This is a genomic window from Acinetobacter sp. 742879 (genome assembly GCF_000588535.1).
Taxonomy (GTDB): Bacteria; Pseudomonadota; Gammaproteobacteria; order Pseudomonadales; family Moraxellaceae; genus Acinetobacter; species Acinetobacter pittii.
In genome coordinates this window covers 1-45,051 of the sequence record NZ_JFYC01000024.1, presented here as the reverse complement: position 1 = coordinate 45,051, position 45,051 = coordinate 1, and the positions used below count along the sequence as shown (strand labels likewise).

The following is a 45,051-nucleotide window of genomic DNA, read 5'->3' as shown; positions in this document are numbered from 1 at the left end:
GTAGCAAGCTACCTCTCTCCGCTCGACTTGCATGTGTTAAGCCTGCCGCCAGCGTTCAATCTGAGCCATGATCAAACTCTTCAGTTAAAATCATTTTGCACCTTATTAAAGACAAGGTGCCAATTCTGGCTCATCAATTACTGACTTAAATTTCGCTCAAATAAACTTCGAGTAATTTAAACCAATCAATCAATGAAAATTATTTCGATTAATCAATCAGTAAAAATCCACACAAGTTGTTCTTCAATTCTCTTAATGATCTTCTTCCTGGTTCGTCACCAGCAAGCTAGGTCGGCTATATTACTCTTAATCTCTTAAAAGTCAACAGGTAATTTCGATATTTTTAAAACTTATCTCTCAAACTAACTTACCATCAAATTCATCACTTAAAGCAACCAACTTAATCACAAGTAACTGTTTTTCAACAAGTTTCTATCTGCATCACCGCCGATGGATGTGCATTATAGACCATCTCATCCCCTTTGCAAGCGAAAATTAAAAATTAATGACTTGAGCGTTTACTTTTAAACCACCACACGAATTAAGCTATTGTTTTATATTGATAATTATTTTAATTTTTTATTTTTGACTTAAATAAGCCAGTATCATGCTCGATAATTCGCGTTTAAGTTGTTGTTCTGAGATAAGAAAATTGTTCTGACTTACATATCGCATCATCGTAAAAAGCGTACTATTAATAATTACAAAGGATTTATGCTTTACCTGTTCGAAGTCCCACTGATGAGGATTTCTACTGAATGTATATAGCCCTACTTCAAAAAAATGCTTTTCTAAAATCTGAGCAGCTTGCGAATGACTATAGTCATGCCAGTGTTTCAGCACTTCTATAAAAAATCCATGATCGGCTTTTAATGCATTAAATCCCAACTCTATTGCTAAGGGAATGAGCAGCTCTAAAGGAATATTTCCTTGTCGCACAACTAATTCTTTAAGTTGTTGCCCCAGCAATTCGCTTTTACGGCGCAATAGTTCTTCTATGATTTGATCTTTATTCTCAAAGTATTGGTAAATCGACCCAACACTTACTCCAGATTTCTCTGCAATTTTAGGCGTCGTCGTATGTAGTAATCCATACTGGGCGATACACTGCTGTGTCGCCTCTAAAATATGGTCAACAATAATTTTTGAACGCTGTTGCTGTGGGGCTTTTCTCATCGTTTTTTATTCGTTAAATGCGAATTGAATGCGAATAATTATTCATATTAGCCTATTTATTATTCAGTTCAATAAGTAAGTAACGATATGCAAATGATTAGCCCGACTCGACTTGCTTCTTTTAATGACATGCAAGACAGCAATTTTTTTACTCAGTTTTTAAATATCTGTTGTGAAAAACCTGTACAACCAAACTATACGGAATATATGTCTTTACAACATGCTCTTTATGAAGGGGATATTGAAATGGATAAGGTGATTGATTGGGTTATGCAAAATCCCAAAGATCACCGCATGATTTTTGAGAAGATATTATTTCAAGGCCGCGATAATCTATCTGAGCCTATACCTACTGAGTTAGAAAATTTCTTTAATTACATTGAGCAAAAGCCTGAATGGCTAGATCAGCGTCAAGTTGATGAGGCTGTTAAATTTACTCATCGTTTAGGAATAAATAATGGTTTTATTCTTAGAGATTTATCCTTAATGGCGGGGTATTTATATCCAGGATTTAATCAGCCGCTAATTTTAACGGGTGCATTAAAGAAACAGGCAGGTACTCGTTTAGCTGAAACCACTAAATGGTGGGTTGATATTACTGAACCTCAAGGACTTGAGCGTCTAAGCGCAGGTTTTACATCAACGATTTATGTTCGCTTTATTCATGCACTCGTTCGCCGACAATTAAAAAAGTCTGATCGTTGGGATAGTGAAGTTTGGGGAATTCCACTTAATCAATTTGATTTAGCCATGACTAATTTGGCTTTTAGCAGTGTAGTTTTACTCGGTATTAGGGCTTTAGGTGTATGGCCGACCAAACAAGAAGCCAAGAGTTTTCTACATTTTTGGCGTTATGTTGGCTGGTTGATGGGTATTGATGAAAAATGGCTTATTCAATCTGAATCTGAGGGTTGGAGGTTACTTTACTGGATGCAGTTTGCTCACCCTCGCTCCGACCACAGCAGTGTTGAGTTAGGATCAAGCTTATCTAAAGAGCCTTTTGAGAGAAAATATCTGCATTTACGCTCTTTGCAGCAGAAGCTTGCTTATCGACAACATTTAGAACTTACCCAATTTTTTATTGGGAAGAAGAGAATGAAACTACTCGGATTGCCTCAGCAGTCTGCCTCATGGTTTGCTTATTATCTAATTGTGCGTAATTCACTACTTTATAATGGTGCAAAGCTTTCACCAAAAGTTGAAAAGTTTTTATCTAAATCAGGCCGTAATATACAAAAACTTGGCTTAACGCTTTATCAGAATCAAGGTAAGGCAAAAACCTTAGCGAGTATGCATCAATAACTTTTAAAACTTAAAAACAAAAATGGAAGCCCGTTAATTAGACTTCCATTTTCAAATATTAAGGAACTTATTGAGCTGATGAACTGTGCATTTCAGCGTGATTCATTTGCTCGTGTGACTCCGTCATCTGCTTCTTTTTTTGACTTGGCATGTAGTCAGGCTCATTATTGATGGCCAAGTAAAAAATAATCATAAACAATACACTCAAGATAGAAGCCACAATAAGTAACTTCCATCCCCACCAAGACTGTTCAGGTGATAATTTATTAGTCATTTCATTTCTCTCTTTAAATTAATATTTTCAGTTCATTCACTACGGCTTATTAAAACTTCATGCTCATACGAACCCAGTAATTTCTTCCGATATTGTTAAACTGCTCTTCGCTCGCAAATCCAAAGCCTGCACTACCCGCTTTGTTTAAGTGTTCGGTATAGGTCTTATCTAATACGTTATCGATACCAACAGAGACATCGATATCTTTACGAAGGTTGTAACTTCCGTTTAGAGAAAGAGTCGAAAAACCTTTACTTGGTTTTAAGTCATATCCCACGATATTACCCTGATGTAGACTCACGCGGTTTTGCTCAGCAACCGCTCGCCATAATAATCCTAAATTATATTTATCAGCCACATAGCGAATATTTAGGCGACCTTCTAAAGGTGAAATTTGAGGTAGTGGTTTGTCATCTGTGGTGTTTTTACCCCATGCATACATCGCACTCAAATCTGCCTGAATATGATCGGTAAATTGGTATCCAATACCCGCTTCCGCACCTGCAATGGTTGCATCGACATTCTTGGCACCCGCAGTAATATCATGGCTCATATCATGCCCACCCATTCCAGTACTTGGGTGATGGTGATAACTCATTAAAATGTAGTCATCTACTAAACCGACATAAGCAGAAGCCCATGTATTTAAAGCGCCATATTGTTGCTGAAAGCCCAGATCTAACTGTAATGTTTTCTCAGGATTCACACCATTAAAAGTGTTGGTTGAGCCCGCATTACCATGCTTAGGCGAGAAAAGTTCCAAATAATCAGGCATACGCTCTACATAACCTAAACCAATATAGCTTTTTAGGTCATGCTCAGGATGTTGATTTTCCCAACGAACAAATGCACTCGGTAAAGTCTTTTCAAGTTTAGTATTAAAGCCTTTTGCTTGAGAATCAGCACGCTCATCTTCAACCGTGACTCGATCTAAACGTGCACCTGCAACCATTTTGTTGAAATCGTTCCATTGATAGCCGAGTTCGCCAAAAGCACCATAAGATTGAAAACGCATATCTTGACGATATGGAATATTCATAGAAGGCATTGTTGGCGATGACATGCTACCGCCATGTTTATTAAATTGAGAATCAATGCCTGTGATCAAACTCCATTTGTTCCATTCAGAAGTCATTGCCAAACGTGAGTTTAATGTACGGCGTGTCACTTGCATTGCCATTGGATTCGGCATCAGCATGGTCATACCATCATGGTTCATTTCAACTAATGGCGGGGGACGTAAGCTAAAATTATCCATAATATGGTCGTTATAGCTGTAGTTCACCTGCCCTTCAATTTTCTTAATGACATTAGTGATATTTTTCTTTTCAAACCGCAGACCTAAGCTTTCTCGCGCAAATTGAGATCCATCCATTGAACGTCCAGCATAAAGCGATTCACCATCAGATTTTCCACCAGTGAGTTCGACCCACGTGTTTTCATCTGGAGTAAAGCCCAGCGCTACATCAGCATTCCACTTTTTCCATGCTGACGGCACGGTATTTCCATCACCATCTTGATAACTATTCGACTCTGAACGATTGGCATTTAAACGGATATATTTTTTCTCATCGCCCACTGCAGCTTCAATATTATGGTCAATACGCCCATATGAACCTAGCAAGACACTTGCTTGCCCACGATAAGGTTTTTCAGAGGTAAGTTTCTCAGGCTGACGTTCAAAAAGGACTGTTGCAGCAGAACCTGTATTGGCATATTGAACAGTTTGCGGACCCTTAATCACAGAAATACGATCATAACTTTCTGGTGAAATATAAGAGGTCGGTGCATCCATACGGTTTGGGCATGCACCTAAGTTCTCAGTTCCATCTGTCAAAATTTTGATGCGTGACCCAAACATACCTCGGAATGTCACATCACCATTCGTTCCCCCACTTTGTATTGAGTTAAAACCCATAATACTTTGTAGATAGTCTGCACCATCTGTAGCAGGCACTGGCTGAATCGGTTGCTTTGGGTCTGCATGTACAATCAAGCCATTTGCATCGTTGCCTTGTTGTGCTGTAACAACAATAGGTGCTAATGAGTGAAGCGCTTTAGTATCGGCATCATTTTTTTCTGAATTAGCAAAAACTAGCCCCGAATGAGAGACAGCAAACATCGCAACCCATAAAGGTTGTAGTAAAAATTTAGAATGTGGCATTTTTATACGCTCTAAAACATAAATAAAGTGATATCGAAGTCAGTTAAGACCCCAACAAAAAATTGCTTTTATTTATGCAAATAGAGGTGGTGCACGCCCTTGCGGGAGTAGAAAAAGTCGCTGTAGTGCAAAGTAGACATGTCTAAATGCTTGTTGATAAGCGACTAAGCGGACTTGTATGCGGACTAAAACTTCTTTTACGCCAAATTCAGGTGGCAAAACCAGATTGGCATAGACGGTACAATATTGACACTGGTGATTTGCATCATGATGATCATGTTGCCCAGAGGCTTGTGCCTGTTCAATATGATGTTCATGATGTGAATGCATGGCATGTGACATGGTTTCCATCTGTGCTTTAGGTTTAAGCAAAGCGAGGGTAATAGTTTCACAGACCGGAGCAATTTGATACTGCTTCGGTAATAGCGGCTGTAGAAATACCGCGACCTGTAAAAATACTGCTGCACATGCAAGCAGTAAACCACTACGAAAAACCAAAAATCACATCCACACTACATTAATGTTTCAAGAATAGAAATTTTTAACGTTTTACTGCAACTTTTTCACGCTCACGTTGACGAACAACTTTTTCGACTTTTTCTCGAGCACGCTGACGTTTAAGTGGCGACAAATAATCCACAAATAATTTGCCATTTAAGTGATCCATTTCATGTTGGATACAAACAGCGAGAAGTCCATCAGCTTCTAACTCAAATGCTTGACCTTCAAGGTTAATTGCCTCAATTTTCACACGTGACGGGCGCTCAACTTTGTCGTATATTTGTGGCACCGATAGGCAGCCTTCTTCGTACTGCTGCTTATCTTCTGTCAGTGGAGTTATTTTGGGGTTAATGAAAACCATAGGGTCATCTTTAGATTCAGACAAATCTATGACGATAAGCTGAATATGACGATCGACCTGAGAAGCTGCTAAACCAATACCTGGTGCCGCATACATGGTTTCAAGCATATCTGCTGCAAGTTGACGAATTTCATCAGTAACTTCTTCAACAGGCTTAGCAATGGTACGAAGACGGGGATCAGGAAAACTTAAAATAGGTAATAAGGCCATACTGACGTCCTCACTTATGCCATTGATTGAAAAACCAAATGAAGGAAATACTTCATCGAAAAATTGTGTGTTAGCCGCCTATTATAACGCATCTGCACGCATAATTTTTAGGAATTATCATAATGAAAAAGGTTTTTGACGGCATGGTCCAATTTCATGCTTTGGGGATAAAAAAGCATTTACTTGCTTTGGCACTTTTTACAGGGGTTGCATTCAGTACGGTAGCAGAGACTTATGCTGCTAGTCCGAACCATAATCCACCCTCTCTTAGAAGTAATGCACCACATGTCTACATAGTAAAACGAGGAGATACGCTATGGGATATTTCCGGTCACTTTCTGAGTAAACCTTGGCGCTGGCCTGAAATTTGGGCAAATAATCAGCATGTCAAAAATCCACACTGGATTTACCCAGGTGATCGATTACTGCTGTGTAGTTTAGATGGCCGTCCATTGGTTGGAAAAGATGAGGGAGATGGCTGTGTCGGCATTATTCGCCGTTACACAGGCCAAATGACAAATTTACAACCTCAAGTTCGTGTGGAGTCACTTAACAATAACGTACCTGTTATTCCTCTTGAGCATATCAAACAATGGTTAGAACACAGCACAATTTTGCCAGCGGACGCAATTGAACACACTCCTTATGTAGTCGGTACTGCTGATCAACGTGTACTGGCGGCAAAAGGTCAGACTATTTATGCGCGCGGACAAGGTTTAGTTAATGGTCAACGTTATGCAGTTTATCGTGAAGGCGAACCTTATTATTTCACAGACAGTAAAGGTAAAAAGCATAGTCTAGGTATTGAGCTGCAACAAGTTGCCTCAGGGATTGCGATCTCTTCTGAAAAAGACATTACCACGCTTGAGTTAACTGATAGCTACAATTCTGAAGTACGTCGTGGTGATCGGGTAATGCCAGAAGAAGAAGCAACATTGCCTACTTTGTTTTATCCGGTAGATGCCACTCAGGTGACGGACGGCGGCAAAATTATTCGTGTAATGGGATCAATTGGTACTGCTGCCAAAAATAGTGTGGTGACTTTAGACCGCGGTACGGCACAAGGTATTCAAGTAGGACAAGTTTTTGATATTACACAACAAGGTGAAACCATTCGAGATCCTAAAACCAAAGAACCAATACAGTTACCAGGACAACAAATTGGTAGTCTGATGGTCTTTAGAACTTTTGATCAGTTGAGTTATGCCTACGTATTAGAAAGCGATTTACCAGTTAAAGTTGGTTCAAGCATTCAGCCACCCCACTTTAATGATTAATGCTGGATGTACCTTTTACAATGCTTATTCAACTTTCTCCACACCATTACCACACACTTAAAGTGTGGTATTTGGTGCAACACTCTTTAGTCAGCTTTAAAAAAATTGTCGATTATTTTGGTAGCTGTGAAAAAGCGGTCCAACCTGCTGGGTTATCTCAATGGCGCAATCTCGGGTTACATGCTAATCATTTAAAACGCGTAGATGAATTTCAAACTGCTCAGGGTCAAGCTCAGTTTGAAAAACTGATTCAACAGATCCAGCAATATACCGACTTTATTTTAACGGCAGATGACTCAGGTTATCCCACTCAGTTATTACCTTATACAGATCACCCACCTATCATTTTTGGAAAAGGCCAAGCTCAAGCTTTGTTGCAACCACAAATTGCGATTGTAGGTAGCCGAAAACCAAGCCCACATGGTCGTCAGGTTGCTTATGATTTTGCCTATTACTTAAGTGAAAAAGGTTTTTATGTGAGTAGTGGCTTGGCATATGGGATTGATGAAGCTGCTCACCAAGGAGCATCAGCACATCAACGTACAATTGCAGTAACAGGAACTGGTTTAGACAGTACCTACCCTGCTCAAAATAAAAAACTTGCAGAACATATTTTGGCTCAAAATGGCGCGATTATTACTGAATTTTTGCCTGGAACACCACCATTACAACAGCATTTCCCACGTAGAAACCGAATTGTCAGCGGTTTGAGTTTAGGCGTGTTAGTGGTAGAAGCTACCTTAAAAAGTGGTTCTCTCATTACTGCGAACAAAGCTGCCGAACAAGGTAAGACTGTATTTGCCATTCCTGGTCATATTTACAGTGAGTTTCATCAAGGTTGCCATCAACTTATTCGTGAGGGAGCAATTTTAGTCGATCATCCTGAACAAATTATTGAAGACCTTGCTTTACCCACTCAGTGGCAAAGTCAGCAACAAAACTCCACCGAGGAGGCTGTAGTTTCTAGTACCCCAGAAATTCCTGAGCATTTAATTAACCTTTATCAATCTTTAGACTGGGTCGGACAAAATATTGATCAGCTTGTCTTACATCACTCTCAGCCTGTTGCAGAACTCACCTCTTCACTGATGGAACTAGAACTACTTGGTTTATGTATGCAACAATCAGGATTGTATTTACGTTGTCGTTCTTAGCATTGGAGCGCACAATAGCAATTCTGTCTGATTGAAAGGAAGAGTATTACCATGATTACCACCTCAGTTACCGAAGCAGCCGAATGTTTACAACAAGGTCAAGTTTTGGCATATCCAACTGAGGCAGTTTGGGGGCTAGGTTGCGACCCTTTTAATGAGCAAGCTTTTCAAAAGATTCTTGAACTAAAGCAAAGGCCTATTGAAAAGGGTGTAATTTTATTAGCAGGTCATATTAGCCAAGTCGAGCACCTTCTAACTTCTCTACCTCAAACAACCCAACAAGAAATTATTGATTGTTGGACTAATCATCAACCTTCAGAAAGAGCAACAACTTGGCTATTACCTGCTGGTGAACATATTCCTTCATGGATTAAAGGTGAGCATCCTCTTGTCGCTGTTCGAGTCACTACACATCCTTTATGTGTGGCATTATGTAATGCTTTTCATGGTTTTATTGTCTCGACTAGTGCGAACCCAAGTGGGCAAGAACCTGCGCACTCATTACAGGATGCCTGCCAATACTTTGGTTCACAATTAAACTATCTGAATGGTGACTTAGGCCAGAGCCAACAACCAAGCCGAATCATTAACGCTCTTACCAGAGAGATTATTCGCGCCTAATTTCTAACAAAAAAAAGCTCAGTTATATAGGGATAACTGAGCATAAAAAAGGATGGGTATATACCACATCCAGAGGGTTTGGATATCTGTGGAACGAAAGATAATTTACAAAGAAAATAGCGCCTTTCGTAGTGGCCGCTATTATGTGGTAAGAGGTTCAATGAGAGAAATATATTATTTCTCTAAAAAAAGCATGAAAAGTGTAGGGAATTTACGGTTTTTTGCCTATAAATTAAAATTATATTAATATTTTTACTCGGCTTTTTTAATATTTATATTACAACCTATTTTTATAAAATATTTATAAATCATATAGAAAAACTTTAACTAAGAAAAAATTGGCATATTTTTATGAGTTTTTTTCAAAATATGCCATAGTTTTTTTACCAACTTTAGTTTTGTTCTTGCATTAATTCGCTCTTTTTAGGACTCACCTTCTTCTGAGCCATAATGATACCAATTAAAATAACAATCCCACCTAGTGTGTGATAAATGGTCCACTGCTCAGACAACCAGACGCTTGCAATAACTGCTGTAAAGACAGGCACCAAGTTCATAAAAATACTTGTTCTATTAGGACCGAGTTGTTGAACAGCTAACATCCAAACTAACGGCGCAATGAGTGAAGCAAATACTCCTGCATAAATAGCACTTGGTGCATTTTCAACATTTAAAGCATCAAGTCCAAACCAGAGAATTAAAGGAATATGAAATATGACAGAAAACCCAATCTGAATATATAAGCTTGTCATAATTGGTAGTGGCAACTGCCATTTTTTAAGGAATACTCCATAAAATGCATAGAAGAATACGGCAATAATCATCAATGCATCACCAAGGTGTCCGCCACCACTTAAAAGCTTATTAATATTTCCTTGGGACATGACATATAGCAAACCTGCAAAAGATAGAATACTGCCAAAAACTGCAAAGCGATTAGGCACATCTTTTAAAATGGCAAGCGAAACAAAGATCGTGAATATAGGAATAAATGCATTCACAATCCCCATATTGGTTGCACTCGTATAATGGGCAGCCGTATAAGCTAAGCCTTGATAAAGTACCATCCCAAATGCACTTAACACAGCAAGCTTAGGTAAATATGGTATTACTAGTCGTCTTTGTCTCCACACAGACATAAACATAAATGGAGTCAAAATAATAAAAGCGATTAACCACCGATAAAAGCTAATGCTTACCGGAGAGATATAATCCGAGACATAGCGGGTGACTACAATATTTAAAGACCAAATCAATACTGCCAAAATGGGAAAAATAAATGCCCATTTGTGATATTTCATGACCTGACTCATAGCAATACACCATCTACAAAAGAGATTTTATTTTGAAGAATGTCTTAATAAATTGAAATATCGTATTTCCGACATTAATATTGAACTTAAGACATCATCTTTTTTAGAATAATGTCCAAGCTTTCATAGCATGTTCTACAACTTTATGTAATTGATCAGTACTGGCACCATCTCTTGCCTGAATGGTAAGGCCTTGAATGACAGTGGCATAAAAGTCCGTCATTTCTTGTAGAGGAGCATTAGATGGCAAATCACTCTGCTCAACACCTTGTTTGAGACGCTCCAATAATTTTTCTTTGGTTTTTATGCGTTTGTCTAATAGGTTCTGCTGCACATCTTGAGTTGCATCAGAGCAGTTCATCGCAGCAACCACCAACATACAACCAGCTGGTTTATTGGGTTGAACCAGTCGTTTTACATTGTCATAAAGATATAACTCAAACGCAATTTTTGCAGTTTTTGCTTCTAAAAAGATGGTCTCAATAGGGCAGGCTTCATGAGCCAAATAGTAATCAATACTTTTATAAAACAGCCCTGCCTTATCACCAAAAGCACTATATAGGCTAGGTGCTGTAATTTCCAAAGCTTGTGTTAAATCACTAATAGACGTTGCTTCATAGCCATGCTCCCAAAAGAGCAACATTGCTTTTTGCAAAACCTCTTGTTCATCAAAGCATTTAGGACGTCCGCGCTTTTTTTTCAGCGTATCTTCTACAACAGCTAAATTCGTTTCATGCCTATTTGTCATAAAGATCACATCTATTTTTATAACAATCGTTATTAAATTAATTGACGTTCGATTTTTTATCAACTATTTTATTTTCATAATGATCGTTAGTTAATTAATAAATTGCCTTTCTTTACTCCAAATTTAGCCAAGTAAGGATTTCCTATGGACCAATCTTCTATTTCTAAAGCGCGACCCACGACCTCCACTCAAGGGAGCTGGTTTGCTATTTTGGCCGTTTCTATTGCTGCATTTGCATTAGTTACAAGTGAATTTTTACCCGTTGGCGTTTTAAATAGTGTCGCAACAGATTTAAATATTTCTGTAGGTACAGCAGGCCTGATTATTACCGTACCCGGCATTATGGCAGCAATTGCAGCCCCTCTATTGCCTGTATCAGTAAAACAACTTGATCGGCGTTATGTGCTTATCTTGCTGACAGCTATTATGGTTATTGCCAATACCATTACCGCATTTGCTGAAAACTTTCATATTTTATTGTTAAGTCGCTTAATTTTAGGTATTTCAATTGGTGGTTTCTGGGCGACCGCCATTGCTCTAAGTGGAAAATTAGCTCCCTCACACCTTCCTATTGCTAAAGCAACTGCGGTCGTGATGGCAGGTGTGACTTTTGCTACAGTTCTAGGTGTACCGATTGGAACTTGGTTAAGCGAGTTTTATGGCTGGGGGAGTGGTTTTTGGATTACTTGAGGCATTGGGTTTGTTTTTTTTATTTTTCAAATAATTTTTTACCTAAACTTGTACCAGATTCGGCAATTCACATGAAAGATTTGCCAGCCCTATTACGCACTCCTAAAGCACGTAGTGGCATGTTGATTGTTTTATTGATCGGACTCGCTCACTTTTGTGCCTATAGCTATTTAGCACCTTTCTTTAAAAATGTTGCTGGTTTTAATGGGACAACCATTAGTTCATTATTATTGCTCTATGGAATTGCTGGTATTTTCGGAAATGCTTTTGCCGGATATAGTGGGAATCTAAATGTCCGTTATACATTAGCTTTTGTGGGTACATGCTTTGCAATCGTATTCTTTGGATTTCCTCTTTTTGCCGTTCATGAGTTTGGTGCTATTGTCTTAACCGCGTTATGGGGATTTGCATTTGGCGCCTTCCCTACCTCAGCGAATATTTGGATGTTTGTACATGCGCCAAATGCAGTTGAAAAAGGTATGCCGCTTTTTGTAGGTATGTTTCAGGTGATGATTGCGACAGGTTCATTATTAGGGGGATATGTAGTTGATCATTTCAATGAAAATACTTTAATTTATGGTGTATTAAGCTTCGTTGCCTTAGCATTACTAAGTACATTCACCTTAGCAAAAGGTCTTAATAACCCTAAAGCTACTTGTGAAAATTAAAATATGAGTCAGAGCATATAGATGAACAATGAGGATCAGCAATTTTCATTATTAAACAGTATAGAAGTTCATGAATTTCTATACCAAAAAGAAGATATTGTTCGTCCTCATGCATCTCTTTGGGGAGATTTTAATTTCAGTTTAAATGGCATATTAGAAATGGAGATTGAAGAACAGCTGTATCTTTCTCCACCTAGCTATGGTCTTTGGATTCCCCCTCAAACTGTTCATCAGTCCACCCATATCGACCATGAAATTCATTATATCTGTATTCGACTGCACCCTCGCCTATGTTCTATTTTAGGAAATAGCTGTCGATGCTTTAGTATTCAGCCTTTTTTTCGCACTTTAGTTTTACAAATTTTAGAGCAGCAAAAACAAACCGAACAACCTGAATATTTAGAACATCTTTTACAAGTTTTATTCGATCAACTCAAACAAGCTCCTGCATATTCGCATTATTTACCGCAAACACGGCATCCTGTTTTATTGCCTATTTTAGAAAAACTTTCAGATCCTTTACTTTTTGATCAGTCTTTACAGCAGTTACTACAAAACTTTTCGGTCAGTGATCGCCACTTATTACGTTTGAGTCAACAAGAGCTTCAGCTTTCATTGTCCGAATGGAGAAATCGGGCCAAAATTGTTTATGCCATTCATCAGATTCGCCAAGGGACGTCTATCAAGCGTTTAGCATACGATTTAGGTTATCAACATAGCTCAAGTTTTATTGAATTTTTTAAACGTTACACTGGGCAAACACCTATCCAAATCAGAAATAACTAGAATTCAGCTTATCTTTAAAACTTTTTCTTTTTTGAACACGAATATTATTGCACTACCCCTCAATAGCAGTTAAAACAAATGCGTTACTTGATATCAATTACAATCTTTAGGAAAGACTCATGACACAATCTGTATATCACATTCCAGTAAAAGCCATTTCAGGCGAAACGGTTGACCTCGAACAATACAAAGGAAAAGTTTTACTTATCGTAAATACTGCTTCTAAATGTGGTTTAACTCCACAATACGAAGGCTTAGAAAAACTTTATCAAGCAAAAAAAGACCAAGGTCTTGAAATTTTAGGTTTCCCAGCAAACAACTTTAAAGAGCAAGAACCAGGTTCTGATGAAGAAATTCAACAATTCTGTTCATTAAATTATGATGTTCATTTCCCTTTATTTTCTAAGGTCTCTGTAGTCGGCGAAGATAAGCACCCACTTTACCAAGCTTTGACAGCGGCTCAGCCGGAACGCACTGGTGAAGGTCCTTTCCGTGAGCGTTTAGAAGGCTTAGGTATTCCAACCAACCCTGCTCCAGAAGTTTTATGGAACTTCGAAAAGTTTTTAATTAATAAAAATGGCGAAGTCGTAGCTCGCTTTGCTCCAAACCTAACAGCAGACGATGAACAAGTCGTTAAAGCAGTTGAAGCAGAGTTAGCAAAATAATATTTTAAAATATGAGAAAGGGCGTTTTATACGCTCTTTTTTATGCTCTCCTCAAAGTGTTGTTCGTTTGCAAAAATACAATCTTTCTTCATATTTTATGCCTATAGTATCCATTTGCTTTATTTGATGTTGTTTGTAGTTATGAAAAAAATTTTACAGGGCGCATTTCTTCCTTTTGTAATTTTTGCCTCAGGCATGCTTTTACTCGGGTGTGATCAGGCACAAGACCATGCTACCGAACAAGAAAAAACTGAAATAGCTGAACAGGCAGCTGACCAAAACATTGAACAACAAGAGTCAGAAATTGCACCCAACAAAGCCGAACTTAAAAGCGGCAATATTTTTTATATGGTCCGCGACGCTGCTAATTTACAGCTTAAAGCTGGTGACTATGTTGAACAGCTTAAAGATACTCAGCTTGATGTTGAACAAGCCATCCAAGATAAGAATCAGAATGAACTAAAAACTACTGTCACTACGTTAAAACAGCAACTAGAAGGTTTAAATCAAGCACTTTTGACTTTAGATATCAAAAGTCAGGAAATTGAGAATATTCGCCAAAGTTTATTACATGCCAACCAACAAGCTCTTAGCATGCCATTACTCAATGGGAAATTAGATCAAATCAATTTTGACCAAATTGAAAAACAGCTTAATACCATTCAAATGGATATGGTGAAGCTTGCTGCCATGATTATGGCAGGGGATGAAAAGTCAGATTCAAAAACTGAATCTTAAAAAAACAACGTATAAAAAAAGCCACCTTACGGTGGCTTTTTCAATCTTAAACCGGCAATTATAGTGCGCGGTTTTTGATTTTACGGATAGTTTCAAGCTGTGCAGCTGTTTCTGCCAAAGCAGCCAACGCAGCAGCTGAGTCCAAATCACTCTTTTGGTTTGCAAGCAATTGTTCAGCATTTTTACGTGCTTCTAAAATTGCCGCTTCATCCAAGTTGTCAGCACGGATTGCAGTATCTGCAAGAACCGTTACAACATGAGGTTGAACTTCTAAAACACCGCCAGATACATAGACGATTTCTTCTGTACCATTTTCCAACTGAACACGAATCGGGCCCGGTTGAAGCAAGGTTACAAGTGGAGCATGTCCTGGCAAAATACCAAGCTCACCACCAGCACCTTTCGCGATTAACATCGTTACTGCGCCAGAGTAAATAGACTCTTTAACACTTACGACATCACATTGCATAGTCGCCATGAGATGATCTCCTTAAATTAGAGTTTCTCAGCTTTAGCAATCACTTCGTCAATACCACCAACCATATAGAACGCTTGTTCTGGGATGTGATCGTATTCACCAGCTAATAGACCTTTAAAGCCACGAATCGTTTCTTTAAGCGGTACTAATTTACCAGGAGCACCAGTAAACACTTCAGCTACGTGGAATGGTTGAGAGAAGAAACGTTGGATTTTACGCGCACGGTAAACAACCAATTTATCTTCTTCAGCTAATTCATCCATACCCAAGATTGCGATGATGTCTTTAAGCTCTTTATAACGTTGCAATACGTTTTGTACTGCACGCGCAATTTCATAGTGCTCTTGACCAACAACTAATGGGTCTAACTGACGTGAAGTTGAGTCAAGTGGATCGATCGCTGGATAGATACCAGAAGATGCGATGTCACGGCTCAATACTACTGTTGCATCTAAGTGAGCAAATGTAGTTGCAGGAGATGGATCTGTTAAGTCATCGGCAGGGACATATACTGCTTGGATCGATGTGATCGAACCAGATTTAGTAGATGTAATACGCTCTTGAAGAACACCCATTTCTTCTGCAAGTGTAGGTTGGTAACCTACCGCAGATGGCATACGACCTAACAATGCTGATACTTCAGTACCCGCAAGTGTATAACGGTAGATGTTGTCGACGAATAATAATACGTCACGACCTTTACCATTTTCGTCTTTTTGATCACGGAAGTATTCAGCCATAGTCAAACCAGTTAACGCTACGCGTAAACGGTTACCTGGTGGCTCGTTCATCTGACCGTAGACCATTGCTACTTTGTCAAGAACGTTAGAATCTTTCATTTCGTGATAGAAGTCATTACCTTCACGAGTACGCTCACCAACACCAGCAAACACAGATAAACCTGAGTGAGCTTTAGCGATGTTGTTGATCAACTCCATCATGTTAACGGTTTTACCAACACCAGCACCACCGAATAGACCAACTTTACCACCTTTTGCGAACGGGCAAAGTAAGTCAATTACTTTAATACCAGTTTCTAAAAGATCAGTAGAAGCTGCTTGTTCAGCATAAGAAGGTGCTTGACGGTGAATCGGCAAACGCTCTTCAGTCGCTACAGGACCTGCTTCATCAATTGGGCGACCCAAAACGTCCATGATACGACCAAGCGTAGCTGGACCTACTGGAACAGAAATCGGTGCATTTGTGCTAGTTACATTAAGGCCACGTTTAAGACCTTCTGTAGAACCCATTGCGATGGTACGAACAACACCATCGCCAAGCTGTTGCTGAACTTCTAATGTAGTTTCAGTACCGTCAACTTGGAGAGCGTCATAGATCTTAGGAACGCTATTGCGCTCAAACTCGACGTCGATAACCGCGCCGATGATCTGAATGATACGACCGCTACTCATTGCTGTCTCCTCAATTCAAACTTAATAATGTTAAACGGCAGCGGCACCGCCAACGATCTCGGAAATTTCCTGAGTAATCGCGGCTTGACGCAGCTTGTTGTAAATGAGTTGTAGGTCTTTAATCAATTGTCCTGCGTTGTCTGTCGCTGCTTTCATCGCGACCATACGAGCTGACTGCTCACATGCAACGTTTTCAATCACACCTTGATAAACCATAGACTCGATATAGCGAACCAACAAACCATTTAACAATTCTTCTGCTTCTGGTTCGTAGATATAGTCCCAACCATAAGTACGGTTGAGATCATCGCCTTCTTCTGCTGGTGCTAAAGGAACAAGTTGTTCTACTTTAGGCTGCTGAGTCATTGCATTAACGAAGCCATTTGATACGAGATAGATACGATCTAATTCGCCTTTATCAAATGCATCAAGCATAACTTGGACTGAGCCAGTTAACTGTTCCAAACTCGGCGCATCGCCAAGTTGGGTAGTTGCACCGAGCACTTTACCGCCGTAATTCTTAAAAAACGAAACCGCTTTTTGACCAATTAAAGCAAATTCAACTTCAATTGACTGCTGTTGTTGTGCTTTGACATGCTGCACAACTTTCTTGAACAAGTTAATGTTCAAGCCACCTGCCAAACCACGATCTGAAGACACTACGATATAGCCAACACGCTTAACTGGGCGGTCAACCATATAACGGTGTTTGTATTCAGGGTTTGCTTGTACCAAGTGAGCAATTACACGGCGCATATTATCGGCATACGGACGGCCCTGAGCCATGCGCTCTTGCGCACGACGCATTTTAGAAGCAGCTACCATTTGCATCGCGCGAGTAATCTTTTGCGTGCTCTTGATACTAGCTACTTTGGCGCGAATTTCTTTTAAATTTGCCATACGCTTAACCTAGTATTCGAAAGCTCTTTCGAGCTTCCGAAGGTTGATCCGTGAACCAAACTTAACTAAAACTAAACTTAGTAAGTTTGAGTCGCTTTAAAGCTTTCAATACCTGCTTTGATTGCTGCTTCGATGTCTTTGTTGTAATCACCAGTTTCATCGATTTGTTTCATCAACGGAGCATATTCTGAACGGAAGTAAGAAATTAACGCAGCATCAAAGTCTACGATTTTCTTAACTTCTACGTCAGCCATGTAGCCTTCGTTAGATGCATAAACAGAAACAGCTTGGTCAGCAATTGAGTAAGGAGCATATTGTTTTTGCTTCATTAACTCAGTTACACGTTGACCATGTTCAAGTTGCTTACGAGTTGCTTCGTCAAGGTCAGAAGCGAACTGAGCAAACGCAGCCAATTCACGGTATTGTGCTAAAGCAGTACGGATACCACCAGACAATTTTTTGATGATCTTAGTTTGAGCAGAACCACCAACACGAGATACAGAGATACCCGCGTTCACAGCAGGACGAATACCTGCGTTGAATAATGATGTTTCTAAGAAGATCTGACCGTCAGTAATCGAAATTACGTTCGTTGGTACGAATGCAGATACGTCACCTGCTTGAGTTTCAATAATTGGCAATGCAGTTAAAGAACCAGTTTGACCAGTTACTGCGCCATTAGTGAATTTCTCAACGTAGTCAGCAGATACACGAGAAGCACGTTCAAGAAGACGTGAGTGAAGATAGAATACGTCACCTGGATACGCTTCACGACCTGGTGGACGACGTAAAAGTAATGAAATTTGACGGTAAGCAACAGCTTGCTTAGACAAATCATCATAAATAATAAGAGCGTCTTCACCGCGGTCACGGAAGTATTCACCCATTGTACAGCCAGAGTACGGAGCTAAGTACTGCATTGCAGCAGGATCAGCAGCCGCAGCAGCGACAACAGTGGTATACGCCATAGCGCCAGTTTCTTCTAGCTTACGTACAACGTTTGCAATTGTTGATTGTTTTTGACCAATCGCAACGTATACACATTTAATGCCAGAGTTTTTCTGAGCGATAATCGCATCGATCGCCATCGCTGTTTTACCAGTTTGACGGTCACCGATGATCAACTCACGTTGGCCACGGCCAACAGGAATCATTGTATCAACTGATTTATAACCAGTTTGAACAGGTTCATCTACAGATTGACGCCAAATTACGCCTGGTGCTACTTTTTCAACAGCATCAGTTAATTTTGCATCAATTGGGCCTTTACCATCAATTGGGTTACCCAAAGCGTCGACAACACGGCCAAGAAGTTCAGGACCAACTGGAACTTCTAATACACGACCTGTACAACGAGCTTTTTGACCTTCTTGAAGGCTTAGGTAGTTACCTAAAACAACGGCACCCACTGAATCCTGTTCTAGGTTCAGTGCCATACCAAATAAGCCGCCGTCGAATTCGATCATTTCACCGTACATTGCATCAGCAAGACCGTGAATGCGCACGATACCGTCGGATACCATAACAATGGTACCTTCGTTTTTAGCGGTCGCGCTGGTGTCCAGATCTCCGATACGCTGTTTAATGAGCGCACTGATCTCGGATGGATTCAGTTGTTGCATTGCGCTATTCCTCAATCTTTTATTAGTTCAGTCTTCATCATTTGCATTATGCAAGAAGACGAGTACGCATTTTTTCAAGCTTGTTAAGCGCAGAATCATCTATCACTTGATCGCCTGCACGAATTACAACACCTGCAATAAGCTCAGGTTTAACTTCAACTGAAACAGTTACTGTACTGTTAAAACGCTTTTCTAAAGCAGATTTCAACAGTTGCTCTTGTTCAGCAGTTAACGGGAAAGCCGATTCAATCACGACATCCACATTGTTGTTATTCTGTGATTTAAGCTGTTCATATTCTGCTTCAATTTCAGGTAACAGCATTAAACGATCGTTATCTGCAAGAAGTGTCAAAAAGTTAGACACTGCTTGAGATTGATCTTCACCTAAAACTTTAGCAAAAAGCTTCACTTGCTCCGCAGGAGTAAGTTCAGGGCGATTTAAATAAGCGGAAAATGCTTCGTCTTGCACCGCAGCACTGAGCACTTGTAACGCATTCGACCAATTGTCTGTTGCACCTTGCTCAGAAGCATAAGCAAATGCTGCTTTGGCATACGGACGTGCCAACGTCAAGAGTTCAGCCATAATTCGCCTCGCTTAAAGTTTAGCAGCCAGCTGAGACAGCATGGCGTTATGAGCTTCTGCATCAACTTGCTGGTTCAGGATTTTTTCTGCACCAGTTACTGCCAAAGCAGCTACTTGTTGACGTAATTCTTCGCGAGCAGAATTGATTTCTTGATCAACAGCTTCTTTAGCCTGTTGACGAATACGCTCACCTTCAGCCGCAGCTTGAGTACGAGCTTCTTCGATCAATTGCGCTGCACGACGGTTCGCTTGTTCGATCAATTGAGCCGCTTGTGCTTTAGCTGCATCAAGTTCTTGCTTAACTTGCGCTTGTGCATCGGCAAGGTCAGCTTTCGCTTTTTCTGCTGCATTTAAGCCATCAGCGATTTTACGCTGACGCTCACTAATCGCATTGATTAGTGGTGGCCAAACAAACTTCATGCAGAATGCAACAAAGAATGCAAACGCAATCGCTTGACCAATCAATGTGAGGTTGATATTCATTGCAATTCCTCAAATAGTGGATTTAGGAATTAAGATGATTAACCTACAAATGGATTAGCGAAGATGAAGAACAAGCCAATACCAACACCGATCATAGGCACAGCATCAAGAAGACCCGCGATTAAGAACATACGAGTTTGAAGTTGTGGAGCCAATTCTGGTTGACGAGCAACAGCTTCTAAAAAGCGACCACCCAAAAGACCAAAACCAATCGCAGTACCCAAAGCACCGAAAGCGATCAAGATAGCAGATGCAATTGCAACTAGACCTAAAGTGAGTTCCATGAAAAATTCCTCAGAGGTTAGGTTATTACCAAATTAAATTAAAAAAATTCAGCCCAACCATCATTTGATAGTTAGGCAATACCATTAATGTTTTTCGCTTGCCATGCTCAAGTAAACGATGGTAAGCATCATAAAGATGAATGCCTGCAACGTGATTACAAGAATGTGGAAGATCGCCCAAGGCACAGACAACGCCCATTGAATCCAGAACGGCAATAAAGCAATTAGGATAAAGATCAACTCACCGGCATACATGTTACCGAATAGTCGGAGAGCTAATGAAATCGGACGAGCAAGGAATGTTACCAATTCCAAAATCAAGTTCACTGGAATAAGCAACGCTTTTGCAACTGGATTACTTGGGTTAAATGGGTTAAGTGCCAACTCGCCAACGAAACCACCAACACCCTTTTCGCGGATGCTGTAGAACAAGATAAGTACAAATACAGATAAAGACATACCTAAAGTAATGTTTGGATCTGTAGATGGAACGATCTTGAAGTAAACGTGGTGAGGGTCCATACCAAATACGTTTGCACCTACAAACGCTGCAACTTGAGGAATCCAGTCAACTGGGATCAAGTCCATTAAGTTCATGAGGAAAATCCACACGAAAATAGTGAGTGCAAGCGGAGCGATTAAACGTGATTTGCCATGAAAAGTATCACGGACACTTGAGTCAACAAACTCAATGATCATTTCGATTGCTGACTGGAATTTAGTTGGAACACCTGCATTTGCAGCTTTCGCAACGATCCAGAACATCAAACAGAAAATCACACCAAGGCCAATTGACCAACCCATTGAATCCAAGTGAATTGCAGTGAACCCCATCGAATGAGCTTCTTCAGCAGTCTCAGCCAATTTCCATGTACCGTCTGGCATTTTGCCATAGGTCATATTGGTCAAGTGATGCTTGATATACTCTGTCGAAGTGAGGGCATGTTCTTCAGCAGCCATAAATCACACCTGGTCAATGTCAATTACTAAAAAGAAGGGAAACGAACATCGGCGTACTGTCGATATCTCGCCACCCTCCAAAAAATCTTCAATTCTTCTTGTTTCTACACCCGTTTTTGTAGACGTGACACCCAAAACGGAGCGACCCACGACATTGCCTGAACGAGAATAAAACCAAACAGCAATGCTAACGGTGATAAAGGTTTAACATTGCTCAAAATCAAAATAAATCCAACGATCATGATTGCAAATTTGCCTAACATGCCCCTATACATGTTAGACAGCACTTGTTTTGATGCTCGTGCACCTGCTGTTCTGAAGGATTGCCACGAAAAATAACCCGTAGCAAGCCAGCAGACCAACGCACCAAGTGCCGCACTTAATGCTGCTGTCATGTCTTTTATGCTCCACGCCACAAGTGCGGAAACAGGGATCATACATGCTTGTAAGAAGACCAAAGCTTTTGCTAATCGTCGGTCAATCAAGCGACTAGTTTGGCTCATTATTTATCCACTCACAGCATAAATGCTTGACAAGTTTAGCTGATGATCGCTTTTAATCGCAGGCATTATAGAGTTACACCCCTGAACATGCAATCTTTTCCCGACTTTAGTCGGGGTTTTTCATGACAGGTGGTGCTGACGCTACAGTCAGCCTTTGTTTACTTTTTATCTTACTTTTGCGTACTTAATACACATTTATCTGTTTTTATAGCCAGTTTCTTCCATGCAGTGACGAAATCATCCTCATTATTCATGCTCTCGTCTACTGGTTGAAAAGTAATGTTACCTAATTTTTGATATTGACTCTTAGTGGTAAAACTCTCTGCCAACAAACACATCTGATTTTTTGGTCGACTATCATTAAGATACTTAATTTGAGCTGCTGTTGGTGCAACGTGAGGATCATCTGTTAAAGCACCAGCGAACTTTAAGTTTAGTGAGCGTTCTAAATATTGATAGGCATCATGATATGCCCAATACGGTTTGCCATTACTTGAACTATCGTAAGCTTGTGCTGCCTGGAACATTTTACGAGCGAACACATTGGCGTTATTCCAATACTTTGCCTTATTTTCAGGGTGTTGCTGAGAGCGCAAAGCAGCAATAAAGAAACCAATTCGAACTGCATTGTTGGGCTCTAACCACACATGTGTATCTACCGTATTAGGTAAAGCTGCACCGCGTGTACTTCGCTGAGGTAAAACAGAAACAATGCCACTATCTAATAGTGCAATCGCCTTCTTATTATTACCTAATAATTTATTTAAGGGCGCTTCATGCGCTTTACCTAACCAAATCACCAAAGACGCATCATTAATTGCTTTACGATGCGCTGGGGTTAATTGTACGTCATGCCCAGTTTGTCCCTTTAATAAGAGTTGTGGTTCTTCAACCCCTTGAGTGACTTCTTTTGCAATCAGATAAATCGGGTGTGTAGAAACCACCAAACCCTGACTCCACCCTAACGTACTCAAAAGTGAGAACATACTGAAAACAAAAAAACGGAACATGACAGACCATCAATTTAAATTAGCTCGAAGCATGTTATAATATAACAAAGTTACAAAAATACCTAAGATTAATCGAATGAAGCATCGCTTCATGCTAATATTCCGTTAAAAATTCGAGGTTATCCCTATGAGTTCCTGCTCGCATGAACATCATGATTCTTTGCATGGTGTGCATGACCACCATAATGTCGCAAGCCGTTTAGCTGAAGCAGAAAGTTTATGTTCTGCGACTGGCGCACGCCTTACACCTTTGCGCAAAGAAGTTCTGGAACTCATTTTAAATGCGTCGGGTCCAATGGGTGCCTATGACTTATTGGCACGTATAAAAAGTCAAACCGATCGCCCTGCTGCGCCTCCAACTGTATATAGAACTTTAGATTTCTTATTAGAAAAAGGCCTCATTCACCGCCTAACTTCTATTAATGCGTATATTCCTTGCTGCCACCCGCGTGAAGGTCATCAAGCAGCGTTCCTGATTTGTACCGAATGCCATATGGTTAAAGAAGCCTCTTCTCAAGGCCTCACACACCAGCTTGACCAGCTTGCAGCTTCAGATGACTTCGTGGCTCAACACAGCATTATTGAAATTTCGGGGAAATGCCAACAGTGCCGCACAACTCCTTAAATCCTGTATTAATTCAGCTTGAGCATGTTTCTGTTCGTCGTGATGATCGGGATATATTAAAAAAAGTTGATTTTGCCCTACATCAAAATGAGATTGTGTCTTTAATTGGACCCAATGGTGCAGGCAAATCAACACTAATTAAAGTTCTACTCGGTATTCTTCAACCAAGTAGCGGGCGTGTTATTAATCATAAAAAACTTAAAATGGCTTATGTGCCACAAAAGTTTAATCCTTCACACAGCCTTCCTTTACGTGTTCAGGACCTTCTTGATTTAGAAAAATGCAACCCTGCCCTGCGTCAGGAAATTATTCAAGACACAGGCATTTCAAAGTTACAACAATCAAAAGTACAACAACTTTCAGGTGGAGAACGCCAAAGAGTACTATTAGCTCGTGCACTGCTTCGTCACCCAGATATTTTAGTTCTTGATGAACCCATGCAAGGCCTAGATATTCAGTCAGAAGCGGAACTTTATGATTATGTTCGTAGCCTACCAGAACGATATGGTTGCGCGATCTTAATTGTTTCTCATGACTTACAATGGGTGATGCAAGGAACACACCGTGTGGTGTGTTTAAACAAACATATTTGCTGTAGCGGGCTGCCCGAAAATATCCAACAACATCCTGAATATCAGGCAATATTTGGAACTCAAAGGGTTTTCTATCAACATCATCATGACCATTGTGCTCACGGTGATGCTGCACACCCCTGCCCTCATAATGACCGTCCTCATATTCACCCAGAACCGGAAGCTTAAGCCATGATGGAATGGTTACAATTATTGTTACCCGCATGGATTATGGGATCTCTGCTAGTATTTTTAACTGCACCTCTGGGTTGTTTAATGCTTTGGAGACGCATGTCTTTTTTTGCTGACACGATGGCGCACGGAACACTACTTGGGGTTGCTATTGCGGGAGCTTTAAGTCTTCCATTATGGCTTGGTGTTGCAGGTACAGCGGTTTTACTGGTAGGCATTTTATGGGCTTTACATGACAACCGTTTACCCAATGATGCTCTGCTAGCCTTATGTTCAGCAACATTACTCTGTAGTGGCCTGTTGTTTATTCAACATGTTCCAAGTTTAAGACCCGAGCTTTTAAGTTATTTGTTTGGCGATTTACTTAGTATTGATTGGCCAGATCTTCCTGTTTTCACTTTAATTATTGCAATATCACTCGCAATTCTTTACCGCTTTTGGCAGCCACAAATACAGTTTGCAATTGATCCGGATATCGCAATTAGTGAAGGGGTGAATGCAAACTGGCAACGCCTTATTTTTATGCTGTTATTAGCTTTATTTACAGTTTTAGCTTTGCGTGCTGTAGGTTCTTTGCTAATGGGTGCATTACTCGTAATACCAGCTTTAAGCGCTCGTCTATTGGCAAACTCACCAAAGCAAATGGTTATTTGGGCATTCGTGTTAGCCCAGCTTGGTGTTAGTGTCGGCTTATGGTCAAGTGCAGCACTTAATATCTCTACAGGTCTTAGTATTGTTTTATGTATGGCATTAAGTTTTGCCGTTATTTTTATAACTCAAAAACTAAAAAATCAGACACAGGCGTCCTAAACTAGGCCGCCTGATGCACTGTGCTCAATAATAAAGCCGCACAGCTAAACATCACAGCAAAGCCCCGATTTAAATATTTTTGCTGTCTAGGGGATCGAAGTAATCTTAAAACCTTGGATGCCAGCCCCGTATATCCAGCCATTACAATCAAATCGATCGTAATCATAGTGGCCGCCATAATTAGGTACTGTATCCATTGAGGCTTACTTAAATCTAAGAACTGCGGTAAAACCGCCAATAAAAATACGATCGCTTTAGGATTGCTAATATTAACCACAAAACCATTTAATAGCAGAGCTAAAGCAGACTTATCTCTTTTTTCTTGTTGAATTTCTATATCTTTTACAGGTGCTGTCCACTGCAAATAGGCCAAATACAATAAATAAGCTACGCCAAACCACTTAACGGCCTGAAAAGCTAAAGGAGTTGTGGCAAATAAGACCCCAACACCTGCTGCCACCACCATAATTTGAAGCACCAAGGCAACTTGCAAACCGATTGCATTCCAATAACCATGTCTAAATCCATAGTTTAGACCACTCGACATTGAGGCAATAGCTCCCGCACCCGGAGAGATACTAATGACCCAACAGGCCAACATATAGGCAAACCAAACTTGCAAAGACATAGTAAAAATAGACAATAAAAGTGGAATTATACTGTTTTATAAAACTATCTTGATGAGAATTCAAACAATAAAATCAAGAAATAGACTACTAACCGCTCTTCGCATCAGGCACAATAATTAAAGCTCATACTAAATTATAATTGAGGAGATACCTTCCAATGACTGCTCAATCTGTCATTTTGCCGTTGCCATCAGATCATGCCCGATTTATTGTTCTTCGTTTAAAAGACTTATCAATTGATGAATTAAAAGAACAACTCGAAGCGTTGTTTGAAACACGCGACCGTCTCATTACTCAGCATTCAGACGCGCAAATTAAAACAGCAGTCGCTTTTGGTCCAGAACTTTGGAAGCAACTTTACAGTCAATCTCCTGCTGGCTTTAAACAACTTGAACCAGAAAACGGCGCATTCAACATGCCAGCTGTTCCCGCTGATGTCCTCATCCATATTGCTAGTATGCGTTCTGATATTTGTTTTGCATTAAGCCAAGCATTTTTTGAAGGTATTAAAGATAAAGTTGAAGTTCTTGATGAGCGTGTTTGCTTCCGTTATTTCGATGGTCGCGATATTACTGGCTTTATAGATGGTACTGAAAACCCTCAATTTCCAGATGACCGCGCGGAAACAGCCCTACTCCCAGAAAGTGCTGGAGTATTTGCAGATGGTAGTTTCATATTTGCACAGCGCTATGCACACGACTTAGAAAAATGGAAAAAACTAAAAGTTGATGCTCAAGAAAATGTCATGGGTCGTACTAAGCTTGAGTCAATTGAACTTGATGATGACGTTAAACCAGAAAATGCCCATGTTGCCCGTACTGTCGTTGAAGATGACGAAGGCGAAGAAATGGAAATCTTGCGTCATAGTCTGCCTTATGGCGACGGCCGAGGCGATCAAGGCTTATTCTTCATTGCTTATACTAAAGACCTGAGCATTATTGATGCCATGTTAAAGCGTATGTTTGGTACAAGTGGAGATGGTATCCATGACCGCTTATTGCATTTCGTGACACCACTAGACGGCGCATATTACTTTGCACCAAGTGAAGAATTACTAGAAGAAGTTTTAGAAGACTAAAATAAAAAAGAGGAGCTTAAGCTCCTCTTTTTACGTTCTTAATCTTAGAAAGGAATACGCTTATATTTACGGTATTCTGGCTTCCAGAATGATTGATCTATTTTTTGCTGTAGCAAATCATCACTAATCGTTACTGCCACGCCATCTGCCATTGCAGCTTTGGCAACTTCAAATGCAATCACTTTAGAGACTTGCTGAATTTCACCCAAAGGTGGCAATAAATCAGCTTGCGGATCTTTTAGTAATGGCGAGCAATTCGCTAAAGCACTACTTGAAGCCATTAACATATTTTCAGTAACGCGTTTAGCACCCGATGCCACCACACCCAGCCCAATGCCCGGGAAAATGTACGAGTTATTACACTGAGAAATATTATAAAGCTTGCCGTGATGATTCACAGGAGCAAACGGGCTACCTGTTGCAATTAACGCTCTACCTTCAGTCCACTCTACAATATCTGCTGGCACAGCCTCAACACGTGAAGTTGGGTTAGACAATGGCATGACAATTGGGCGTTCACAATTCGCCGCCATGGTCTTAATGATTTCTTCTGTGAACAAGCCTGGCTGACCAGAAACGCCAATTAACACTGTAGGCTTAGCATTTTTAACAACATCAAGGAGTGAAATCACTTCTTCAATATTGCCCCATTGATCAACCACCTCAGCTTTTTGCGCCAATTTGCGTTGGAAGTCCAATAAGTTTGGCTGATTTTCGGTAATCAAGCCAAAACGATCAACCATATAAACGCGTGCACGGGCTTCAGAATCAGTCAGCCCTTCAGCAACCATTTGAGCAATAATTTGTTCCGCAATACCGCATCCCGCAGAACCCGCGCCTAAGAAAGCAATTGTTTGATCTTTTAATTGCTTGCCTGCTGCACGACTTGCAGCAATCAAACTACCTACAGATACCGCTGCTGTTCCTTGAATATCATCGTTAAAACAACAAATTTTATCTCGATACTTTTCTAAAAGTGGCATCGCATTTTTTTGTGCGAAATCTTCAAACTGAATTAACGCTTTTGGCCAACGACGCTTTACAGCTTCAATCACCATATCGACAAATGCGTAATATTCATCGCCACTAATACGTGGCTGACGCCAACCCATATAGATCGGATCATTTAACAATTGTGGATTATTCGTTCCTACATCAATTGTGATTGGCAATGTATAGGCTGGACTAATTCCCCCACAAGCGGTGTAAAGTGAAAGTTTCCCAATAGGAATACCCATGCCACCAATACCTTGGTCACCCAGACCTAAAATACGTTCACCATCAGTTATCACGATCACTTTTACATTATTTTTATTTACGTTTTGCAAAATATCATCAATCACATCACGATCTGGATATGAAATGAAAACACCACGATGACGACGATAGATATCAGAGAAACGCTGACATGCCTCACCCACTGTTGGGGTATAAATAATCGGCATCATTTCTTCAAGATGATTTTCGATTAAATGATAGAACAAGGTTTCGTTGGTATCTTGGATATTACGCAAATAGATATGTCGATTGATATCATCAGTAAAAGCGCAATATTGTTGATAAGAGCGCTGGCTCTGCTCTTCAATAGTTTCAATAATATGGGGGAGTAAACCGTGTAAGTTAAAGTTACTTCTTTCTTCTTCAGTGAAAGCCGAACCTTTATTTAAGAGTGGTAACTCTAAAAGTGTAAAACCTGCATATGGAATATAAAGGGGATGTTTACTTGGGTGTCCTGATATCATTGCCTATCTCATTTTCCAGCTTAGAGTAGAGAAAAATACGTTTTGTATGGTCTCTAAAACTCTTTGTGCGTATAAGCTTAAGCCTAATTCGATCAAAATAGATATTTTAAACTGTGATGTTAAAATTAAACACTATTTAGTTACAACATGATTAAAAATAAATAATAAAAATCAGTATTTTAATATTTTTATGATTTTAAAAACTTCTTTTATTTTCTCAATTTTAAAAGCCATAATTATATGATTTAGTGGCAACAGGTATTTTCTCAGGAAATAATATTAAATTAAACACTTAATTTACTCATCAAAACTACCCAAAAGGCTTGTAATTCTTTATTTTCAGAATAATAAGGCGATTCATCAACCAACATTCATTTAAAAAATAATCATCAGTAATTTGCATAAAGAATTATTGGAATATTAAATCCCCTCCCCTAAGTCATCGGAAATTTGCTATATTTGACGTTTTTCTGCGACATCTATTTTCGATTGATATGAATACGGCAATACAAGCAGCTCTCGACCATGCAGTGCAAACTCTTCAACAAGAAGGGGTGCTTCCTTCCGACTGGAAAAACACAAGCAACTTAACACGCACCAAAGACCGAAGCCATGGCGACTTTGCTTCTAATATTGCCATGATCGGCTCGAAAGCTGCTGGTATGAAACCACGTGATTTAGCTGAGAAAGTTCTAGCTGCATTACCAGAAGTGGCAGATATCAGTAAAGCTGAAATCGCAGGACCCGGATTTATTAACTTCTTTTTAAATGCAGACCAGCGTTTTGCTATTCTTGATCAAATTCAAGCACAAAAAGAAATTTTTGGTCGTAGCCAAGCAAATGCAGCGAAAAAGATTCAAGTCGAATTTGTTTCTGCAAACCCTACGTCTAGCCTACACGTAGGTCATGGACGTGGTGCGGCATACGGTATGACTGTTGCCAATTTACTTGAAGCAACGGGTGCTAAAGTTGACCGTGAGTACTACGTGAATGATGCTGGTCGTCAAATGGATATTTTGGCGACTTCTACTTATTTACGTTATTTGGAACTACTTGGACAAAACCTTGTATTCCCTAAAAATGCATATCAAGGCGATTATGTTAAAGAAATCGCACAAGGCATTATTGATAAAGATGGCGATGCTTACGTTCGTGAAGTTGCGAATGTTTATAAAGATGTACCAGAAGATGTGCAATATGCTGAAGAGCTAGATAGCGAAGGTAACAAAGTCGTTTTATCTGGCGATAAAGAAAAGCATATTGATGGCCTTATTGCCAACTCACAACAATTATTAGGTGAAGGCTACCGTGTATTCCACCAAGCTGCTCTTCACGCCATTTTAGATGATATTAAAGATGACCTTGCTGACTTTGGTGTAACGTTCAACCAATGGTTTAGTGAAGCATCTCTTAGTGCAAAAATTGATGAAGCTTTAGAAACGTTAGATCAACGCGGCTTCCTTTATGAAAAAGATGGCAACATCTGGTTCAAGTCGACTGAATTTGGTGATGAAAAAGACCGTGTTGTTAAGCGTCGTAATGGCCAAACGACTTACTTTGCATCTGATATTGCATACCACTTAAATAAACTACAACGTGGTTATACTGACCTAATCGATATTTGGGGTTCTGATCACCACGGCTATATTTCTCGCGTAAAAGCGGCGATTGATGCAATGGGTTACGACTCTAAAAAACTAACTGTTCTTTTAGTTCAGTTCGTAAGTTTATGGCGTGGTGGCGAGATGGTTCAAATGTCTTCTCGTTCTGGTCAGTTCGTGACTTTACGTGACTTGCGTAAAGAAGTAGGCAATGACGCAGCTCGTTTCTACTACGTAATGCGTAAGAGTGAACAACACATCGACTTTGACCTTGACCTTGCTGTTTCACAAAGTAAAGACAATGCTGTGTACTATATTCAATATGCACACGCACGTATTTGCCGTATGTTAGAAAAAGCAGCAAGCACAGATTTACAATTCGATGTAAATACTGCTCGCCCACATGCAACTCGCTTGTCTCTTGATGCAGAAACTGAGATTCTTGCTAAACTGGCAGCATACCCAGACGCGGTATTACGTGCTGCAAATGCATATGAACCTCATCAGGTTGGTAACTACTTAAAAGAGTTAGCTGCCCTGTTCCATGGTTGGTACAATGAACATAAAGTATTAAGCGATGATGCAGAGCTTACACAAGCCCGTTTATTGCTTTCAATCAATGTACAACAAGTGCTTCGTAATGGTTTAGAATTACTTGGTGTATCTGCACCAGAATCTATGTAATAAATATATTGCATGACAGCAAATTAGAGGTCATGCAATATATAGTAAGCGGTGGTTTGTATAGTTAGAATATCGATACAAACCACTGTTTTTAGCATCGTAAGACGAGACTCAAACTCGAATTAAAAAACAATCAAAATACAGAGGAATAATCCACGTGTTTGGCAAAACGCAACGCGGTGTATCTGAAAGACCTAATAAGCCTAAAAAGCCCCTAATTCCCAAATGGTTAGGGACACTTGTCGCTATTTTGGCGGTCTTATGTATCGCTGTAATGCTTATGCTTTGGAAACCTTGGCAACCTGTTCCTGCGAAAAATCAGATTACTTCTGAACATTATCAAGAAGAAGATACCAATAAAGACTATCGCTTCTACGACCTATTGCCTCAACAACAGGTTACCCCTATTCCTGAACAAGCAATCCCTGAAAGTAAAAATCAAGGCACTGCTATGATCGTTGAGGCACCAAGTACCACTCAACCAGCTGCCTCTGAAAGTGTAGGAATTGATCCAAATCAGTCAGCTACAACTCCTCAGCAACCTACATATATTTTACAAGTTCGTAGTTATAACGATCCTGATCAGGCTGATGCCCGCCGTGCAGAAATCATTTTAAATGGCTTATCTGCGGACGTAGTCAAAAGTACTGAAAACGGACAAACATGGTATCGCGTTATTTCCGGACCGTATGATACTCAAGACGCTGCCTTGGCTGCTCAGCAGACCTTACAACACAGTGGCATTGATTCTATCGTGATCAAACGCAAGTAAAGTAAAAATAGAAAAGGAACAAATATTTGTTCCTTTTCTTTTAAATATCAGCACAATTCCTTTCATTGGAACCAATTCCCCTTTTTTTCGCTTTTTGAAACGCTACCCTTCGCCGAATACGATGTAAAAAAGCCTGAATATGAGGATATTTACCTTGCAAACGCGTTTGCAAAGCCTCTAAAGGAAAACTCATTTGAATATCAGCAAAGGAAAAGTCACCTGCAAAATATTCATGCTCTGCCAAATAGTTTTCTAAAAAACTAATATGATCTTTCATACGTGGGCGAACAAAATTTGCCTTCACCCCTTCCGTGATTTTTTTAGCTACTGGCTGAATTAACCATGGCACATGCTTATTTACACTATTCATGACTAAAGTCATGACTAATAACGGCATAAGTGAACCTTCTGCATAGTGCATCCAATAAATATACTGCTGTAAATCTTGTGGCTCTGTAGGTTTAAATTGTTGCTTCTGATCATAACGCTGCTGTAAATATTCTAAAATCACAGCTGATTCTGCGATGACTTGTTCATCATCAGTCAAAATCGGAGCTTTACCTAAAGGATGAATACATTTCAATGTTTCTGGAGCAGAATAGTTAGGTAGGCGTTGATAATAATGAATATCATAATCTAAGCCCAACTCTTCTAAAGCCCATAAAATTCGAAACGATCGCGAACATTCCAGGTGGTGTACACTAATCATGTTATTGCCTGCTTTTATTTTTCTTTTTACATAAAAAACAGCATGTGAACATGCTGTTTTATTCCATTTGTGGGATGGATATAAAATCATCCACCTCAACAAAATAGCATTTTTACACTGTAACAAGCACAGTATGAATGTCTAAACTACGTAACAAAGTTTTAGTGACTGGGGTTTTACCGCATACCGCTAAGATTTTTTGTTGAAGCTCTTCGTTTGGCAAGTCTTTAAAAACAATACGACGTTCTATATGTTCTTCATGTTCTCTATTGGTATGAAAATCGATTTCAACCGAAAACTCACCAAAATCATAACCCTTATGCTTTGCGTACATTCTTAAAGTAATGAGCGTACACGCGGCTAAACTTCCAGTGAGCAAATCATATGGCGCTGGGCCTTGATCTTGCCCTTCTAACTTTTCTGGCTCATCACAAAAATATTGGTGACGACCACTGGTGATTTCGCCCTTCCATTGTTCAGCAAGGGGCTTTGCTTTACTGCTTGCAATTACTGCTGTCATTTTGATGCTCTCATTTGATCTGGAAGAACAGGGGCTTCTAAACGTGCACCAATATAATCTGGAATTTCACCAAAACGTGCATCATGGTTAATCCATTGCTCACGGGCTTCTTTTAAATCATCCATTGTACGTGCAACAAAGTTCCACCATAGCAAAATTGGTGTTTCAAACGGTTCACCACCAATCAAAAGAATACGATTACCTTTTTTTACTTCAATCTCAATTTCACTCAGTCCAGTATCCAAAACAACCATGTTGTCAGCAGTTAACTCATGACCATTTACATGGGCAACACCTTCTAATGCCATAAAACCATATTCATAATTAGGATTTAATGGAATACGAGTTTTCGTATCTTCGGTAGCAATGAGGTCGACACCCACTAACGGCGTATGAACCACTACTGGAGAAGTCGTTGCCAAATATTCACCCACAAGCACGGTAAACTCTAGACCGTCTTTCTCAACAACAGGCAGTTCAGGATAATGTTCAAATTTCGGATCCATGTTGCGCTTAGCATCTGGTAAGGCAATCCAGAGCTGAGCAGCGTGCATTTGAGTTTCTGTATCAGGTGCAACTTCTGTATGTGAAATTCCGTGACCTGCCGTCATTAAATTAACTTGTTTAGGTCGAATCAGTTGTTTTGAGCCTAAGCTATCGGTATGCATCATCGTGCCTTCAATCATCCACGTGAAGGTTTGCAAACCAATATGAGGATGAGGACCAACATCTAAACCATCACCCGCCGGAAAAGTTACTGGGCCCGCATGATCTAGGAAACACCACGCACCAATCATTCGTTTTTGTCGGCTAGGTAAAGCCCGCTTAATGACTGTCCCCTGTCCAATTTCAGCAGAGCGAATTGGAAATTCCTGAATAAACTGATTGGCAAATTTTTCGCAATCCTTTGAATCAGAAATATCGTAATCATTATTATTGCTCATGATATTACTCTCTTTTACCTATGCTTTTGCAATGAGTCGTTGTAATGATCTTAACAATACACTCATTATTCAATATAGTCTTTTAGTAATACACAGGGTGCTATGAATGAGACAATCATTTGTTAATTACATAACATTAAAGCTGCATTGAGCAGCTTAAGATGATTGAGTTTTAACGAGCTGTTTTAGGTTTTTCATAAATTGACCAAATTGTGGGAGAAACTCTTGAAATAGTGGGTAGTCACGGTTTTCAAGCATAACCTCACTAAAAAGTTTTAGCCCAACTCCAAAGGATTTTGTTGTTTCATCATCAAAAAAATCTGCTTTTTTTAAGCGTTCAACAATTTCAAAAATATCGTCATGATTTCCCGCATAGAATTCAAGGCGTTCAGTATAAGTAGACGCTTCTCCTTTTGCATTTTTCAAGTGTTGTACCGTGACATGATATTGATGTTGTTTCATATATAAATTCTCTCTTAAAATTAATAACTTTGAAAAATTTCAACTTGTTTAAGGTCGACTTATAGGCGCCCAATCGCAACAGCAGCCTGATCAATTTTTTCGGCAATTTGATAAATCTGCTCTTGCTGTAAACCTGCCGAGTTCAGCTTCAAACGCAAGGCTGTTTTTAGGTTTTCCATGGCACGATGAATTTCGATTAATTCATCATTACTGTGGATTTCTCGTCTTAAACGTAGTTTTTCTAATAACTCTTTCAACTTGTCTTGTTGTTCAGTTAAGTAAGCCTTCCCAAATTCCGTGATTTGATATTGCTTACGCTCTACATCCAGCAAATTAATCAAATTCATTTCTTCAAGACTGGTTAATGTTGGATAAATTGTTCCTGCGCTTGGCGTATAGCCATCACCTACCAAATCACTTATTTCTTTAATGATTTCATAGCCATGCTTTGGGTTTTGCTGAATGAGATGAAGTACCAAAAGTTTCATGCGTCCAGCTTTAAAAAGTCTTCCACGGCGTCCCGAACGATGATGTTCAGCATGATGCTGTTCGGATTGTTGTTTCATCTTTTAAGATCCAAAATGATCAATTTGTAATTATTAAGATATATCTTAATGTATCTTTGATCAAGTAAAAGTAATAATATTTGATCTATTGCTTTGATAGTTATCAAAATTAATTTTTAGCTTTAAAAGTTAAGTAATAAAAAAGAGTGCTTAAGCACTCTTAAAAATTATTCTCATCAAACCAACCTTGGTTCATTTATCCCATTTAAAATTCATTTGCCAAAAGCTAAATTTGGCATCCAGCTTTAAACCAGTTCATTAAGGAATCACTAATTTTACTCATGTCATTAGTATCCATGCTGCCTTGATCTACAGTAAAAACACCTGTTCCTAGAAATGGTATAAGAATTGATATTCCACCACTATCATCACCTATAGCTAAATAATCTCCAGCATACTTTTGCACTTCAAAAGTTTGATTTCTTTCAAAAACCTCATCAGAAGAATAAATAACTACGCCACTTTCAAATAAAAAACCATTTGAAAATTTTAATAATTCAAAATATATATCTGGTAGTTGTCTATGGAAATCTCTTTCAATTTTGGCTCTTATTTCATTTAATAGGGGCATAACCTTTAGACCTTAAAATTAGATAAAACCAATCCAGCATATAAAATTATAAAATATTATATTCAACCCTCTATATACAGTTCCTTGAGCTAATAAATTTACTCTTATTAAAATCGTTAAGTAATAAAAAAGGACGCTAATGCGTCCTTTTTTAACAACAACTAGAGGAAAATTATTCCCACTCAATCGTTGCTGGTGGTTTAGATGACACGTCGTATACAACACGTGATACATCTTTAATTTCATTCATAATACGCGTTGAGATTTTATCAACCAATTCGTATGGTAAATGTGCAAAACGAGCTGTCATAAAGTCAACCGTTTCAACTGCACGAAGCGCAATTACCCATGCATAACGACGACCGTCACCTACTACGCCAACTGACTTAACTGGTTGGAACACAGCAAATGCTTGAGCAGTTTTATCATACCAACCGCTGTCACGAAGCTCTTGCATGAAGATGTCATCAGCAAGACGAAGAATATCAGCATATTCTTTCTTCACTTCACCCAAAATACGAACACCTAAACCAGGGCCCGGGAATGGATGGCGGTAAATCATGCTATGTGGCAAGCCAAGTGTAGTACCTAATTTACGAACTTCGTCTTTGAACAAGTCGCGTAAAGGTTCCACCAATTCAAATGCTAAATCTTCTGGTAAACCACCCACGTTGTGGTGTGATTTAATTACGTGTGCTTTACCTTGTTTGCTTGCAGCAGATTCGATTACGTCTGGGTAAATCGTACCTTGTGCTAAGAATTTCACGCCATCAAGTTTACGTGCTTCTTCAGCAAATACCTCAATGAATTCACGGCCAATGATTTTACGTTTTTTCTCTGGATCAACTTCCCCAGCCAATGGAGTTAAAAAGCGTTGTTCAGCATCTGCACGAATAACACGGATACCCATGTTTTCAGCAAACATTTGCATCACTTGATCACCTTCGTTTAAACGAAGTAAACCATTATCAACAAATACACATGTTAACTGGTCGCCAATTGCTTTATGTAAAAGCGCAGCAACGACAGATGAGTCAACACCACCAGAAAGACCTAAAAGAACTTTTTCATTACCAATTTGTTCACGTAATTGTTCTACACGTAAATCAATGATGTGTTCAGGCGTCCAAAGACCGCCACATCCACAAATTTTATGAACGAAGTTTGCAAGTAACTCTTCACCTTTTGCCGTGTGTGTTACTTCTGGGTGGAATTGCACGCCATAAAAACGACGCGTTTCATCACTTACAGCAGCAACTGGACAGCTTGGTGTGCTTGCAGTAATGGTAAAGCCTTCTGGAATCTGGCTAACTTTGTCACCATGACTCATCCAAACATGAAGTTGATTTTCACGGTCTTGTAAGTTACCAATCAGTTGGTCGCGTTTAACGATATCAACTTCGGCATAACCAAACTCATGTACAGTACCCGGCTCAACTTTACCGCCTAACTGTTCAGACATGGTTTGCAAGCCATAGCAAATACCCAATACTGGAACGCCTAACTCAAACACTACTTGTGGTGCGCGAGGGCTGCCTTCTTCATGCACACTCTCAGGTCCACCTGACAAAATAATGCCATTTGGCTTAAAAGCACGAATGTCTTCTTCAGACATATCAAAAGCATACATTTCAGAGTAAACACCAGCTTCACGTACACGACGTGCAATGAGCTGACTATATTGAGAGCCGAAATCCAGAATCAGGATACGATCTTCAGTAATTTGAGTATTGGTAGTCATGACAAACCACTAAATGGCAAAAGAATTAAGCGCGCCATTTTAACATTTTTCGCGCTTCGGCGCACCGCAAATCATCATATATCTTATTTTTTTCATATCAGAATCATTTCTATAATTGGATTGTTTGATATAAATCAAAATTTACTTATATTTATCAAATGTATGGGTTACGCTTAAAAACTCCATGGGTATTGATAAATTCATCACATTCTATGCAACATCGCCTTGAATTTGATGTTAAGATGAGCCGATAAAACAGGCATTACCATGGAAAGGTAAATACCATAAGCGATATTTGTCTGTGCTTAAACAATTATCCATTTTTATGGCTTGTTGCCCCCTATCAAAATCAATAGAAATCTAAGGAACAACAATGCTTCAAACTATGATTGCAGATTTCCAGCAACATTTTTGGTTGTATGTCTCTATTCCTTTTATGAGTGGTTTAATTGGCTATATCACCAAGGTGGTTGCCATCCAGATGATGTTTTCACCACTTGAATTTAAAGGTATTAAACCATTTTTGGGTTGGCAAGGCATTGTGCCTCGCAAAGCCGAGAAAATGGCAACCATTGCTGTTGAGCTCATGACAGCAAAGCTGATTAAACCTGAAGAAATTTTTGCACGCCTAGATCCTAAACGTATTGCCAAAGAAATAGAAAAACCTCTACTTGCAGCGGCTGAAGATATTACCCGTGACGTTGCTCAAGAGTATCAGCCTGGTTTATGGGAAGGCATGCCAGAATTTGCTCGCCAAAGACTCATCCGTCGTGTGCAATCCAAAGCACCAGAAATTGTTGAACACATCATGAGCGAAGTACAACGTGATGTGAATCGATACTTTGATATTAAACATCTTGTGATCAGCAACTTGCTTAAAGATAAACGTTTGCTCAACAATATTTTTAAACGTGTAGGGAAACAAGAATTTAAATTTTTCAGTAATGTAGGCTTTGTATTTGGCTTCGGTATTGGTGTGATTCAGATGTTGTGCTGGATTGTCACTCAAGGAAAATATCCTTGGATGCTACCTTTGTTTGGTGGCTTTGTGGGTTTCTTTAGTGACTGGATTGCACTGCAAATGATGTTTAGACCACTTTATCCTAAAAAGATATTGGGTTACACATGGCAAGGTCTGTTTATTAAACGTCAAAATGAAGTTGCTGCTGACTATGCAGCTTTAATTTCTAAACAGCTTTTAACTTCACGTCACATGATGGAAGAGTTATTTTCGGGTACACATTCTGCGCGTGTTATTGATCTGGTTAACCGCCATGTCAAACAAGAAATTGATATGCAAGCTGGGGTTATTCGTCCGTTAGTTGTATATGCAATTGGCGGAGAAAAATATCAGAATATGAAATCACAAGTTGCTGAACGTATTATGCAACAGCTTCCAGAGACGATGAAATATGTAGAGTCTTATGCAGAAGATGCAATGAATATTCGTAGCACACTCATTGAACGTATGCAAAAATTAACACCTTCTGAATTTGAAGGGATGTTACGTCCTGCATTTAAAGAAGATGAGTGGGCCTTGATTGCAGTCGGCGCAGTTCTTGGTTTCGTGGTTGGGGAATTACAAATCCAATTTATGCTTTAATTTTAAAATAAAGAAATAAAAAAACCGGATGACTTGCTCATCCGGTTTTCTTTTGTCTTATATCTTATTTTTCGATTGCATGATCCAGACTAATACGGCCAGCACCATGAAGCATTAGGAAGAATAAACCACCTGCCATTGCTAAGTTTTTCATAAAATGGATGCCATTATTGTATTGTGCCGCTGCATCAGCCCCACCTTGGTGGAACAAGAATGCAGTTAAAATACTGAAGATACCAAGACCAAAAGCTGCAAAGCGTGCTTGGAAACCAAATAACAAGGCTAAACCACCACCAAACTCAACCAAGATAACTAAAGGAAGAATTCCACCTGGTACACCCATTGCTTCCATATATCCTGCAGTTGCTGCATAACCGGTAATTTTCCCCCAACCAGCAACAAGGAAGATATAAGCCATAAGAAGACGAGCAATAAGACTAATAAAACTGTCCGCGCCTGATTGCGTTACGATATTTTTGACTACTACATTTGGATTAAACATTTTGCCACCTTTATTTAAATGCTTATTTATTGATGAGCTCATTCTAGGTTTGGGACATTGATAATTAAATACTCAAAATCCATATATATCGTTGCACAAACAGGATGATCAATTTGTATATTTTTGATGTTTTATACTGACTTTCTATAGGGTCACTGCTAGGATTTGAGCACGGTTTACCACTTAATCATCTCATGGAACTTCTTGATTTTATTCTACACGTTGATCAACATCTCGCCGAGTTTATTACAAATTACGGGACGTGGATTTATGGCATTTTATTTTTAATTATCTTTGTCGAAACCGGTTTAGTGGTTATGCCGTTTTTACCGGGAGATAGTTTACTATTTGCAGCTGGTGCTTTAGCAGCATCTACAGGTGCGATGGATCCATGGTTATTGGGTGCTCTACTCTTCATTGCTGCCGTTTTAGGCGATACAGTGAACTACCATATTGGTCGTTTTATCGGTCCACGTGTATTTGAAATGAATTCACGATTCATTAATAAGCAGCATTTAATTAAAACTCAAGAATTCTTTGCTCGTCATGGTGGCAAAACAATTATTTTTGCTCGCTTTGTTCCATTTGCCCGTACTTTTGCCCCTTTTGTTGCGGGTGCTGGCAGCATGAACTATAAGTTTTTCCTAACTTATAATGTGATTGGCGCATTTTGTTGGGTCGCTTCTTTTGTGGCTTTGGGCTATCTATTTGGAAATATGCCAATCGTTAAAGACAACTTCACTCATCTTATTTTTGGCATCATTATTATTAGTGTTTTACCGGGTATCATCGGCTTTATACGTGAAAAACTAAAAAGCCGGAAAACCAATGCTTAAGGCTTAATTTAGAAGAAACGGAATACCACTGGAAGCATACATAAAATAAGCAACATAGCCGATCCTTTATATAAATGATCGGCTTTTATTTTTTGTACTGGGCCCGTTAATAGTGCACGTCCAAAAATCATCCAGAAACTCGCAGCTGGAATGAGCGTCAATGTAAAAACACCAAATACCATTAGACAATTTTCAGGCGAATTCCATGTTTCGGCAGGGAAAATACCTGCAGCAAAAAGTAAGGATTTCGGATTTTTTAAGGTTGAGAAGAATAATTGACGTGGGCGAATGTTACGGTGAGTTTGACTAAATTGTTGTAAATGGGTGGTTTTCCATAATCGGAATGCCATCCAGAACACATATGCCACACTTGTGATATGTAAAATGAGCAATAACGCAGGCCAAACTGGTGCTGCCAAATGAATAAACACAGCCCAAAAGCTAATACCGTAGGCATAGCCTAACCATTCCATAGGAATAAGCCAGAATGCTTTAGATAAACCTTGAGAATGAGCAGCGGTTGCAAGTAAAGCATTTGTCGGCCCAGGAATGAGCAAAACAGCCAACATTGCCAATACAAAAAACCAACTCTCAATCATAAAGTTTCCATAATATCCAAGATGGGGCCACCTTAAACGAAACAGGCAAAATATAGCAAGTTTATGAGGCTTTTTGATTACAGAAAATACAGAATTTTGGAAGCTTAAAAATTGATAAACCACTTATTTATATTAATTTTATTATGAAACATTTTGCTAAACTTTATTCATCACAACATGCCTTAGTTAGCATATTGTGATGTAAAGTTGACTATTAATTGGTCTTTTTACGAACAATTATTGGACAATTTTTGAACTGAGCAGCCTGAACAATCGCTTCTTGTTGACCTAAAACACGTGAAAGTTCGGTATTTTTCGTTGAAGAAGACTGTCCCATGTTTACAGAAATAGATGGACCGAATCCCCAACCACCTCGTCCCCAGCCACCACCGAGTCCAAGACCAACACCCATACCTGTACTTTTTGGAGTTTGCACGCCATTGTCGATATATTGCTGAATACGGTTATATTCACTTTGTAGCTGTTGGCAGCTCAAAGATTGATATTGTGTCGGAGACACATAAGTCGGTTTTACCGTTGTAGCACAAGCGCCAAGGAGTAAAGTGGCTGCCACCAAAGGCGCAATATATAAGCCTTTCATCATTTTTCTCTTATCGTTTTGGCTCAATCTCACCAAACAATGTCTCATAAGCTTGAGTCAATTTATGTTCGGGTGCCAAATGGGCCAAAGGTAAATTTTTCTGATGCGATTCTTTCATCAAAATCGAAGGCGGTAACATGCTATTGAGTACAGGCAACCCTTCATCTTTTAACTGCTGAACCACTTCCCGAGGTAATTTTGCTTGGGATTGGAATTGATTCACCACAATTCCTTCAATTTCCAAGCGATCATTATGATCATCTTGCGTTTCGAGAACATTTTCAATCAATGTTTGTAACGCACGCTTTGAAAAAACATCACAGTCGAAAGGAATGAGTACTTTATCTGCCGCAATCAGAGCAGAGAGAGTAAAAAAGTTAAACGCTGGTGGTGTGTCTATATAGATACGGTCATATCGCCCAACTAAGTTTTGAATCGAATCACGTAATTTATAAATTTTATGTTTACTTTCAAGCGCATGTTCAAGCGCGCCAAGTGTAGGACTTGCTGGAAGCACATCTAATTTTGCAAAAGGAGTTGAATGAACAAAACTGTCGAGATCTTTATTTCTTGGAGCTTTTAAAATTGAACCTAATGCGTTACCGATTAAACCCTTTTGTTGATTGTTGCCCAACACATCATCAAAGAAATTTTCGATATTTGGCTCTAAAATTGATTTTTCAGCAGAATAGGTTGCTTCGTCACCTAAAAGATACTGACTAGAATTGGCTTGAGGATCAAGATCGATCACCAATGTTCTTAAGCCATGTTTGGCACTAATTGCAGCCAAATTTACAGTAATACTTGATTTCCCTACACCGCCTTTTTGGTTAAACACCACACGAGTTAACATGTTTCCCTCTGCATATTATTTTACTGTACGCAGTTTAACCTAGAGCTTAATCAAAAAGGCAAAGAATGTAGAACAATTAAGCAAAAACAGGTTTCACAATCACTAAGATAATAATAGCAATAAATGCAATCGCACTAATGACTAAACCTGCACGGCGCTGTACCAATAAAAGAGTGTCATCTTTTTTAAAGGCTTTCATCAGGGAAGATAACAACACTAAAAATAGAATAATTTTAGCGTAAAACCACGGTTGTACTTGAAAGTCTTTCATGACTAACAAAATTGCACCCGTAATGAAAACCACGGTAAATGACAAATGTTGTAAGGCAACTAATACTTTACGCCCTGCTGGATTGGGTTGTTCACCTTGAACACCTATAAACAGAGTTGAAGCGCGTAAAACAAAGACCATAAGTGCGGCAGCTACCGCAGTCATATGAATAATTTTAGTGAGTAAATGTGCATCCATGAAATTAACCCTTAGCTTTTAGGTGCATGTGCACATTCTGGGCTAGCAGGTGCTTGACCTTGCCACTCACTTGGCAAATAAGCATGAATTGCTAAAGCATGAATTTGGCCCGGATTCATCAAATCAGAAGCTAAGGCGTATACTTTTTGATGACGTTGAACTAAACGCAATCCATTAAATTCGTCGCTCACTATAATCACTTTAAAATGAGATTCCTTACCTGGAAAATAACCACCGTGCCCGGCAGACTCATTGAGCACTTCCAAATGACTAGGTGCAAGTGTTTGTAACCGTTCAATCAACTGTTGTTCAAGGCTCATAGCTTTTCCTTTTACGATTATTCGTATATTTGAACCTAGTATACCTTGTCTACACACAAACAAAAGTTGCTCTTGTATGCTTTGACTTCAAACAAAATGTCTATTTATTCGGCAACTTAACAACAAAAATACCGCTAAATGGTCATTTCTGTTTTTATTTTATGCAATCAGCATAATTATTTGCATAAAGTTGTTGACCCTTGTTTTGCTTAATGTATTATAAGCGGCACGCGGGAATAGCTCAGTTGGTAGAGCATAACCTTGCCAAGGTTGGGGTCGCGAGTTCGAGTCTCGTTTCCCGCTCCAAATTGGTTTTTTTTGAGAAAGTTTTAGTAAAAACTGCTTATATATGCGGGAATAGCTCAGTTGGTAGAGCATAACCTTGCCAAGGTTGGGGTCGCGAGTTCGAGTCTCGTTTCCCGCTCCAAATTGGTTTTTTTTGAGAAAGTTTTAGTAAAAACTGCTTATATATGCGGGAATAGCTCAGTTGGTAGAGCATAACCTTGCCAAGGTTGGGGTCGCGAGTTCGAGTCTCGTTTCCCGCTCCAAATTGGTTTTTTTTGAGAAAGTTTTAGTAAAAACTGCTTATATATGCGGGAATAGCTCAGTTGGTAGAGCATAACCTTGCCAAGGTTGGGGTCGCGAGTTCGAGTCTCGTTTCCCGCTCCAAATTTAAAAGGCCCTAGTCGAAAGACTGGGGCTTTTTTCTTTTTACCGTTTCACACATAACTTATTGAGAAGAGTTCGACTCAAGCCCAAGTGTTTCATTAATAGACTCATATTTTTAAACCAGTAATTGTATCGATTTAATCTAGTTATATTTGCACGGTACTGGCGTTATGCGATGCGTAGATATACATGGTACTAATTGAAAACAATCCAAGTTAAAGCGCTCTAGACTACATCTTTGTTGTAAACAGGTAGAAAAGATGAAGTTATGATCATAGACATAACTTTGGAAATAATATTCTTCTGTCTTTTGAATATCACGAGTTGAATCGAGAAAATCTATGTGTTCAGCTAACACATGAAAGTTGAGCTTCTTTAAATGACGGCTCATTCCTTCGCCAGTACATTTAATATAGGATTCTTTTAAGGTCCATATTTGAAAAAAACGCTGATATACACTGGATGGATCAATCCTTTCATTTTCCTGAATCCATTCAATTTCACTTGGCGCTAACACGCTATCGACACGCATCCAATCGAACTCACGGTCCACCCGTTCAACATCGACTCCTATTTCCCCTTCTTCAGTCACCGCAAGAACAATAACGTCTGCTGAATGACTAAGATTGAAATAAACAGCTTTATTGCCTTGTATAAAAGGTTTGCCGTTAGGTTGTAATTGAATGTTGACCTCATGGGGTGAAATACCCAACTTATCTGCTAAAACAGACCTCGTTAAGACACGAGAGATTAAGAAAAGACGTGCAGCATAAGGATGATATTGATCATATCTCAACTTTTCTGCCGTATTGAGAAAGCTGAGATAATGACTCAATATTAAGTGGTTTTGTGGCACCCGTGAAACTGGGCAGACATACACCTGTACTTTGGAAATATCAGACATCACTGAGCTGTGCTGTGGTGCTAATATATTTGGTTAGAACTGGTGTGAGGTAATCATAAACCGCTTCTACATGGGTAACGTGCGGATTATGGCCTGCGCCAGCAATGATATGTACAGGAATATTAGGACTTATTCTAGTAACAATTGGGTCCTTCTCTCCAACAATTATTTCAACTTTAGAACCAAGCTCGTTTAACAAAGCTGTTTGAGATACTCTCTGCTGAGGCAAACTAATACGATGCATATACCCACTAATATGCTTGGCTACCGACACCCGGCGTAATGAATCCATCGCATAACCAACAGATAGATTTTTTTGCCCGTCTGGATGCAGATTTTTAGCAATCTTATCTTTCGATACAAAACGGAAAATTAGATTAGAGATCGTTTGTATTTGAAATATTTTTGCGGCCTGTGCCTGCACGAAATAAGGCGATATAAGGATAAGACGTGCAACTTTATTTGGATATTTCTGCGCAAGACTCAATGCAAATAAACATCCTAACGAGTGAGCAATAACAACACTATTTGGTGCTAAAAGCTTTGCAGCATTATCAATAAACTGATGATTGTTATCTTCCATCACCTCATAAC

General features: G+C 39.4%; 48 protein-coding genes, 4 tRNA genes, 1 rRNA gene and 2 pseudogenes. 20 read left to right on the top strand and 35 right to left on the bottom strand.

Annotation, left to right across the window (positions count from 1 at the left end):
* Together J690_RS24510 and J690_RS22480 are read right to left on the bottom strand one after the other, a co-directional pair.
* A 16S ribosomal RNA gene (locus J690_RS24510) occupies positions 1-87 on the bottom strand; the annotation flags it as partial.
* A gap of 518 nt (positions 88-605) precedes the next feature.
* Positions 606-1,176: pseudogene (locus J690_RS22480) on the bottom strand (TetR/AcrR family transcriptional regulator).
* An 87-nt stretch (positions 1,177-1,263) separates the two neighbouring features.
* Between J690_RS22480 and J690_RS22475 the strand changes: the two are divergent.
* On the top strand, positions 1,264-2,478 hold the full coding sequence (locus tag J690_RS22475) for an oxygenase MpaB family protein (protein ID WP_032038569.1): 1,215 nt from the start codon (positions 1,264-1,266) through the stop codon (positions 2,476-2,478).
* A gap of 67 nt (positions 2,479-2,545) precedes the next feature.
* Here J690_RS22475 and J690_RS22470 read toward each other — a convergent pair whose 3' ends face one another.
* The 4 genes from J690_RS22470 to def form a co-directional block, all read right to left on the bottom strand.
* Positions 2,546-2,752 carry a hypothetical protein gene (locus tag J690_RS22470; protein ID WP_032038567.1) on the bottom strand — a complete coding sequence of 69 codons (207 nt, stop codon included), beginning with the start codon at positions 2,750-2,752 and terminating at the stop codon, positions 2,546-2,548.
* A 49-nt stretch (positions 2,753-2,801) separates the two neighbouring features.
* The gene (locus J690_RS22465; protein ID WP_032038566.1) at positions 2,802-4,916 is read right to left on the bottom strand and encodes a TonB-dependent copper receptor; all 2,115 of its coding nucleotides are present in this window, start codon (positions 4,914-4,916) and stop codon (positions 2,802-2,804) included.
* Between the two features lie 72 nt (positions 4,917-4,988).
* Complete coding sequence (locus tag J690_RS22460; protein ID WP_002114087.1) at positions 4,989-5,414, bottom strand: DUF2946 family protein; 426 nt, start codon at positions 5,412-5,414, stop codon at positions 4,989-4,991.
* A 43-nt stretch (positions 5,415-5,457) separates the two neighbouring features.
* Positions 5,458-5,988, bottom strand: coding sequence for a peptide deformylase (gene def / locus J690_RS22455; RefSeq protein WP_002114101.1), 531 nt, complete (start codon positions 5,986-5,988; stop codon positions 5,458-5,460).
* A gap of 122 nt (positions 5,989-6,110) precedes the next feature.
* Between def and J690_RS22450 the strand changes: the two genes are divergently transcribed.
* From J690_RS22450 to tsaC, 3 genes are read left to right on the top strand one after another with little or no spacing between them, the layout of a single operon-like run.
* The gene (locus J690_RS22450) at positions 6,111-7,265 is read left to right on the top strand and encodes a LysM peptidoglycan-binding domain-containing protein (protein ID WP_032038565.1); all 1,155 of its coding nucleotides are present in this window, start codon (positions 6,111-6,113) and stop codon (positions 7,263-7,265) included.
* Positions 7,266-7,285: 20 nt separating this feature from the next.
* The gene (gene dprA / locus J690_RS22445; RefSeq protein WP_032038563.1) at positions 7,286-8,419 is read left to right on the top strand and encodes a DNA-processing protein DprA; all 1,134 of its coding nucleotides are present in this window, start codon (positions 7,286-7,288) and stop codon (positions 8,417-8,419) included.
* A gap of 51 nt (positions 8,420-8,470) precedes the next feature.
* On the top strand, positions 8,471-9,040 hold the full coding sequence (tsaC, locus tag J690_RS22440; protein WP_005072030.1) for an L-threonylcarbamoyladenylate synthase type 1 TsaC: 570 nt from the start codon (positions 8,471-8,473) through the stop codon (positions 9,038-9,040).
* 392 nt (positions 9,041-9,432) lie between these two features.
* Here the strand turns inward: tsaC and J690_RS22435 are convergent, their stop codons facing one another.
* Positions 9,433-10,353, bottom strand: coding sequence for a DMT family transporter (locus J690_RS22435; RefSeq protein ID WP_081405294.1), 921 nt, complete (start codon positions 10,351-10,353; stop codon positions 9,433-9,435).
* A gap of 103 nt (positions 10,354-10,456) precedes the next feature.
* Positions 10,457-11,110, bottom strand: coding sequence for a TetR/AcrR family transcriptional regulator (locus J690_RS22430; protein WP_081405293.1), 654 nt, complete (start codon positions 11,108-11,110; stop codon positions 10,457-10,459).
* A 135-nt stretch (positions 11,111-11,245) separates the two neighbouring features.
* Between J690_RS22430 and J690_RS0104800 the strand changes: the two are divergent.
* The 4 genes and pseudogenes from J690_RS0104800 to J690_RS22415 all read left to right on the top strand — a co-directional run bounded on the left by J690_RS0104800 (position 11,246) and on the right by J690_RS22415 (position 14,648).
* Positions 11,246-12,459: pseudogene (locus J690_RS0104800) on the top strand (MFS transporter).
* Positions 12,460-12,480: 21 nt separating this feature from the next.
* Positions 12,481-13,245 carry an AraC family transcriptional regulator gene (locus tag J690_RS22425; protein WP_032038558.1) on the top strand — a complete coding sequence of 255 codons (765 nt, stop codon included), beginning with the start codon at positions 12,481-12,483 and terminating at the stop codon, positions 13,243-13,245.
* A gap of 119 nt (positions 13,246-13,364) precedes the next feature.
* Positions 13,365-13,910 (top strand): glutathione peroxidase, encoded by a 546-nt coding sequence (locus tag J690_RS22420; protein WP_032038555.1) that lies wholly within the window; start codon positions 13,365-13,367, stop codon positions 13,908-13,910.
* Positions 13,911-14,051: 141 nt separating this feature from the next.
* The gene (locus J690_RS22415; protein WP_005804755.1) at positions 14,052-14,648 is read left to right on the top strand and encodes a hypothetical protein; all 597 of its coding nucleotides are present in this window, start codon (positions 14,052-14,054) and stop codon (positions 14,646-14,648) included.
* Positions 14,649-14,706: 58 nt separating this feature from the next.
* Here the strand turns inward: J690_RS22415 and J690_RS22410 are convergent, their stop codons facing one another.
* The 10 genes from J690_RS22410 to J690_RS22365 form a co-directional block, all read right to left on the bottom strand.
* Complete coding sequence (locus J690_RS22410; RefSeq protein ID WP_002114076.1) at positions 14,707-15,126, bottom strand: F0F1 ATP synthase subunit epsilon; 420 nt, start codon at positions 15,124-15,126, stop codon at positions 14,707-14,709.
* A 17-nt stretch (positions 15,127-15,143) separates the two neighbouring features.
* Positions 15,144-16,538: a F0F1 ATP synthase subunit beta gene (gene atpD / locus J690_RS22405; RefSeq protein WP_002114045.1), complete on the bottom strand. Its 1,395-nt coding sequence runs from the start codon at positions 16,536-16,538 to the stop codon at positions 15,144-15,146.
* 30 nt (positions 16,539-16,568) lie between these two features.
* A complete protein-coding gene (gene atpG / locus J690_RS22400; RefSeq protein ID WP_002114131.1) occupies positions 16,569-17,438 on the bottom strand; it encodes a F0F1 ATP synthase subunit gamma in 870 nt (289 codons plus the stop codon).
* 77 nt (positions 17,439-17,515) lie between these two features.
* Positions 17,516-19,060, bottom strand: a complete 1,545-nt coding sequence (gene atpA, locus J690_RS22395) for a F0F1 ATP synthase subunit alpha (RefSeq protein ID WP_002114049.1) — start codon at positions 19,058-19,060, stop codon at positions 17,516-17,518.
* Between the two features lie 46 nt (positions 19,061-19,106).
* Entirely contained in the window at positions 19,107-19,643 is a 537-nt protein-coding gene (locus J690_RS22390) for a F0F1 ATP synthase subunit delta (RefSeq protein WP_002114070.1), read from the bottom strand.
* 12 nt (positions 19,644-19,655) lie between these two features.
* Complete coding sequence (locus J690_RS22385; RefSeq protein WP_001024691.1) at positions 19,656-20,126, bottom strand: F0F1 ATP synthase subunit B; 471 nt, start codon at positions 20,124-20,126, stop codon at positions 19,656-19,658.
* A gap of 38 nt (positions 20,127-20,164) precedes the next feature.
* Complete coding sequence (atpE, locus tag J690_RS22380) at positions 20,165-20,410, bottom strand: F0F1 ATP synthase subunit C (protein ID WP_000424060.1); 246 nt, start codon at positions 20,408-20,410, stop codon at positions 20,165-20,167.
* Between the two features lie 84 nt (positions 20,411-20,494).
* A complete protein-coding gene (atpB, locus tag J690_RS22375) occupies positions 20,495-21,370 on the bottom strand; it encodes a F0F1 ATP synthase subunit A (protein WP_002114072.1) in 876 nt (291 codons plus the stop codon).
* A gap of 104 nt (positions 21,371-21,474) precedes the next feature.
* The gene (locus J690_RS22370; protein WP_005072004.1) at positions 21,475-21,873 is read right to left on the bottom strand and encodes an ATP synthase subunit I; all 399 of its coding nucleotides are present in this window, start codon (positions 21,871-21,873) and stop codon (positions 21,475-21,477) included.
* A 170-nt stretch (positions 21,874-22,043) separates the two neighbouring features.
* Positions 22,044-22,883: a metal ABC transporter solute-binding protein, Zn/Mn family gene (locus tag J690_RS22365; RefSeq protein ID WP_002114115.1), complete on the bottom strand. Its 840-nt coding sequence runs from the start codon at positions 22,881-22,883 to the stop codon at positions 22,044-22,046.
* A 127-nt stretch (positions 22,884-23,010) separates the two neighbouring features.
* Here J690_RS22365 and J690_RS22360 point away from each other — a divergent pair, with 127 nt between their 5' ends.
* The 3 genes from J690_RS22360 to znuB are packed head-to-tail and all read left to right on the top strand — an operon-like array spanning position 23,011 to position 25,082.
* Positions 23,011-23,508 (top strand): transcriptional repressor, encoded by a 498-nt coding sequence (locus J690_RS22360; RefSeq protein ID WP_002114130.1) that lies wholly within the window; start codon positions 23,011-23,013, stop codon positions 23,506-23,508.
* A complete protein-coding gene (gene znuC, locus J690_RS22355) occupies positions 23,481-24,269 on the top strand; it encodes a zinc ABC transporter ATP-binding protein ZnuC (RefSeq protein WP_032038554.1) in 789 nt (262 codons plus the stop codon). Before J690_RS22360 ends, znuC begins: the two co-directional genes overlap by 28 nt.
* 3 nt (positions 24,270-24,272) lie before the next feature.
* Positions 24,273-25,082 carry a zinc ABC transporter permease subunit ZnuB gene (znuB, locus tag J690_RS22350; RefSeq protein ID WP_032038552.1) on the top strand — a complete coding sequence of 270 codons (810 nt, stop codon included), beginning with the start codon at positions 24,273-24,275 and terminating at the stop codon, positions 25,080-25,082.
* A gap of 1 nt (position 25,083) precedes the next feature.
* Here the strand turns inward: znuB and J690_RS22345 are convergent, their stop codons facing one another.
* Positions 25,084-25,710: a LysE family transporter gene (locus tag J690_RS22345; protein WP_002114069.1), complete on the bottom strand. Its 627-nt coding sequence runs from the start codon at positions 25,708-25,710 to the stop codon at positions 25,084-25,086.
* 158 nt (positions 25,711-25,868) lie between these two features.
* Between J690_RS22345 and J690_RS22340 the strand changes: the two genes are divergently transcribed.
* On the top strand, positions 25,869-26,789 hold the full coding sequence (locus J690_RS22340) for a Dyp-type peroxidase (RefSeq protein ID WP_014208122.1): 921 nt from the start codon (positions 25,869-25,871) through the stop codon (positions 26,787-26,789).
* A gap of 44 nt (positions 26,790-26,833) precedes the next feature.
* Here J690_RS22340 and J690_RS22335 read toward each other — a convergent pair whose 3' ends face one another.
* The gene (locus J690_RS22335) at positions 26,834-28,531 is read right to left on the bottom strand and encodes an NAD-dependent malic enzyme (RefSeq protein WP_005079543.1); all 1,698 of its coding nucleotides are present in this window, start codon (positions 28,529-28,531) and stop codon (positions 26,834-26,836) included.
* Positions 28,532-29,025: 494 nt separating this feature from the next.
* Here J690_RS22335 and argS point away from each other — a divergent pair, with 494 nt between their 5' ends.
* Positions 29,026-30,816 carry an arginine--tRNA ligase gene (argS, locus tag J690_RS22330; RefSeq protein ID WP_032038550.1) on the top strand — a complete coding sequence of 597 codons (1,791 nt, stop codon included), beginning with the start codon at positions 29,026-29,028 and terminating at the stop codon, positions 30,814-30,816.
* Positions 30,817-30,973: 157 nt separating this feature from the next.
* A complete protein-coding gene (locus tag J690_RS22325; RefSeq protein ID WP_005804763.1) occupies positions 30,974-31,588 on the top strand; it encodes an SPOR domain-containing protein in 615 nt (204 codons plus the stop codon).
* A 40-nt stretch (positions 31,589-31,628) separates the two neighbouring features.
* Here J690_RS22325 and J690_RS22320 read toward each other — a convergent pair whose 3' ends face one another.
* The 7 genes from J690_RS22320 to guaA all read right to left on the bottom strand — a co-directional run bounded on the left by J690_RS22320 (position 31,629) and on the right by guaA (position 37,101).
* On the bottom strand, positions 31,629-32,297 hold the full coding sequence (locus J690_RS22320) for a glutathione S-transferase (protein WP_025466065.1): 669 nt from the start codon (positions 32,295-32,297) through the stop codon (positions 31,629-31,631).
* Positions 32,298-32,409: 112 nt separating this feature from the next.
* Entirely contained in the window at positions 32,410-32,817 is a 408-nt protein-coding gene (locus J690_RS22315; RefSeq protein ID WP_014208118.1) for an OsmC family protein, read from the bottom strand.
* Positions 32,814-33,761, bottom strand: a complete 948-nt coding sequence (locus J690_RS22310; RefSeq protein WP_032038549.1) for a pirin family protein — start codon at positions 33,759-33,761, stop codon at positions 32,814-32,816. Before J690_RS22310 ends, J690_RS22315 begins: the two co-directional genes overlap by 4 nt.
* A 156-nt stretch (positions 33,762-33,917) precedes the next feature.
* Positions 33,918-34,223 (bottom strand): DUF3861 domain-containing protein, encoded by a 306-nt coding sequence (locus tag J690_RS22305; RefSeq protein ID WP_032038548.1) that lies wholly within the window; start codon positions 34,221-34,223, stop codon positions 33,918-33,920.
* A gap of 59 nt (positions 34,224-34,282) precedes the next feature.
* Positions 34,283-34,789 (bottom strand): PadR family transcriptional regulator, encoded by a 507-nt coding sequence (locus J690_RS22300; protein WP_032038545.1) that lies wholly within the window; start codon positions 34,787-34,789, stop codon positions 34,283-34,285.
* 226 nt (positions 34,790-35,015) lie between these two features.
* Positions 35,016-35,360, bottom strand: a complete 345-nt coding sequence (locus J690_RS22295; RefSeq protein WP_032005633.1) for an SMI1/KNR4 family protein — start codon at positions 35,358-35,360, stop codon at positions 35,016-35,018.
* 172 nt (positions 35,361-35,532) lie between these two features.
* On the bottom strand, positions 35,533-37,101 hold the full coding sequence (guaA, locus tag J690_RS22290; protein WP_032038543.1) for a glutamine-hydrolyzing GMP synthase: 1,569 nt from the start codon (positions 37,099-37,101) through the stop codon (positions 35,533-35,535).
* Positions 37,102-37,486: 385 nt separating this feature from the next.
* Here guaA and J690_RS22285 point away from each other — a divergent pair, with 385 nt between their 5' ends.
* Entirely contained in the window at positions 37,487-38,704 is a 1,218-nt protein-coding gene (locus J690_RS22285; protein ID WP_014208114.1) for a DUF445 domain-containing protein, read from the top strand.
* A 64-nt stretch (positions 38,705-38,768) separates the two neighbouring features.
* Here the strand turns inward: J690_RS22285 and J690_RS22280 are convergent, their stop codons facing one another.
* Positions 38,769-39,206 carry a DoxX family protein gene (locus J690_RS22280; protein ID WP_002114126.1) on the bottom strand — a complete coding sequence of 146 codons (438 nt, stop codon included), beginning with the start codon at positions 39,204-39,206 and terminating at the stop codon, positions 38,769-38,771.
* A gap of 194 nt (positions 39,207-39,400) precedes the next feature.
* Here J690_RS22280 and J690_RS22275 point away from each other — a divergent pair, with 194 nt between their 5' ends.
* Positions 39,401-40,042, top strand: a complete 642-nt coding sequence (locus J690_RS22275; protein ID WP_005071971.1) for a DedA family protein — start codon at positions 39,401-39,403, stop codon at positions 40,040-40,042.
* 8 nt (positions 40,043-40,050) lie between these two features.
* Here J690_RS22275 and J690_RS22270 read toward each other — a convergent pair whose 3' ends face one another.
* From J690_RS22270 to J690_RS22250, 5 genes are all read right to left on the bottom strand, one after another.
* On the bottom strand, positions 40,051-40,641 hold the full coding sequence (locus J690_RS22270) for a LysE family translocator (RefSeq protein ID WP_017399730.1): 591 nt from the start codon (positions 40,639-40,641) through the stop codon (positions 40,051-40,053).
* A gap of 214 nt (positions 40,642-40,855) precedes the next feature.
* Entirely contained in the window at positions 40,856-41,242 is a 387-nt protein-coding gene (locus tag J690_RS22265; RefSeq protein ID WP_002114091.1) for a hypothetical protein, read from the bottom strand.
* A 10-nt stretch (positions 41,243-41,252) separates the two neighbouring features.
* Entirely contained in the window at positions 41,253-42,095 is an 843-nt protein-coding gene (locus J690_RS22260; protein WP_005071966.1) for a ParA family protein, read from the bottom strand.
* Positions 42,096-42,171: 76 nt separating this feature from the next.
* A complete protein-coding gene (locus tag J690_RS22255; RefSeq protein ID WP_032038541.1) occupies positions 42,172-42,564 on the bottom strand; it encodes a SirB2 family protein in 393 nt (130 codons plus the stop codon).
* 11 nt (positions 42,565-42,575) lie between these two features.
* Positions 42,576-42,884, bottom strand: a complete 309-nt coding sequence (locus J690_RS22250; protein WP_032038538.1) for a BolA family protein — start codon at positions 42,882-42,884, stop codon at positions 42,576-42,578.
* 230 nt (positions 42,885-43,114) lie between these two features.
* Here J690_RS22250 and J690_RS22245 point away from each other — a divergent pair.
* The 4 genes from J690_RS22245 (at position 43,115) to J690_RS22230 (ending at position 43,553) form a co-directional block, all read left to right on the top strand.
* A tRNA-Gly gene (locus J690_RS22245) sits at positions 43,115-43,190 on the top strand.
* Between the two features lie 45 nt (positions 43,191-43,235).
* A tRNA-Gly gene (locus J690_RS22240) sits at positions 43,236-43,311 on the top strand.
* Between the two features lie 45 nt (positions 43,312-43,356).
* A tRNA-Gly gene (locus tag J690_RS22235) sits at positions 43,357-43,432 on the top strand.
* Positions 43,433-43,477: 45 nt separating this feature from the next.
* Positions 43,478-43,553, top strand: a tRNA-Gly gene (locus tag J690_RS22230).
* A gap of 142 nt (positions 43,554-43,695) precedes the next feature.
* Here J690_RS22230 and J690_RS22225 read toward each other — a convergent pair.
* On the bottom strand, positions 43,696-44,457 hold the full coding sequence (locus J690_RS22225) for a 4'-phosphopantetheinyl transferase family protein (protein ID WP_032038537.1): 762 nt from the start codon (positions 44,455-44,457) through the stop codon (positions 43,696-43,698).
* The coding region (locus J690_RS22220; protein WP_032038534.1) for an alpha/beta fold hydrolase at positions 44,450-45,051 on the bottom strand (602 nt) is incomplete at its 5' end. The genes J690_RS22220 and J690_RS22225, both read right to left, overlap by 8 nt.

Bases quoted from the DNA above. Each gene is read 5' to 3' on its own strand.
- J690_RS22300 (WP_032038545.1), bottom strand. From the start codon at position 34,789: ATGAAACAACAATCCGAACAGCATCATGCTGAACATCATCGTTCGGGA.
- J690_RS22365 (WP_002114115.1), bottom strand. From the start codon at position 22,883: ATGTTCCGTTTTTTTGTTTTCAGTATGTTCTCACTTTTGAGTACGTTA.
- J690_RS22345 (WP_002114069.1), bottom strand. From the start codon at position 25,710: ATGTCTTTGCAAGTTTGGTTTGCCTATATGTTGGCCTGTTGGGTCATT.
- atpD (WP_002114045.1), bottom strand. From the start codon at position 16,538: ATGAGTAGCGGTCGTATCATTCAGATCATCGGCGCGGTTATCGACGTC.
- J690_RS22265 (WP_002114091.1), bottom strand. From the start codon at position 41,242: ATGAAAGGCTTATATATTGCGCCTTTGGTGGCAGCCACTTTACTCCTT.
- J690_RS22270 (WP_017399730.1), bottom strand. From the start codon at position 40,641: ATGATTGAGAGTTGGTTTTTTGTATTGGCAATGTTGGCTGTTTTGCTC.
- atpG (WP_002114131.1), bottom strand. From the start codon at position 17,438: ATGGCAAATTTAAAAGAAATTCGCGCCAAAGTAGCTAGTATCAAGAGC.
- J690_RS22390 (WP_002114070.1), bottom strand. From the start codon at position 19,643: ATGGCTGAACTCTTGACGTTGGCACGTCCGTATGCCAAAGCAGCATTT.
- J690_RS22470 (WP_032038567.1), bottom strand. From the start codon at position 2,752: ATGACTAATAAATTATCACCTGAACAGTCTTGGTGGGGATGGAAGTTA.
- J690_RS22315 (WP_014208118.1), bottom strand. From the start codon at position 32,817: ATGACAGCAGTAATTGCAAGCAGTAAAGCAAAGCCCCTTGCTGAACAA.
- J690_RS22340 (WP_014208122.1), top strand. From the start codon at position 25,869: ATGACTGCTCAATCTGTCATTTTGCCGTTGCCATCAGATCATGCCCGA.
- J690_RS22275 (WP_005071971.1), top strand. From the start codon at position 39,401: ATGGAACTTCTTGATTTTATTCTACACGTTGATCAACATCTCGCCGAG.
- J690_RS22475 (WP_032038569.1), top strand. From the start codon at position 1,264: ATGCAAATGATTAGCCCGACTCGACTTGCTTCTTTTAATGACATGCAA.
- def (WP_002114101.1), bottom strand. From the start codon at position 5,988: ATGGCCTTATTACCTATTTTAAGTTTTCCTGATCCCCGTCTTCGTACC.
- znuC (WP_032038554.1), top strand. From the start codon at position 23,481: ATGCCAACAGTGCCGCACAACTCCTTAAATCCTGTATTAATTCAGCTT.
- J690_RS22250 (WP_032038538.1), bottom strand. From the start codon at position 42,884: ATGAGCCTTGAACAACAGTTGATTGAACGGTTACAAACACTTGCACCT.
- J690_RS22260 (WP_005071966.1), bottom strand. From the start codon at position 42,095: ATGTTAACTCGTGTGGTGTTTAACCAAAAAGGCGGTGTAGGGAAATCA.
- guaA (WP_032038543.1), bottom strand. From the start codon at position 37,101: ATGACTACCAATACTCAAATTACTGAAGATCGTATCCTGATTCTGGAT.
- atpA (WP_002114049.1), bottom strand. From the start codon at position 19,060: ATGCAACAACTGAATCCATCCGAGATCAGTGCGCTCATTAAACAGCGT.
- atpB (WP_002114072.1), bottom strand. From the start codon at position 21,370: ATGGCTGCTGAAGAACATGCCCTCACTTCGACAGAGTATATCAAGCAT.
- J690_RS22415 (WP_005804755.1), top strand. From the start codon at position 14,052: ATGAAAAAAATTTTACAGGGCGCATTTCTTCCTTTTGTAATTTTTGCC.
- J690_RS22310 (WP_032038549.1), bottom strand. From the start codon at position 33,761: ATGAGCAATAATAATGATTACGATATTTCTGATTCAAAGGATTGCGAA.
- J690_RS22450 (WP_032038565.1), top strand. From the start codon at position 6,111: ATGAAAAAGGTTTTTGACGGCATGGTCCAATTTCATGCTTTGGGGATA.
- J690_RS22335 (WP_005079543.1), bottom strand. From the start codon at position 28,531: ATGATATCAGGACACCCAAGTAAACATCCCCTTTATATTCCATATGCA.
- J690_RS22320 (WP_025466065.1), bottom strand. From the start codon at position 32,297: ATGATTAGTGTACACCACCTGGAATGTTCGCGATCGTTTCGAATTTTA.
- J690_RS22435 (WP_081405294.1), bottom strand. From the start codon at position 10,353: ATGAGTCAGGTCATGAAATATCACAAATGGGCATTTATTTTTCCCATT.
- J690_RS22285 (WP_014208114.1), top strand. From the start codon at position 37,487: ATGATTGCAGATTTCCAGCAACATTTTTGGTTGTATGTCTCTATTCCT.
- J690_RS22425 (WP_032038558.1), top strand. From the start codon at position 12,481: ATGAACAATGAGGATCAGCAATTTTCATTATTAAACAGTATAGAAGTT.
- znuB (WP_032038552.1), top strand. From the start codon at position 24,273: ATGATGGAATGGTTACAATTATTGTTACCCGCATGGATTATGGGATCT.
- J690_RS22410 (WP_002114076.1), bottom strand. From the start codon at position 15,126: ATGGCGACTATGCAATGTGATGTCGTAAGTGTTAAAGAGTCTATTTAC.
- J690_RS22420 (WP_032038555.1), top strand. From the start codon at position 13,365: ATGACACAATCTGTATATCACATTCCAGTAAAAGCCATTTCAGGCGAA.
- atpE (WP_000424060.1), bottom strand. From the start codon at position 20,410: ATGGAACTCACTTTAGGTCTAGTTGCAATTGCATCTGCTATCTTGATC.
- J690_RS22385 (WP_001024691.1), bottom strand. From the start codon at position 20,126: ATGAATATCAACCTCACATTGATTGGTCAAGCGATTGCGTTTGCATTC.
- J690_RS22360 (WP_002114130.1), top strand. From the start codon at position 23,011: ATGAGTTCCTGCTCGCATGAACATCATGATTCTTTGCATGGTGTGCAT.
- J690_RS22255 (WP_032038541.1), bottom strand. From the start codon at position 42,564: ATGGATGCACATTTACTCACTAAAATTATTCATATGACTGCGGTAGCT.
- J690_RS22295 (WP_032005633.1), bottom strand. From the start codon at position 35,360: ATGCCCCTATTAAATGAAATAAGAGCCAAAATTGAAAGAGATTTCCAT.
- dprA (WP_032038563.1), top strand. From the start codon at position 7,286: ATGCTTATTCAACTTTCTCCACACCATTACCACACACTTAAAGTGTGG.
- argS (WP_032038550.1), top strand. From the start codon at position 29,026: ATGAATACGGCAATACAAGCAGCTCTCGACCATGCAGTGCAAACTCTT.
- J690_RS22305 (WP_032038548.1), bottom strand. From the start codon at position 34,223: ATGAAACAACATCAATATCATGTCACGGTACAACACTTGAAAAATGCA.
- J690_RS22225 (WP_032038537.1), bottom strand. From the start codon at position 44,457: ATGTCTGATATTTCCAAAGTACAGGTGTATGTCTGCCCAGTTTCACGG.
- J690_RS22465 (WP_032038566.1), bottom strand. From the start codon at position 4,916: ATGCCACATTCTAAATTTTTACTACAACCTTTATGGGTTGCGATGTTT.
- J690_RS22370 (WP_005072004.1), bottom strand. From the start codon at position 21,873: ATGAGCCAAACTAGTCGCTTGATTGACCGACGATTAGCAAAAGCTTTG.
- tsaC (WP_005072030.1), top strand. From the start codon at position 8,471: ATGATTACCACCTCAGTTACCGAAGCAGCCGAATGTTTACAACAAGGT.
- J690_RS22280 (WP_002114126.1), bottom strand. From the start codon at position 39,206: ATGTTTAATCCAAATGTAGTAGTCAAAAATATCGTAACGCAATCAGGC.